38 protein-coding genes and 2 pseudogenes are annotated in these 41584 nt (G+C 57.3%); 21 read left to right on the top strand and 19 right to left on the bottom strand.

What is annotated here, in order from left to right:
* Positions 1-267 precede the first annotated feature (267 nt).
* From CU102_RS26625 to CU102_RS26595, 6 genes and pseudogenes are all read right to left on the bottom strand, one after another.
* Entirely contained in the window at positions 268-1134 is an 867-nt protein-coding gene (locus tag CU102_RS26625) for an SMP-30/gluconolactonase/LRE family protein (RefSeq protein ID WP_133624712.1), read from the bottom strand.
* Positions 1135-2108: 974 nt separating this feature from the next.
* Positions 2109-3944: a hypothetical protein gene (locus tag CU102_RS26610; protein WP_106714077.1), complete on the bottom strand. Its 1836-nt coding sequence runs from the start codon at positions 3942-3944 to the stop codon at positions 2109-2111.
* 62 nt (positions 3945-4006) lie between these two features.
* Positions 4007-4437: pseudogene (locus tag CU102_RS26605) on the bottom strand (tyrosine-type recombinase/integrase).
* 2 nt (positions 4438-4439) lie between these two features.
* Positions 4440-4613, bottom strand: a pseudogene (locus tag CU102_RS30675) (integrase); the annotation flags it as partial.
* Between the two features lie 231 nt (positions 4614-4844).
* Positions 4845-5114, bottom strand: a complete 270-nt coding sequence (locus CU102_RS26600; protein WP_106714076.1) for a hypothetical protein — start codon at positions 5112-5114, stop codon at positions 4845-4847.
* A gap of 340 nt (positions 5115-5454) precedes the next feature.
* Positions 5455-6348, bottom strand: a complete 894-nt coding sequence (locus CU102_RS26595) for a LysR family transcriptional regulator (protein ID WP_106714075.1) — start codon at positions 6346-6348, stop codon at positions 5455-5457.
* 163 nt (positions 6349-6511) lie between these two features.
* On the opposite strand from CU102_RS26595, the gene CU102_RS26590 reads away from it, so the two are divergent.
* The 3 genes from CU102_RS26590 (at position 6512) to CU102_RS26580 (ending at position 9411) form a co-directional block, all read left to right on the top strand.
* Positions 6512-7567, top strand: coding sequence for an alpha/beta hydrolase (locus CU102_RS26590; RefSeq protein WP_106714073.1), 1056 nt, complete (start codon positions 6512-6514; stop codon positions 7565-7567).
* A gap of 78 nt (positions 7568-7645) precedes the next feature.
* Positions 7646-8875, top strand: coding sequence for an MFS transporter (locus tag CU102_RS26585; RefSeq protein WP_106714072.1), 1230 nt, complete (start codon positions 7646-7648; stop codon positions 8873-8875).
* Positions 8876-8910: 35 nt separating this feature from the next.
* A complete protein-coding gene (locus CU102_RS26580) occupies positions 8911-9411 on the top strand; it encodes a cyclophilin-like fold protein (RefSeq protein WP_106714087.1) in 501 nt (166 codons plus the stop codon).
* 313 nt (positions 9412-9724) lie between these two features.
* Here the strand turns inward: CU102_RS26580 and CU102_RS26575 are convergent, their stop codons facing one another.
* Positions 9725-10618 (bottom strand): LysR family transcriptional regulator, encoded by an 894-nt coding sequence (locus CU102_RS26575; protein ID WP_106714074.1) that lies wholly within the window; start codon positions 10616-10618, stop codon positions 9725-9727.
* A 163-nt stretch (positions 10619-10781) separates the two neighbouring features.
* Between CU102_RS26575 and CU102_RS26570 the strand changes: the two genes are divergently transcribed.
* From CU102_RS26570 to CU102_RS26560, 3 genes are all read left to right on the top strand, one after another.
* Positions 10782-11837, top strand: coding sequence for an alpha/beta hydrolase (locus tag CU102_RS26570; RefSeq protein ID WP_106714073.1), 1056 nt, complete (start codon positions 10782-10784; stop codon positions 11835-11837).
* A 78-nt stretch (positions 11838-11915) separates the two neighbouring features.
* Positions 11916-13145 carry an MFS transporter gene (locus CU102_RS26565; RefSeq protein WP_106714072.1) on the top strand — a complete coding sequence of 410 codons (1230 nt, stop codon included), beginning with the start codon at positions 11916-11918 and terminating at the stop codon, positions 13143-13145.
* 35 nt (positions 13146-13180) lie between these two features.
* Entirely contained in the window at positions 13181-13681 is a 501-nt protein-coding gene (locus CU102_RS26560; RefSeq protein ID WP_106714086.1) for a cyclophilin-like fold protein, read from the top strand.
* A gap of 277 nt (positions 13682-13958) precedes the next feature.
* On the opposite strand, the gene CU102_RS26555 is transcribed toward CU102_RS26560, so the two are convergent.
* Positions 13959-14591 carry a tyrosine-type recombinase/integrase gene (locus tag CU102_RS26555; RefSeq protein WP_106714071.1) on the bottom strand — a complete coding sequence of 211 codons (633 nt, stop codon included), beginning with the start codon at positions 14589-14591 and terminating at the stop codon, positions 13959-13961.
* 231 nt (positions 14592-14822) lie between these two features.
* Complete coding sequence (locus CU102_RS26550) at positions 14823-16952, bottom strand: transglycosylase SLT domain-containing protein (protein WP_106714070.1); 2130 nt, start codon at positions 16950-16952, stop codon at positions 14823-14825.
* A 497-nt stretch (positions 16953-17449) separates the two neighbouring features.
* Between CU102_RS26550 and grrM the strand changes: the two genes are divergently transcribed.
* From grrM to CU102_RS26525, 4 genes are all read left to right on the top strand, one after another.
* Positions 17450-18571 carry a cyclophane-forming radical SAM/SPASM peptide maturase GrrM/OscB gene (gene grrM, locus CU102_RS26540; RefSeq protein ID WP_106714068.1) on the top strand — a complete coding sequence of 374 codons (1122 nt, stop codon included), beginning with the start codon at positions 17450-17452 and terminating at the stop codon, positions 18569-18571.
* Between the two features lie 87 nt (positions 18572-18658).
* On the top strand, positions 18659-20518 hold the full coding sequence (locus CU102_RS26535; RefSeq protein WP_133624724.1) for a hypothetical protein: 1860 nt from the start codon (positions 18659-18661) through the stop codon (positions 20516-20518).
* 96 nt (positions 20519-20614) lie between these two features.
* Positions 20615-22987 (top strand): hypothetical protein, encoded by a 2373-nt coding sequence (locus tag CU102_RS26530; protein WP_106714066.1) that lies wholly within the window; start codon positions 20615-20617, stop codon positions 22985-22987.
* 33 nt (positions 22988-23020) lie between these two features.
* Positions 23021-25261, top strand: coding sequence for a hypothetical protein (locus tag CU102_RS26525; RefSeq protein ID WP_106714065.1), 2241 nt, complete (start codon positions 23021-23023; stop codon positions 25259-25261).
* A 230-nt stretch (positions 25262-25491) separates the two neighbouring features.
* Here CU102_RS26525 and CU102_RS26520 read toward each other — a convergent pair whose 3' ends face one another.
* Both CU102_RS26520 and CU102_RS26515 read right to left on the bottom strand, forming a co-directional pair.
* Positions 25492-26880 (bottom strand): transposase, encoded by a 1389-nt coding sequence (locus CU102_RS26520; RefSeq protein WP_106714064.1) that lies wholly within the window; start codon positions 26878-26880, stop codon positions 25492-25494.
* A gap of 308 nt (positions 26881-27188) precedes the next feature.
* Positions 27189-27833: a poly-gamma-glutamate hydrolase family protein gene (locus tag CU102_RS26515; protein WP_245425585.1), complete on the bottom strand. Its 645-nt coding sequence runs from the start codon at positions 27831-27833 to the stop codon at positions 27189-27191.
* Positions 27834-28068: 235 nt separating this feature from the next.
* Between CU102_RS26515 and CU102_RS26510 the strand changes: the two genes are divergently transcribed.
* Positions 28069-28269 carry a DUF2905 domain-containing protein gene (locus CU102_RS26510; RefSeq protein ID WP_106714063.1) on the top strand — a complete coding sequence of 67 codons (201 nt, stop codon included), beginning with the start codon at positions 28069-28071 and terminating at the stop codon, positions 28267-28269.
* A 274-nt stretch (positions 28270-28543) separates the two neighbouring features.
* Here the strand turns inward: CU102_RS26510 and CU102_RS26505 are convergent, their stop codons facing one another.
* From CU102_RS26505 to CU102_RS26495, 3 genes are all read right to left on the bottom strand, one after another.
* Entirely contained in the window at positions 28544-28975 is a 432-nt protein-coding gene (locus tag CU102_RS26505) for a hypothetical protein (RefSeq protein ID WP_133624726.1), read from the bottom strand.
* Positions 28976-29136: 161 nt separating this feature from the next.
* Positions 29137-30180 (bottom strand): non-homologous end-joining DNA ligase, encoded by a 1044-nt coding sequence (gene ligD, locus CU102_RS26500; RefSeq protein WP_106714084.1) that lies wholly within the window; start codon positions 30178-30180, stop codon positions 29137-29139.
* A 484-nt stretch (positions 30181-30664) separates the two neighbouring features.
* The gene (locus CU102_RS26495; RefSeq protein ID WP_106714061.1) at positions 30665-30862 is read right to left on the bottom strand and encodes a hypothetical protein; all 198 of its coding nucleotides are present in this window, start codon (positions 30860-30862) and stop codon (positions 30665-30667) included.
* A gap of 349 nt (positions 30863-31211) precedes the next feature.
* On the opposite strand from CU102_RS26495, the gene CU102_RS26490 reads away from it, so the two are divergent.
* The 7 genes from CU102_RS26490 to CU102_RS26460 all read left to right on the top strand — a co-directional run bounded on the left by CU102_RS26490 (position 31212) and on the right by CU102_RS26460 (position 35159).
* Positions 31212-32150 carry an ArdC family protein gene (locus tag CU102_RS26490; RefSeq protein WP_106714083.1) on the top strand — a complete coding sequence of 313 codons (939 nt, stop codon included), beginning with the start codon at positions 31212-31214 and terminating at the stop codon, positions 32148-32150.
* 85 nt (positions 32151-32235) lie between these two features.
* A complete protein-coding gene (locus CU102_RS26485) occupies positions 32236-32595 on the top strand; it encodes a DUF2958 domain-containing protein (RefSeq protein ID WP_106714060.1) in 360 nt (119 codons plus the stop codon).
* On the top strand, positions 32592-32915 hold the full coding sequence (locus CU102_RS26480) for a thioredoxin domain-containing protein (RefSeq protein WP_106714059.1): 324 nt from the start codon (positions 32592-32594) through the stop codon (positions 32913-32915). Before CU102_RS26485 ends, CU102_RS26480 begins: the two co-directional genes overlap by 4 nt.
* A gap of 55 nt (positions 32916-32970) precedes the next feature.
* On the top strand, positions 32971-33255 hold the full coding sequence (locus tag CU102_RS26475) for a toxin-antitoxin system TumE family protein (RefSeq protein WP_106714058.1): 285 nt from the start codon (positions 32971-32973) through the stop codon (positions 33253-33255).
* Positions 33252-33626 carry an HVO_A0114 family putative DNA-binding protein gene (locus CU102_RS26470; protein WP_106714057.1) on the top strand — a complete coding sequence of 125 codons (375 nt, stop codon included), beginning with the start codon at positions 33252-33254 and terminating at the stop codon, positions 33624-33626. The genes CU102_RS26475 and CU102_RS26470 overlap by 4 nt, the downstream gene beginning before the upstream one ends.
* Positions 33627-33639: 13 nt before the next feature.
* Complete coding sequence (locus tag CU102_RS26465) at positions 33640-33852, top strand: antitoxin VbhA family protein (protein ID WP_106714056.1); 213 nt, start codon at positions 33640-33642, stop codon at positions 33850-33852.
* Positions 33853-34835: 983 nt separating this feature from the next.
* Positions 34836-35159, top strand: coding sequence for a DUF736 family protein (locus CU102_RS26460; RefSeq protein ID WP_106714082.1), 324 nt, complete (start codon positions 34836-34838; stop codon positions 35157-35159).
* A 185-nt stretch (positions 35160-35344) separates the two neighbouring features.
* Here the strand turns inward: CU102_RS26460 and CU102_RS26455 are convergent, their stop codons facing one another.
* From CU102_RS26455 to CU102_RS26435, 5 genes are all read right to left on the bottom strand, one after another.
* Positions 35345-35716 carry a P-loop NTPase family protein gene (locus tag CU102_RS26455; protein WP_106714055.1) on the bottom strand — a complete coding sequence of 124 codons (372 nt, stop codon included), beginning with the start codon at positions 35714-35716 and terminating at the stop codon, positions 35345-35347.
* Position 35717: 1 nt separating this feature from the next.
* Complete coding sequence (locus tag CU102_RS26450; RefSeq protein ID WP_106714054.1) at positions 35718-35930, bottom strand: hypothetical protein; 213 nt, start codon at positions 35928-35930, stop codon at positions 35718-35720.
* Between the two features lies 1 nt (position 35931).
* Positions 35932-36156: a GapR family DNA-binding domain-containing protein gene (locus CU102_RS26445; RefSeq protein WP_106714053.1), complete on the bottom strand. Its 225-nt coding sequence runs from the start codon at positions 36154-36156 to the stop codon at positions 35932-35934.
* A 70-nt stretch (positions 36157-36226) separates the two neighbouring features.
* Positions 36227-36586: a hypothetical protein gene (locus CU102_RS26440; protein ID WP_133624728.1), complete on the bottom strand. Its 360-nt coding sequence runs from the start codon at positions 36584-36586 to the stop codon at positions 36227-36229.
* Positions 36583-37275: a ParA family protein gene (locus CU102_RS26435; RefSeq protein ID WP_106714081.1), complete on the bottom strand. Its 693-nt coding sequence runs from the start codon at positions 37273-37275 to the stop codon at positions 36583-36585. Before CU102_RS26435 ends, CU102_RS26440 begins: the two co-directional genes overlap by 4 nt.
* Positions 37276-37680: 405 nt before the next feature.
* Between CU102_RS26435 and mobC the strand changes: the two genes are divergently transcribed.
* From mobC to CU102_RS26420, 3 genes are all read left to right on the top strand, one after another.
* Entirely contained in the window at positions 37681-38073 is a 393-nt protein-coding gene (gene mobC / locus CU102_RS26430) for a plasmid mobilization relaxosome protein MobC (protein WP_166648582.1), read from the top strand.
* The gene (locus tag CU102_RS26425) at positions 38066-41104 is read left to right on the top strand and encodes an LPD7 domain-containing protein (RefSeq protein ID WP_166648583.1); all 3039 of its coding nucleotides are present in this window, start codon (positions 38066-38068) and stop codon (positions 41102-41104) included. Before mobC ends, CU102_RS26425 begins: the two co-directional genes overlap by 8 nt.
* Positions 41105-41390: 286 nt before the next feature.
* A partial coding sequence (locus tag CU102_RS26420; protein WP_245425583.1) for a MarR family transcriptional regulator occupies positions 41391-41584 on the top strand: 194 nt, incomplete at its 3' end.

Raw genomic sequence — 41584 nt, 5'->3', positions numbered from 1 at the left:
GCGACGTTCACGTCCATATCTCTGTTTGGGTGTTTCGCACCAGTTCGGCGGGGCAAGTATAATCCTAAACCCGCTGGGTTCGCCACCTACCGCCTCGAATTATGGCTACCGGAGAGATAGTCTAGTAGATCTTACTGCCTTCAGGCCCAACTGCCTTTTCGACAATTGCGGTCTCCCAGCGATTGACCGAACCTGAATGTCTGCTGCTGCGCGCTGGGCGGCCGTACAGCTCCGGTATGAGCGTTCGTTTTTCGCCTAGTTTCTCGTTCAATCCAGGCGTGTCGCGACAAGCTTGCCGTCCATCATCATCGGAATGATGACGAGCTTCTCAGCCTCCATGAATTCCAGATCGGCACTGCCTTGATTGAGGTCGATCAACTGCTCGGCTTTTCCGTCCGGATGAATGCGAAAGAGTGCACCTGCGACCCAATCGGTAACGAGCCAGTTGCCCGCCCCGTCCGGCTCCAGACCATCAAGATTTCCAACTGGCTCGCCGGGCCCGATGTCTGAAATCGCCTTCGTCTTCAGATCGATGGTGATCAGATGACCGGATATCTTCGACGAAAAATCCGGCTGGATATCGCGGCCCCAACCGGCAACGAGGAGGCGACCATCCTCAACGCGCAATCCGTTTGGGTGCAGGAGCTCCTCGCTCTCGAGCCAGACCGAGAGAGCATCGTTATCCAGCACATAGATCCTATTCGCCAGCATGTCGGAGACGAAGACACGCCCCGCCTCGTCGACAGCGGTATCATTGAGGAACTGAGCCCCTTCTGCGGCCCACGTTCCCGTGATCTGCCCGCTCTCTACATCGACGGCCCTTAGCCGATCCACGTCGGTCACGAAAAGCGTGTCGCCTTTCATTACCAATCCCTTGGGCGCATCGAAGCCGGTCACCCACTCGGCCGTCTGCAACTTTCCGTCCGACGAGACCTTTGAAAGGTATCCGACGCCGTCTTTGCCCGTGGGCTCGCCAGCAATATTGGTGACGTAGAAGATGTTCCGCTTGGCATCGAAAAGCACGCTCTCAGGGGTCTTGAACCCTTCGAGCGACCAAACCTCCTCTGTTGTCGCAGGTGAGACCGCCATGCCTAGCAGTAGCATGGAAAAAAGCCCTGACCGGAGCCTGATCATGATAACCTCCCTATGTCGTTTGTCTGGCGTTTCCGTCCGAGGGGCAACCACGCAACGCGCAGGCCTTTATCTCAAGACCCGGAATTGGTTTTCGACTGCTCCGACAATCGTCCACTTGCCAGGTAATGTCGGCTAACTTAGCCTTGTCGACTTACAACTTTCGAGATGAACCCTTGTTCCACCGGCAATCGCCTCAAAGGCGTATTGCGGACGAAAACGACGAGTCGCTTGTCTTCACAGCGAGGTTGTGGACGCTTGGCAATCAGCAGTGGAAACCTTGCGAGGGGTTCGCCTGGAAAGGGACAGCTAGTTGAGCAAACAAATCGACACCAATCTCAGGGGTATCCTCATCGGAGGTTCATCCAACATCGGGAAATCAGCTGTGGCAGATGCCTTGGCCAAAAAGCTTGGCTGGCGGTGTGTTTCAGCCGAGAGCTCGCCACTCCTGTCTAGTTCCATTTGGTCGGCTTCGGATCGATTTCTAGAGGCTTTCTGAGTTCCTCCAATCGCATCCGTATTCGCTGGGCGCTTAGTTGTAAGCATGCGGCGAGCAGAATCGACATTCTCAAAGGAACATTTGTCCCTATCGGTTGTCGCAACTTTGAGTGCAAACGGTCCCTGATGTTCCCGATCTGTGCTTCGAAATCGCATAAGGCCTCATCGGGAACCGCGCTTCATAAAACGCCCTGTGCGGTTCGATTCCACTCAAGGCGAAGGGAAGTCAAAGTTAGCTTTCTCATGAGCCACCAACCATTGGTCCGAGCTGATCTCTGGCACCGTTAGCTGAGCCAAATACGCATTATGCACCTTCCAGCATTGCGGCCCTTGAACAATCACTGAGCTAGTGCCCTTGAATGACCGAGATGGGGCCGGCAGCGGAATGGCGGCTTTTGGCGTCCGAAGAACGATAGCGGACCTTCAGCCCGGTGGGACCAAGGTCTGAAGCTGAAAGCGAACTTTGCTCAACGCGGCGCCTAAGCCACGTTCAGCCCCGCCTTGCGTGCGCCTTCGATAAAATGCTCCGTGACCTCCCTGCGCCGACGAGTACAATAGCGCAAAAGGAATGCGCGCCACGCGACCGAATCTTCACCGGGAAACGAGGACAACTCCTCTTGGGCACGTTGGAGGTACTTGCGAAGACTTCCGCGCGCGTCCTCCTCTCGACCGGAGTAGGCTTGGCAAATCGCCCTTTCCAAAAACATGTCCGTCGGTGGATCCGTGACCTTGGCGAAGGAATCCAACGCGTCTTGATAGCGCTTGGCGTCCAAATAGGCCTGCCCAAGCGTCCACAACCCCCAGCCTCCCATCAAGGGATTGAGTCGGCGCGCGCGCTTGATCATTTCAATTGCGCGTTCTGGATCGCAGTTGACGATGGCAACCCAACCGGCGGTCATGACAATGTTGACATGATTCGGATTGAGATCCAGCGCAATGCCCATTTCGTGCTCAGCGTGGTCGAATTCGCTGTACCTCAGCAGCACGTAGGCCAGACTGGCGTGCGCGTAGCCATCTGAATCATCGAGTGCGACTGCCCGTTTCGCCGCTGCCAGGGCCTCGGCGAGCACAGCGTCGGGATCATCCGTCCAGCCTTCCTCGAGTTCGCCCGTTCGGACGAAAGCCAAACTGGCATGTGCCAAGGCGAAATTCGGATCGATTTCAGTTGCCTGTCTGAGAAGCCTGGCCGCGGTTTTGCTTGCCGCGGCCGTATAGGCGGTTCGATAGGGACGAGCCTGCAGCACGAGGTCGTAGGCGGTCGCCGAGTACGATGGGCGCGATCGGGCATGGAGAGCGCGCGCTCCTTTGATACCTTCAGCAACGCGCGCGACCACAGCCTCCGTCACTTCGTCCTGGATTGCGAATATGTCATCGAGACCCCGGTCATATCGCTCGGCCCAAATATGCGCGGCGGATGTTGCATCGATCAGCTGCGCGGTGACCCGGACGCGATTGCCGATTTTGCGGACGCTGCCCTCGACGACATGTTTCACCCCGAGCTCGCGACCCACGTCCTCGATCCTTGGCAACAGACCCTTGTAACGGAACGAAGAATTTCGTGCGATAACGGTAAACTCGTGAAACCGGCTGAGCTCAGTGATGATGTCTTCGGTAATGCCGTCGGAGAAATACTCCTGATCGGGATCGCCGGACATGTTGGTGAAGGGCAGCACGGCGATGGAAGGCTTGTCTGGTAGCGGCAGCGCGTCTGCCGCCCGTGACCCCACAAGAGCGGCGCTTGTCGAGCGAACGCGAAATGCACGTACCGGCTCCGCGATGTTGTGGAACCGCTGCTCACCGAGGTCATCGTAGGCGCAGACGAGCTTGCCTTTTACTTGATCATAGATGTTGCGCCCGATGCAGATGCTGCCGGGATCCGCGAGCTTCTCTAGCCGCGCGGCAATGTTCACTCCGTCGCCATGGATCGTGCCGTCTCCGGGAATCACATCGCCCAGATTGACGCCAATACGGAAGACCATGCGCATGTCATCCGGCAACTTGGCGTTTCGTTCGGCAAGCCCCGCCTGTACCTCCATCGCGCATAGAACCGCATTGACCGCACTGGCGAACTCCACCAGCAGGCTGTCGCCGGCGGAGCCAACGATGAGGCCATGAAACTGCAAAAGCTTGGGCTCGATCACCTCGGCGCGAAGGCTCTTGAGGCGGCCAAGCGTGCCTAACTCGTCGGCCGCCATCAGCCGAGAATACCCAGCCACGTCGGCGGCCATGATCGCCGCAAGCCTACGTTTTTCTTCCTGCAAGGGCAGACCTTCCAATACGGGAGCACTATAAGGGCGCTCGCCCTTCCCGTCCATTGAGCTTATCATCATAGGCAAAGGTGGGGAACTGATGCTGTGGACGGCTCGTCGACAACGGTTCAGCCTATATCGACATCCTGCTCAGGCAGGTGGGTGGCGAAGCTGTGGCGCAGCGTGTGCGGGCTGACGCGCTTGCGGATACCGGCGACTTCGGCTGCTTCCTGGACCGCGCGATGCAGTTGCCGCGACGAGATCGGCGCTGTGTAGCTGCGCCCCGGGAACAGCCAGCCATGCGGGAGCATCACCCCGCGCCGCTTGCCTTCGCGCCACCACAGACGTAGCAGTTCCAGCAGTTGCGGCGAGAGCATAGCGTTGCGGTCCTGCGTCCCTTGCCCTGTTCGACGAGGATCAGCATGCGTGTCGAGTCGATGTCGTCGACCTTGAGGTGCGCGACCTCGGACACGCGCAGGCCTGCGCCATAGGTGACACCGAGCGCGGCCTTGTACTTGATGCCTGGCGCCGCTTCGAGCAGCCGCGCCGCTTCCTCCACGCTCAGCACCTCGGCTGCTTGCGCGGATACCGGGTGATCACCAGCGCGCGCGCCAGATCCCGCCGCCTCAGTGTCACCGTGAACAGGAAGCGCAGTGCCGAGACCGCGCCGTTGATGGTCGCAGAGCCCACGCCGTTCTCATGCTGACAAAGCTGGAAGCTTCGGATGTTCTCAGACGTCGCGGTGTCGGGAGCGCGTCCAAGGAATGCGGCGAAGCGCCGGACATGGCGAACGTAGTCGTGCTACGTATGCGGTCCCAGGCCCCGCATCAGCATGTCGTGCTGCATGCGCTGGCGAAGCGGCGTGATCGGAGCATCGGTCGACAAGGTAGCCATGGCAAGTTCCTCGCGTTGAAGGGAACTCCATGGTCAGATCGCAACCTCTACCCGCTCAGAGGCCTATGAATATCACGCCATTTCAGAACCAGGCGACCCCCCGCGAAGCGGGTTCGTGCATGCGGCGCAAAGCTGCCGTCCGTGGCGTGCACTACGATGGTCTGTATGGGTCAGAACCGGACGCGTCGCATCCTTCTTAACTGTGGTAATGCGACCAAAATTGACGGTTGGCGTCCGTTCATAGTTGATAAGAGCGTGGATATCCTGATTGCGTTCACCTTTGGCCAGCAATGCCTTAACTATACGCTTCTCAAGGGCGGTCAGCCCTTTGTCTCCAGCCATCGTTCTCCCCCGAAAAACTGCGTGATGGATCAAGAACGGGAATTGTAGTGCCTAAAGTCGCACAAATGAAGTGAGGCAGGGAAAGTTATCGGGATCGAAAGACCTTGAGCGCGCACTGCGCAAGAGCATAACGATCGCCATGAAACTGTCTCACGTTTCTCGACACCTAAATGCCACCCGTTCCGCAGTACGAAAAGAGCCGGGAAAAAGCTCGGGTTGGAGCTACAGTTCCGGGGCCGATAGCGGACAAGCAGCTTCGGGACCGGTATCCTCAAAGGCGGTCCGTCAGGTCAGTGCAAGCATCGTCGTGAGTTGGCCCCCACGCGGGTACTCGCAATTTTCAGCCGCGGAAGCGAAGTGCCTCAAGCACGACTACGAAGGCGGGAGCGTGCTGCCTGCTGCTCGGATAGTACAGGTGATAGCCGGGGAACGGTTCGCACCAATCCTCCAGCACTCGCACCAGCCGTTTCTTTGTCAGGTCATCCTGCACCATATCATCGGGCAGATATGCCACGCCCAAACCATCCAGGGCAGCGCGCCTTGCAAGCTCAAGACTGCTCACCGCCAGTTGGCCCTCGACACGGACGTTGATTTCGCGTCCGCGCTTTTCGAACTCCCACGGGAAATATCCGCCGCGCGTTACACGGCGCAAGTTGATGCAGCGGTGGCCGGTTAGCTCTTCAGGATGCTGGGGCGCTGGCCGTTCTTTGAAATAACCCGGTGATGCAACAATGGCCTGGCGCATCGCGGGACCGATCCGAACGGCAATCATGTCCTTCTCGACGTACTCGCCGACTCGAACACCGGCATCGAAACGCTCGCTCACAATGTTTGCTAAGCCCTCGTCAGAGACCAACTCGACCGTGATGTCGGGATAGTTAAGCATGACCTTGGACAAGCGCGGCCACATCACCGTATCCGCCGCATGTTGCGTTGCCGTGATCCGAACGATGCCGGACGGCTTGTCCCTTAGCTCGGTCAGCGCGGACAGGCTGCCTTCGATACCCGCGAAATGCGGCTCGATGCTCCGAAGCAGACGCTCTCCGGCTTCTGTGGGCGCCACACTTCGGGTGGTGCGACTGAGCAGACGCAAGCCAAGCCGCTCTTCCAGCGTCCTGATTGTCTTGCTGAGGGCCGGTTGGGAGACGCCCAGCCGGACTGCCGCCCGTGTAAAACTGCCTTCCTGTGCGACAGCGATGAAGGCCATCAGATCGCTGACGTTCTCTCGCACCATTCATAACTCCTGATTATAAGCTTATGATCTATATAGCGCCTTATCGTATGAGTTTGCATCCCTTAAGTTTTGAGGTGTGAAGAGCGCTGGTCCCGACTGAGACTTACTCCAAGGCGGCCATCAGCCTCTCCAATGACTTGTTCGAATAAGGAAAGGAACGAACATGAAGGAATTGGCTTTGGGGCTCGCACTTATGCTCGGATCGGTATCCGGCTTAGCGATCGGCGCTTCCCCCGCGCTCGCCCAGGACCTGTCCAACGGCGCTGACAACTTTTACAGGAGCGACCGCGTGGTCGTCGAAAAGATCACCTTCGAGAATAAGTTCGGCATGAAGGTCGTCGGCAATCTGTTCACGCCCCAGGGCCTCGACAGGAGCGCCCAGACTCCGGCGATCGTCGTAGGCCACCCGATGGGCGCCACGAAGGAGCAGAGCGCCAACCTCTATGCGACCAAGCTGGCAGAGCAGGGCTTTGTTACGCTGTCGTTCGATCTCTCCTTCTGGGGCGAGAGCGAGGGCCAACCGCGCAATACCGTCGCTCCCGAAATCTATGCGGATGATTTCAGCGCAGCCGTCGACTTCCTGAGCACGCAGCCCTTCGTCAACAAGGACAATATCGGCGTGCTCGGCATTTGCGGGAGCGGCAGCTTCGCCCTCAGCGCAGCGCAGATCGATCCGCGCATGAAAGCGATCGCCACCGTCAGCATGTATGACATGGGTGCCGCCAATCGCGACGGCCTTCGGAAGGGCGTATCGGTCGAACAGCGAAAGGAAATGCTGAAGGTCGCCGCACAGCAGCGCCTCGCAGAGTACCAGGGCGCCGAAATCAAACTGACCGGCGGTACGGTTGATGAACTGAAGGCAGACTCCAATGCGATCGAGCGTGAGTTCTACGATTTTTATCGCACGCCGCGCGGGGAGTTCACGCCGAAAGGACAGACGCCGCTCCAGACCACGCATCCGACCCTGAGCAGCAACGCCGCTTTCATGAACTTCTATCCGTTCGCCCAGATCGAGACGATCTCGCCGCGTCCGTTGCTGTTCATCGCCGGCGAGCAGGCTCACTCGATCGAGTTCAGCGAAAACGCCTACGAGCGTGCTTCTGAACCGAAGGAGCTCGTGATCATCCCGGGTGCCGGTCACGTCGATCTCTATGACCGTGTCAACCTGATCCCGTTAGACAAGCTGACCGCCTTCTTCCGGGGGAACCTGAGCTCCTAACGAACATACAACCGGACGATACGCCTCGCGGGCCCTCCGCTTGCCTGGCGTGTTGTTCGACCAATACAGAGGCATGAAATGACCCACGCAACCGCGGTAGCGACTACCGAAAGCGCCCCAGACTCGGCGTCATGGAGCGCTGTCCTCGCCCTTAGCTTGTGCGTTGCGACGCTCATCGCTTCGGAATTCATGCCCGTCAGCTTGCTGACGCCAATCGCCTCCGACCTGTATCTGACCGAAGGTCAGGCGGGGCAGGCCATCGCGATCTCCGGTATATTCGCGGTCGCCACCAGCCTCTTCGTCGCGGCATTCACGTCGAAGCTTGACCGGCGACAATTGTTGTTGTGGCTCACAGCTTTGATGCTCATTTCGGGCGTCGTGACCGCGTTCGCGCCCAACGATGCGGTCCTGATGGCGGGGCGTGCCTTTGTCGGCGTCGTAATCGGCGGCTTCTGGTCGATGTCAGCGGCGACAGTCATGCGCCTCGTGCCGGCTGCAGACGTGCCCCGTGGCCTCGCGATCCTCAACGGCGGCAATGCACTGGCAGCAACGATTGCTGCGCCGCTCGGCAGTTTCCTTGGACAGTATATCGGTTGGCGCGGCGCCTTCTTCAGCGTGGTGCCGCTCGCTGCGATCACCTTTGTGTGGCTCCTCGCAACGTTGCCGTCCATGCCCAGCCGGACCCGTGCGAACCCGCTGGCGGCGTTTCAAGTCCTACGCCGACCAGGCGTGCCGATCGGCATGGCGGCCGTCGCACTTTTCTTCATGGGCCAATTCGCGCTCTTCACCTACCTGCGGCCATTCCTGGAAACCGTGACGCTCGTCAATGTTTCCGGCTTATCGCTCCTGTTGTTGGCAATGGGCGTCTCCGGTTTGCTCGGAACCCTCCTTATCGGCTCTGTCCTGCGTACGCGCCTCTACCAAGCGTTGATCGCCATGCCTGTGATGATGGCAGCGCTCGCGATTGGCCTGGTCGTATTCGGATCGTCGTTAGGTACCACTGCCGGGTTGCTGGCGCTTTGGGGCCTGATCGGCACCGCCGCGCCAGTCGGCTGGTGGAGCTGGTTGAGCGAAGCACTGCCGGACGATGCAGAAGCGGGAGGAGGCCTGATGGTGGCTGTCGTGCAACTCGCTATCACAGCCGGTGCAGCCTCCGGCGGTCTGCTGTTCGACAATGGCGGTTATCAGATCGCATTCGGATTCGGCGCGATCGTGCTTTTCACCTGCACTATCGCGGCTGTGGTGCTGGCGCGTCACGACAGATCACGCACGGCCACGCCAACGTCTTCAAGGAAGCATCTATCATGAGCAAAAGACAAAGCCAGTTTGGCGATGCAGCCACAATGTCAGTAAGCGAAACCTTGTCTGCGCCCGGTGCGCACGGTTTTTCTCCGCTCCGCCGCTCTATCCTTGGAGCGATACTGGTCACCGCCACCATGCCCTGGCTGGCGTTCGCCCAACAAAAAAACGATCCGGCAAGTCAGGAGCCAACCGACATGAAAATTCGAATGATGTTCAACGGTCATAGCCTGACGGCAACGCTTTACGACAACCCGTCGGCGCGCGATTTCGCATCCATGCTACCCCTAGAACTGACCATCGAAAATTATGCCGGCAACGAGAAGATCGCTTATCTCCCCCGTAAGCTGACGGAGGACGCGAGTGGTCCATTCGGCAACGAGGCGCCAGGCGACCTCTGCTACTTCTCGCCGTGGGGCAATCTGGCGATGTTCTACGCCGGCTACAGCTATTCCGGTGGGCTGATCCGGCTCGGCCGCTTCGACGATTTCGAGCCGTTGCTTGTGCGCGGGACGGTTCCCCTGACCATCGAACGGATCGTCTGAACGCATTGTCTGGGCGAGAAGGAATGTACCAAATAGCGAAGATTCGAAACTGAGCTTCCTCCAAATCGAGGCCGCGCGATGACCACGACGCAGGTTGATGAGCATTAAAACTTATAACAGAAGGTGGCGCACGATGAGCTACGGTGTCCGCTTATAGGGACGGACGGAGACCCCATAAATGACCGATTTGGGGGCGCAAAGCCGTCGGGCAGCCTTTGCCGATAGCGGACAAGCAGCTTCGATCCTCAAAGGCGGTCCGTCAGGTCAGTGCGAGCATCATCGTGAGTTGGCCCCACGCGGGTACTCGCGATTTTCAGCCGCGGAAGCGAAGTGCCTCAAGCACGACTGCGAAGGCGGGAGCGTGCTGCCTGCTGCTCGGATAGTACAGGTGATAGCCGGGGAACGGTTCGCACCAATCCTCCAGCACTCGCACCAGCCGTTTCTTTGTCAGGTCATCCTGCACCATATCATCGGGCAGATATGCCACGCCCAAACCATCCAGGGCAGCGCGCCTTGCAAGCTCAAGACTGCTCACCGCCAGTTGGCCCTCGACACGGACGTTGATTTCGCGTCCGCGCTTTTCGAACTCCCACGGGAAATATCCGCCGCGCGTTACACGGCGCAAGTTGATGCAGCGGTGGCCGGTTAGCTCTTCAGGATGCTGGGGCGCTGGCCGTTCTTTGAAATAACCCGGTGATGCAACAATGGCCTGGCGCATCGCGGGACCGATCCGAACGGCAATCATGTCCTTCTCGACGTACTCGCCGACTCGAACACCGGCATCGAAACGCTCGCTCACAATGTTTGCTAAGCCCTCGTCAGAGACCAACTCGACCGTGATGTCGGGATAGTTAAGCATGACCTTGGACAAGCGCGGCCACATCACCGTATCCGCCGCATGTTGCGTTGCCGTGATCCGAACGATGCCGGACGGCTTGTCCCTTAGCTCGGTCAGCGCGGACAGGCTGCCTTCGATACCCGCGAAATGCGGCTCGATGCTCCGAAGCAGACGCTCTCCGGCTTCTGTGGGCGCCACACTTCGGGTGGTGCGACTGAGCAGACGCAAGCCAAGCCGCTCTTCCAGCGTCCTGATTGTCTTGCTGAGGGCCGGTTGGGAGACGCCCAGCCGGACTGCCGCCCGTGTAAAACTGCCTTCCTGTGCGACAGCGATGAAGGCCATCAGATCGCTGACGTTCTCTCGCACCATTCATAACTCCTGATTATAAGCTTATGATCTATATAGCGCCTTATCGTATGAGTTTGCATCCCTTAAGTTTTGAGGTGTGAAGAGCGCTGGTCCCGACTGAGACTTACTCCAAGGCGGCCATCAGCCTCTCCAATGACTTGTTCGAATAAGGAAAGGAACGAACATGAAGGAATTGGCTTTGGGGCTCGCACTTATGCTCGGATCGGTATCCGGCTTAGCGATCGGCGCTTCCCCCGCGCTCGCCCAGGACCTGTCCAACGGCGCTGACAACTTTTACAGGAGCGACCGCGTGGTCGTCGAAAAGATCACCTTCGAGAATAAGTTCGGCATGAAGGTCGTCGGCAATCTGTTCACGCCCCAGGGCCTCGACAGGAGCGCCCAGACTCCGGCGATCGTCGTAGGCCACCCGATGGGCGCCACGAAGGAGCAGAGCGCCAACCTCTATGCGACCAAGCTGGCAGAGCAGGGCTTTGTTACGCTGTCGTTCGATCTCTCCTTCTGGGGCGAGAGCGAGGGCCAACCGCGCAATACCGTCGCTCCCGAAATCTATGCGGATGATTTCAGCGCAGCCGTCGACTTCCTGAGCACGCAGCCCTTCGTCAACAAGGACAATATCGGCGTGCTCGGCATTTGCGGGAGCGGCAGCTTCGCCCTCAGCGCAGCGCAGATCGATCCGCGCATGAAAGCGATCGCCACCGTCAGCATGTATGACATGGGTGCCGCCAATCGCGACGGCCTTCGGAAGGGCGTATCGGTCGAACAGCGAAAGGAAATGCTGAAGGTCGCCGCACAGCAGCGCCTCGCAGAGTACCAGGGCGCCGAAATCAAACTGACCGGCGGTACGGTTGATGAACTGAAGGCAGACTCCAATGCGATCGAGCGTGAGTTCTACGATTTTTATCGCACGCCGCGCGGGGAGTTCACGCCGAAAGGACAGACGCCGCTCCAGACCACGCATCCGACCCTGAGCAGCAACGCCGCTTTCATGAACTTCTATCCGTTCGCCCAGATCGAGACGATCTCGCCGCGTCCGTTGCTGTTCATCGCCGGCGAGCAGGCTCACTCGATCGAGTTCAGCGAAAACGCCTACGAGCGTGCTTCTGAACCGAAGGAGCTCGTGATCATCCCGGGTGCCGGTCACGTCGATCTCTATGACCGTGTCAACCTGATCCCGTTAGACAAGCTGACCGCCTTCTTCCGGGGGAACCTGAGCTCCTAACGAACATACAACCGGACGATACGCCTCGCGGGCCCTCCGCTTGCCTGGCGTGTTGTTCGACCAATACAGAGGCATGAAATGACCCACGCAACCGCGGTAGCGACTACCGAAAGCGCCCCAGACTCGGCGTCATGGAGCGCTGTCCTCGCCCTTAGCTTGTGCGTTGCGACGCTCATCGCTTCGGAATTCATGCCCGTCAGCTTGCTGACGCCAATCGCCTCCGACCTGTATCTGACCGAAGGTCAGGCGGGGCAGGCCATCGCGATCTCCGGTATATTCGCGGTCGCCACCAGCCTCTTCGTCGCGGCATTCACGTCGAAGCTTGACCGGCGACAATTGTTGTTGTGGCTCACAGCTTTGATGCTCATTTCGGGCGTCGTGACCGCGTTCGCGCCCAACGATGCGGTCCTGATGGCGGGGCGTGCCTTTGTCGGCGTCGTAATCGGCGGCTTCTGGTCGATGTCAGCGGCGACAGTCATGCGCCTCGTGCCGGCTGCAGACGTGCCCCGTGGCCTCGCGATCCTCAACGGCGGCAATGCACTGGCAGCAACGATTGCTGCGCCGCTCGGCAGTTTCCTTGGACAGTATATCGGTTGGCGCGGCGCCTTCTTCAGCGTGGTGCCGCTCGCTGCGATCACCTTTGTGTGGCTCCTCGCAACGTTGCCGTCCATGCCCAGCCGGACCCGTGCGAACCCGCTGGCGGCGTTTCAAGTCCTACGCCGACCAGGCGTGCCGATCGGCATGGCGGCCGTCGCACTTTTCTTCATGGGCCAATTCGCGCTCTTCACCTACCTGCGGCCATTCCTGGAAACCGTGACGCTCGTCAATGTTTCCGGCTTATCGCTCCTGTTGTTGGCAATGGGCGTCTCCGGTTTGCTCGGAACCCTCCTTATCGGCTCTGTCCTGCGTACGCGCCTCTACCAAGCGTTGATCGCCATGCCTGTGATGATGGCAGCGCTCGCGATTGGCCTGGTCGTATTCGGATCGTCGTTAGGTACCACTGCCGGGTTGCTGGCGCTTTGGGGCCTGATCGGCACCGCCGCGCCAGTCGGCTGGTGGAGCTGGTTGAGCGAAGCACTGCCGGACGATGCAGAAGCGGGAGGAGGCCTGATGGTGGCTGTCGTGCAACTCGCTATCACAGCCGGTGCAGCCTCCGGCGGTCTGCTGTTCGACAATGGCGGTTATCAGATCGCATTCGGATTCGGCGCGATCGTGCTTTTCACCTGCACTATCGCGGCTGTGGTGCTGGCGCGTCACGACAGATCACGCACGGCCACGCCAACGTCTTCAAGGAAGCATCTATCATGAGCAAAAGACAAAGCCAGTTTGGCGATGCAGCCACAATGTCAGTAAGCGAAACCTTGTCTGCGCCCGGTGCGCACGGTTTTTCTCCGCTCCGCCGCTCTATCCTTGGAGCGATACTGGTCACCGCCACCATGCCCTGGCTGGCGTTCGCCCAACAAAAAAACGATCCGGCAAGTCAGGAGCCAACCGACATGAAAATTCGAATGATGTTCAACGGTCATAGCCTGACGGCAACGCTTTACGACAACCCGTCGGCGCGCGATTTCGCATCCATGCTACCCCTAGAACTGACCATCGAAAATTATGCCGGCAACGAGAAGATCGCTTATCTCCCCCGTAAGCTGACGGAGGACGCGAGTGGTCCATTCGGCAACGAGGCGCCAGGCGACCTCTGCTACTTCTCGCCGTGGGGCAATCTCGCGATGTTCTACGCCGGCTACAGCTATTCTGGTGGGCTGATCCGGCTCGGCCGCTTCGACGATTTCGAGCCGTTTCTTGTGCGCGGGACGTTTCCCCTGACCATCGAACGGATCGTCTGAACGCGTTGTCTGGGCGAGAAGGGATGTACCAAATAGCGAAGATTCTAAACCGAGCTTCCTCCAAGTCGAGGCGCACGATGACCACGACGCAGGTTGATGAGCATTAAAACTTGTAACAGAAGGTGGCGCACGAAGAGCAGCGATGTCCGCTTATAGGGACGGACGGAGCCCCCATAAACGACCGATTTGGGGGCGCAAAGCCGCTCAGTCAACTTTCTCAAATGAGAGCTGTTTGCACCGCGATGAACGGCCCCGCTAGGTGCGGAGCCGCACTCTGTCAAATCTCTACATGCTCCGCTAGTTCCAGCGCATCCTCGATGTCCACGCCCAGATACCTAACCGTGTTCTCGATCTTGGTATGCCCAAGCAGAATCTGGATCGCTCGAAGATTGCCTGTCGCTTTGTAGATCATCGCGGCCTTTGTGCGTCGGAGGGAGTGTGTGCCGTAGTCTACGCGTCGCAGCCCAATTGCAGTGACCCATTCATCCACCAATCGAGCATACTGGCGGGTGCTCAAATGATCGGCATGGTCGACCCGACTGGGAAATGCGTAGTCGTCAATCGTTCCGCCTCTCCGCTCAAGCCACGCAAGTAAACTTGCTCTGACATCGGCCGTGATCTCGAACTGTACGGGACGGCCGGTTTTTTGCTGGACGACAATGGCACGGGTTCGGATTTCTTGACCCGTGACGAGGGTTCCGATCTTAATCTTAACCAGATCGCAGCCTCGTAGCTTACTGTCGATTGCGAGATCGAACAGTGCCCGGTCTCTCATGCGCCCCTCCCTATCGAGGAAGAAACGAATTGCCCAAATCTGGCGCTGCTTCAGGGGCTTCTTTACGCCGACCTTCCGGCCGGCGTTCCATGCCGGTCGACTAAGTGCAGCAGGATCATACTGTGCTATACCCATTTGAGTTCTCCTCCGGCCACCATTGGCCGTAGGAAGAACGCGCGAACGCCAGGAGTGACGGGGCCGATTCCGGTCAGGCAGCTTTCAGGTCGTCGAGCGATGGTCCCGGATCAGGTCTGCACTCCGAACGGTCCCGCGAAAACTTGGCCGAGATGCCAAACTATATGCGAGATTTGGCGTCGTCTTTTTTCGACTCTGGCACAGAGGTGAAATATATTATGCCCTTAGCGTTCACACAATTTTCGCCACTTCAAAATGCATGCCGTCCTCACGCGTCATAAAATGTCCGCCCCAATAAAAGCCATGCTTGTTGGCAATGGCGACAAGTTCACGGACACAACCTCTCTGGCCATAGAGGGCTGGTTCGGCATCGAGTGGATTGAAGGCCGCATTGATGTCGAACGCCGAGCCGAATGCATGGTTGCTGAGCTTGGTCGTGCTTTTACGCTGGAAGCGCGGGACAAAGGAACCGTCAAAAGACAATATTCGGTCAAGAAGCCCGGCAGTTTCCCATTCGAGCCAGAGCTCAACCAGCTGCTTCTGGGCCGCTTTGTGAAATCGCATCTTGAATGGGCCACCTTTTCCCAGAAAGCGCGCAAGCGGAATCTCGACACTCGCGATGTTTTGCTTTTCCCAATTGCCCAAGATCTTTATGTTTTCGGGATTGCCAGGAATCGGGGATGGGACGAAATCAAACCTGCCGAAGATCGCTTGCTTGTCCTCCAGTGCAAGCAATGGCCGAAAATTCGGGCGCTGGGGAAAATCCACCGAGGATATGTCAATCGCCACTGTGTTTGAGACTGCACCTAACGCCGCTGCAAAAGTAGGATATGAACGCGCGTCGCTCCAGTCATCATCTCCGGATACCCTCATTGCGTCGCCAAACCAACTGACAAATCGGTCAATGTGTGCCCCGGTCCCACGCGGGTAACAATGAAGCTTCCACCTGTTTGCATCACCATCGTCGCGCTTTAGAGAACCAGCGTTATAAGCGGCGGCAACCAGGGGCGGATCGAAATGCGTCGATCCGCGTTGCGAGGCAATGTATGCTGTGCCCGCTTCAATCGAAGTACGCGGATCCAGAAGGTCATCGCCACTCAACGTCGCCCGACCTGTGGCGGAACGGGCGGTCGTCACAAGTGTCTGCATCAGTCCGATGCTCTCGTCATTAATTTTCGGCTCCGCTCGACGCGAATTGGGGTTGCCGCCGCTTTCCGTGGCAATGGTTGCCACGATCAATTCAGCTGGTACGCCGTAGCGTTTCGCCGTCTCAGCGCATAGTGCACCGTAGTCTTCCCAGATTTTTCGAACAGTCGTGGGTTCGCCTGTCGTACCCTGTGCACTGGCCCCTTCAATTGAAATTCCTCCTGAAACAATTGACCAAGTGACGCCGGTTGGAAAATGACCATGCGGATGGGTTAGCTTCGGCATCTCCTCGCCCAGGATATTCGGTGGGGCCGGCTTCGCTGACTCAGTGGCTCTGGTTTCGACCACTACTGATGGTGACGCTTCATCGTTCGTCGCAGCGTCCGCTCGCTCGGCCGCGGCCGATGCTTGTGCAATAGCTGCATCAGCGTACTTCAAGGTTTCCTTCGCCTGATTTGCCTGACTTTCTGCATTTCGCTCTTGTACGTCAACTGCAATGAGGTCCTTGTTCCGAGAGCCTAGCGACGAACCAAGCCAATAGCTGATCACGGTGGCGAAGGCCGCCGTCAACGAACCAACGGATATGTTGATGATCTGGGTCACAAACTCAGACCGGGGAGGAAGTAGCGCCGTAAGCTGCTCATTTGTGACCCCTGACGGAATTGACGGAAAAACGGGCGTTTCGAGCTTGGCCTTCATGAAAATGAACAACCCTAGAACGCAGAAAAAGCCGACGGTCACTACTAGCGAGAGAGCGGCGGGCACGTATGCAATGGCCGATCCTTTGTCTATCAGAGCTCCCTGGAGGTTGCGCGCACCGGACGTATTCTGCAGATCTTGAATGCGTCGGTCCAATTCCGCTTTCTGCGCGTTCGCTGTCTGAGCAAGTTGAGCTTTGTATGCTTCAATATCGGAACTCAGTGCCGCTTTCCGGGCGTCGGCTTCAGCCGAAAGCCTGGCATTGAGGGCATTGTTTTGCGCGTCAAGAGCAACTTTCTTTTCATCCCGAGCAATCTGCGCCAGCTCGATCTGTAGTTTTACTGCCAGTGCGGGGTCAGTTTTGAGCCTCTGCTCCACTACTTGTGGATCGGACGAACCGGCCGCCGAGCTGACTACTTTTTCGATAGCCTCGGTTACTTTCTTCGACCGGTCTCCAACGATGCTATCCAAAATAGTTGGAAATAGCCTCAACGCCAGAGCAATCAGCGGTGACATTTTACACCTCCCCCAGGGTTTAGTTTGCCTGTTCTTCTATTCATTATTTGATACTTGCCATGTCCGTTATGAAAAGAGTCGCACTACCTCGCAGACGCGGTAATGCATCTTACTGCTCTTATAAAAGGCATGTGGGCCGAGTTATTGTATTCTCGCGCAACGTCTCTGTATATTAATACCTTTGGGGGGATTGAGATGCACATATTGCGAGAGTAAAATTCGGATATCAAAGTACGTTAATTTAAAATTTTAATGTTTATGCGGAAGTAGTAGAGGGTGAATGCTATGAGGATCGCAATCGGCATATCTGCTATTCTTGCGGCGACCACAATGGCTGACTGGAAAGCGGATACAAATTCAACGGTTTTTGAAACACGGGCACAATTGGAGGCTCGGCTCGACGGGTTGCGTCCCACGCTTGAAACTGAAGATACTGGACAAGAGTTGGCCCAGTGGGGCAATTGGGGGAATTGGGCCAACGGCTGGGGCAATTGGTGATGCCCGGCGCAGGACCAATCCGACTCGTTGTTGTCCAGCCCACCCCATTTTGCAATATAAATTGCTCGTACTGTTACCTCACTCGGCGCAATGACAGGGCGCGGATGTCCATGGAAGTTATCGATGCTGTGGGACAAAGCATCCTGGCGAGTCCGCTAGCTGCAACCGACGTCAGCGTTGTGTGGCATGCGGGTGAACCAACAATGGTGCCCATTGCATGGTATGAACGGGCGTTCAGCCAACTCGCTACTGTCCCCGGAGTTAGACTTCACCACTCATTTCAAACCAATGGAGTTGCAGTCAACTCGGATTGGATAGACCTCTGGCGTCGCTGGAACGTTCGGGTGGGTGTCAGCATAGATGGACCCCGAGAGATCAACGATCGTCATCGACGTACTCGAGGTGACCGCGGCAGCTTCGATGCGGCGATCAACGGGCTCCGTCGCCTTCGTGAATCGGGCTATCCTTTCCATGTAATCTCGGTGCTTACACGGAGCTCGCTTGAGCAACCAGATGAGTTGATGGATTTCTATTTGAGCGAAGGCATCACATATGTCTGCTTTAACGTCGAGGAAGAAGAGGGGGAGCATCGCACCTCCAGTCTCGCGGTGGAGAGCGACGCGTCTGCTGCCTATGCGGCTTATCTCAGACGATTTGTGAAACGAATGCAGACCGACCAGCAGGCACCGCGCTGTCGTGAAGTCGACGCAGTCACATCATTGATCACTGCCGGCGTCGAAGCCCGTCGTCACAATCCACAGGTCAATCCCCTGGAAATCGTTTCCGTCGCAGTCAACGGTGACATGTCAACTTATTCACCCGAGCTGATGGGCGTGCGATCGGATAGATTCAACAACTTCATTTTTGGCAACGTACTCACGCATCCAGTCGAAGCGATTCTGGAGCATCCTGCTTTTTTGGAGCTTCGTGACGAGATCGAACGCGGTATATCCGCTTGCGAGAAGACTTGCCCGTATTTTGGAGTATGTGGGGGCGGGGCTCCGTCCAACAAATTCTTCGAACATCGCACCTGTGCTTCGACTGAAACGCTCTACTGTCGCCTGACCCGCAAGGCTGTCATCAACGCAGTATTGCCGGAACTTGAGGCCGCATATGCCTGATATGAGCACCCGGAGCGCTTAAGCGTTCGCGCGTAAGTTGCATCCATCAAGGGTGTTTCGGCGCAATGGATGCGAAAGGAGTCGGATATGGATCTGTTTCCAGGACACTACCAATCGATTTATTTCCTTTTCGGCCTCTTTGTTGTCATGGTCTACGCTTGGCAGAAATTCAACGAGCCAACCTTTCCGCGCGGCGAAACAATGCCGAGTACCGTTGACCCACTGCGTCATATGTTCACCCAGGGAGCCTACAAGAATGCTCGCCTGACTTATGTTTGCGTATCCCTGCTTCTTTACAGCGCTTTAGTATGGCCGGGTCCGTCGATGATGAGATTGCTCGGTACGGGTGGTACCCCGGATCTTCCGGCCGAGGCCTGGGCTCTCCTGGTTGCCCTTTTCCTCGTTGGACTTGTTCCAAACTCCAGGATCAAGTGGGTGATTATGGTTGAGGAGTTTTTGCGGCGTTCCGTACATTCGTGGTACCTGGTGCCTGCGCGTGTTGAGGGCATGATCGGGAGTCTTGAAGACGCACGCTACGAACCCCCTGAGCGCGTCTTGCGCGCAGTGTCAGGACCCTTTCGCGAAAGGCTCGAAGCCTTGAGGAGCGATCTAAAGGCTCCACCTGCTTCTTTGGAGCATCGCTGGGCACGCGCCACGTTTATATTCAATATGCTGAAGCAAATCGGTGTTGCGGCGGAGCTGCCGTTAAAGGCCGCTGCCTTTCACCCGTTCAGTGATGACTTCAGGGGCATTCAGGAGAAGTACAGTTTGGTGCAGAAGGACGTAGCCGCACTGCACACCCAACCTCAAACTGATCAAGTCGAAGAGGATCTGAAGACCGTTATCAACGGTTTGCTCAAACGGATGTACGCCTACATCAGTTGGGGCCTTGGCAACCAGGAAAAAAACGAGCGCGAGATTGATGAAGTCTTGCGTGACATTGGCTTCAAGATACCTGTCCGAAGCCCGTACAGGCCGATCGACATCTTGGGCCCAGCTATCGCCCTTGTTGCGCTAATCACTATGGTCTTTTGGCTGGTATTGGAAAGCTTTCGTGGAGGCTCCATGGAAACATCTATTAAGATCGCTACTCAGGCGGCCGTATCAGCCTTTTGCATGTACGGCGCTGCAGTGTATATCGCGCTTAATAGTCGGTCGACGCTTATCAGAAACCGCGACTGGTCTGAGGGATCCCCAAGATGCTTTCTTACAATAGCTTTCAAAGCGGGGATTGCAACCTGGCTGACGATCGCCCTGTTTACGGCAGTCTTCACGCCCGAAAACACTTGGAATTCGTTGTCTGGCCTGGCTAGGTGGGTTGGATCCCTCGCAACTGACAGCGCTCTAACAATGGACCGCGAAACAGTATTGTATTTGCCAAAGCGTGTCGGAACGGCTTCGCCCTGGTTTTTTGTTGGAGCAGTGGCAAGTGTACTTATTTTTATAAGGTTCAGGGGTGATGTGCGGACTGGCGATACTCAAAAGCGCCTTATCGACGCCGCCGTAGTGGCAATCGGACTGGGGGCCACGGTCTATCTTGCTCAAATGATCCAGGGTGCGTGGGACAAAATCCCAGGCATCGGGACGGTCTCTCTCAAAGTCGGATTAGCTGGACTGGCATGTGGTGCCGTTCTTGGATATTTTGTCCCCCACGCCTTTAGAATGAGTGTCAGTCGTCCTTACGACCGCAATGCGTCTGCTGCCCTGGACGATTTAGTGGGCAAAGCGGAAAAGGCTCTTGGGGCGCAATCGGATGCTGAAGACTGGGTGTTTACTCCCCATAAGAAGCTCGGCGGCATCACGCCCGCTGAGGCTTTGCAGCACAAATCTTTAGCGACCGGTGTTTCAACACTCCTGGATTTTGCCGCTCCGCCGGAGACAGAAGCACAACCGCCGGCGATTATCACAAGACCCACCCCAATGATAATCGAAGGTGGGCGATCCTAATCGAGCGTTTATGGCTCGCACGAAGATCAGGTCCGTTGCTGGCCGGAGTGTCAGCTTAGGTGCAAAACTCGCGTTGAACAAAGGAGTGCTCGTGCCATGGCTAACAGCGCCGACAACAATCTGTTTCGCTTTACGCATTTACGTGCTGCGAAATCTCGATTTCGACGCCCTCAGGCCGGCGAGCCGCCGATAGCATCAGCGCCGACCATACACGCGCCCGCGCCGACGTCGGCACGGCAAAAGCCACCTGTGATCAGCGGCCTGCCGGCGTTCGATCCGATGCGCGAGACCAGGGATCTGGTGAGCGCCCAGCGCGAATTCGAGAAGCTCGATCCGGTTCGCGATCTCAACCTGTCGGTTTCCCGCGGCCTGTTCACATTGCAGGACAGTGCCATCAAGCGTCTGTCTCCGAGGACAAAGTCGACGCTTGAGAAGCTCGGCGTGCCACTGGCAGGCACCCACATCGGGGAGCTGGTCGCCGCGATCGATGGCGCGCTGACGCCGCCTCAGCCGGCGGATACCCCCGGACAACCGCCCGCGCCGAGTCCGCGTCCTGCCGAGCTGAACGCAGTCGGTGTCGCCGACCTGCTGGTTGTGAAGCAGCAAATCAAGCGTTATGAGGCCGGCGAAATCGCCCACATCGAAAACATTCTCGACGGCGAGTCCAAGCTCCGCACCCATCGCCAGCTCGACCGAACCGAAGAAGTAATCAGCACGCTTAAGGAACAGGAGCACGAAAAAGAGACGGAGCTGCAGACCACCGAGCGCTTCGAGCTCAATCGTGAAACCACGCGGACGCAGCAAGCCGATCAGAAGGTCGGATTCGGATTATCACTGTCTGGCAAGTACGGCCCGACGGTCGAGTTCGAAAGCAAGCTCGACGTGAGCAACCAGACCAGCGAGGAAAACGGTCTCAAGAACTCCGTTACCTATGCGAAGGACGTCGTCGAGCGGTCCAAGGAGCGCATCGTCGAGCGCGTGCGTGAAGAACGGCGACTAACGATCCTGCGGGAGATCGAGGAAGTCAACGAGCATCGCCTCACCAACGACAGCGGCGAGCACAGCGCTGGCATCTACCAGTTCGTCGACAAGATCTATGAGTCGCAGGTGTTCAACTACGGCCTGCGCCAGATGTTCGACTTCATGATTCCGGAGCCGGCGTCGTATATGTGGCACCTCGAGCAGATGCCGCAGCCGGATCCGGAGCTGCCGATTGCGCCGATCAGACTGGAGGTCGAGGCGTCGGATGCGAACCACATCCATGAGGGCAATTATCTGCGTCTTGGTGCTCGTTACGGCACCAAGGGGCTCAAGGCACCACCGCCGATTTTTCTCGTGAGGAGTGCGAGCGTCACACAAGGCATGGGCAACGATTCAGAGGAAGATCAGCCGCGCAGCCGCAATCAAATCGAGATCCAGATTCCAAAGGGCTACCGGCCCGTCTGGGCGTTGACGACGGTGATGGGAGTTACGGACGAAGATCCTCACTTCTCGTTCAGTGTCGGCAACGAACACGATTACTGGCGTCCGACGGCACAAGGCGAACGGATCGATGTCCAGGAAGGCAGCCTCCGCTTCTATCGGCCGAACGCCAACCGGGTAACGATCTTCCCGAGCGACGGTGGTCTTTATGCCGACGATGACAAGCTCTATATCCACATTTTCGCGCACGAGACCGCAAACTACAGCGTGCACACCAAGCTCACCTTCCAGCGCAAGGCCGAGGCGTTGCGCGATTGGGCGATGTCGACCTACGACACGATCGCCGATGCATACTCGAATGTCTTGCTTCGGTATCAGCAAGAAGTCGAGACGCTGAAACAGAAGAAGGAAGCGGAAAAGGGACTTGCCTTCGAATTTGGCAATCCCCCTTCCGTCAATGAACGCATTATCCGGACGGAGCTGAAAAAGCATTGTCTCGCATTTATCCGCAACGAGCACGCCGGCCTGTTGAATACCGCGCACACCAGCGGCGGCTCACTGTACCCGCCACTCTTCGACATCGAGGATGCCAAAGCCGACGGGGCGATGGTTCGCTTCTTCGAGCACGCCTTCGAGTGGGATCAGATCCAATATGTGTTCTACCCCTATTTCTGGGCACGGCCCGGGGGATGGGCCGACCGGTTCCGCGCACGCAACATGGATCCCGAACTCGAAGAGTTTCTGAAGGCAGGCTACGCGCGCGTTGTCGTGCCGGTGCGCGTTGGGTTCGAGGCGGCGGTCTCCTATTTCATGCAGAAGGGCCTCGTGTGGAACGATGAGGGCGAGCCGCCGATCGATCATCCCCTCTACAAACCGATCGTCGATGAAATCAAGGAACGCACCGGTGGCGATCTCGGTGAAGTGCCGGTCGGCGATCCGTGGGAAACGCATCTGCCGACGACCGCTGTCCTGGTGCGCAAGGGTCACTCGCTGCCTGAATGGGAACGCGTGTCGCCGAATGAGTGGAAGTGGAAGCCCAAGGTCTAGAGACAACGACTGCAGTTTGCAGAAAGCGCGACTATGGCAAAGGGCTCAAGCGCCACTGTTTTCTACAAGGAGGTGGATGACGCGATCGCGAGAAATCCTCCGGACGTCAGCGATCTCGTCGTCCTCAAAAGACTGTGCGAAGCCGTCGAGGCTGGCGACAAGTCTGCTGTCGTGCAACTTACGCGGGACCTGGTCAAGCTCTCCGGAGTCGAGGATCCTCTGCACGCGATCTCTTACGAGCTTTTTTACGCGCTCATGGCCCGCGTCCTCCTGAAAGGATGGTTCGAGGAATTCGATCTCCTGATCAGTTGGCCCCAAACCCGGTTTGGCAGCAGGAACAAGCGGGTCGCGGGCAACTGGCACGGTATCGTCACGATCGTGAAGGATCAGCCGCAAACGGTGGACCTCCTTACGGGAACCAATCGTGAGAAGGAATGGCAGCGGGCGTTGAACGGGCTCGGCGGTGCGATGCGACATTTCGCAAAAGTCGACTTGCCCCCGGCCGTGAAGCCGGGTGTGCGATCAGAAGGCCCCTCTTTTGACCAGAGAGTACTCCCTGAACAACTGCTGGAGGCGATCGAGCAGTTCTATCGCCTCTTGCAGGTGATTTTCCAGCAACTCCTCGAACTTGCATTGGCCAAACTGGAAAGAGACAGCGATGACGCTGCCGGCCTTCGCAAGTTGCAAGATCTGCAGCTGTCACTGTGGATGCTTCTCAGCCCAACGGAGATTCCGAAAGACGCGAAAGCCGGGAAAGTCCTTGATGAGCTGAAGCTGCAGAATGACCGCCGCACGATGATTCTGAACAAGGTGATCCGTGTCACCGAGTTCCGGTATGGACGGGGTCGAGCAAAACTCCACCGGTTTCTGGACGCGTTTCCACCCCACAACGCCCGGAACGTCATCTTCAATTCACTCGACCGCGACGATACGGACGAGCCGAACGTCAGGGGCGAAAGGATCGGCAGCATCCAGGTATCGAGAGACCGTCAACTTGCTTATTTCCTTGTCACGTATGGACATACATGGGAGCTGAATTCGCGTCCGACGCCAGTGCATTTGTTTCGACGCGCCCTGATCAAGGGTCGTCTTGGCGGGCGGCTCAGGCTCGTCGAGAACGACGAATTGATCGCATTCCTGTACAGCTCCTTCGCAGAAACACTCGCCGAGCTCACTCGCCAGGCCACGACGGCCGTGGACAAAAGCAAGGCAGGCGCTCATGCCTGGCGCGAGACCGTCGACATCGCCAGCGTGTATTTCGGGCAAGTGACGACCCACTCCAGGCTCAATCTGACGGAAGGCCCGCCCAACTATCTGACACATACGTTCCCGCGTAACCTCATCGGCAAATTGCTTCACGACTGTGGTGTTCACTCTGTGAGATCGGCTTATGTGTTGTTGTCACTTTTGAATCGGATCAACGCAGCACACTCCGAGCTTGCGGGTCCGGTTCGTGCGCGTTGGGTACGTCTGCCTCTTCACGTCGGCATGCTCATTCAAACGAGCAACTTCGGGGTGGTTGTGCAACACAATGAGTACAGCTCAGTGACCGACAACGATGAATTGAAGCGCACCATGACCGCGTGGGAGCAGACAACTCACGAGCCCGACCCCCTCGATCCCGGCGATGCCGAGCTCAAGTTCCACGAGGATCTTACGGCCAACGGCTTCAGCAGCGACCTGGACATGCCGATCAGCTCCGTTCCGATTCTTGCGATTGGCGAGCCTGTCACGACGCACACCATCTGGAATTCATACCAAAAGAAGGTTGTGCCGTCACAACTGTTCACGCGCCTGGTGGGGGCGAGCAACGCGCCACAGTATCAGTTCGACGTTCGCTACCTGCGACTCTCTGAGCTGGAGCGCGAGTGGTACAACAGGCATGTCCTCCGCTTCTGGAACACGGATTGTTTCGACATCTGGGCGAACTCGGCGAGCGTTCTGACCAGCACCAGTATCAGTGACAAAGAATACGAGAAGCACAAGCAGGCATATATGAAGGCGCTGAACGGCACGTTGGATAAAGTGCAAGACAGCTACGAGGACCAGATTCAACCCGAGAAGAAAAAGCTGAGCAAAGCCCTTCGTGATGACAAGACGCTTTTGCTACCTCGAGTGCGCATCGTCGAGGCGGCGCGCCTGGAAACCGTTCTGCCGGCGGTCGAGAAAGTCGTGGATCACCTGAGCGAGATATCGCAGCCGAATTTTAGGCTCCAGCCGGATTTTGTTCCCCCTTTCGCGCGAAAGGAGGAAGTGCTGTTAGAGGTTCCATAGGGCCGTTCGTGGCGTCAGTTATTCTTGATCTGAACCGCGTCAAACTCGCATAATTGAAATTGAATGGCACCTCTATGGCCTCCCCGAGCAAATCTCCGCCCAAAAGCGACATCCGCTATTGGCGGATATCGTTGAAAAACTCGGCCGATTAACTGTTGATCGGGCTTTTTCAGGACCTTTGCCGTGAGGATGATCGGTTATCTGTCCCGCACTTATGCGCCTGGCCGCTTTTATGCGGTGATGACGGCGTGTAGTGGCCTTGGTGGTCTGAGTTTCGCCAGTTGCCTTAGGTTCTGGGCGGTTGCGGCAAGCAGGAATTCGTCTCGCGCACCACATGGACCTCGCAGCCTCAAACGCGCCATCCGGAGAATACGTTTGAGGTGAGCGAAGAGCATCTCGACCTTCTTGCGGCGATGCCGGGAACGCTCGTAATCGGGTGTGGCGGCGATCGCTCTGGCGACATCGCGGGCATCTTCGTTGAGATCACGCGGCACCTTGCGAGCAGGCGCATTCGGGCAGCAGCGCTGTTTGAGGTCGCAGGCGTCGCAATCCCTCTTTTGTGCGCGGTAGAGCCGCGTTCCTTCACTCGTGATCCCCGATCTGGGCGTTGCATAGGTTCGGTGGAACTGCTTCAGCTCCTTGCCTGCCACGCAGATGTACCGATCATTCTCGCCATCCCAAGTGAAGTCCGAACGCGAGAAGGTCCCGTCCGTTCGGTTGGATTTGTCGAACACCGGAATGTGCGGTGCGATGTCCTTTTCCTTGACCAGCCAAGCCAGATTATCGGCAGAACCATAAGCGCTATCGGCGACCAGATAGCCTGGCTTCAAGCCGAAGCGGTTCTCGGTTCGATCGATCATCGTGCGTGATGCTCCGACCTCGGCCTGCCGGATGGCACGCGTTGCCTCCACATCAAGAATGACGCCGTGATCGGTATCGATCAGATAGTTGGTGGCGTAGGCAAAGAAAGCATGACCTTTATGGGCACCGGTCCACTGTGCTGCCGGATCAGACGGGGAAATGAACTTCGGCGTCACGGGCGAGGCCGCACCAAAAGCGGCGTCATCAAGGACCGCCAGATATTCCTGCACGGAACGCCCAGCATTATCCTTCGCCTCTTGGACACTCCATTCTGCGCCAGGTACCGACCGTTGTTTGTTGGCATCGGCAGCAATCAAGCTGGCATCGACGGCAAAGCCTTCAGTCCCAACCAGCCCCTGCGCCAGGCAGCGCTCCACCACCGTCTCGAACAGATGCCGAAGGATATTGCTCTGCCGGAAACGCCCGTGGCGGTTCTTCGAGAAGCTGGAATGGTCCGGTACCTTGCCGTCCAGTCCCAGCCGGCAGAACAAACGGTAGGCGAGATTGAGATGAACCTCCTCGCACAGCCGACGCTCCGACCGGATACCCATGCTGTAGCCGATGATCAGCATCCGCATCATCAATTCTGGATCAATCGAGGGCCGACCCGTGTTGCTGTAGTAGGGATTCAACTGCGTGCGGACGCTATCGAGGTCCAGGTGGTTGTCGATCCGGCGCAGAAGATGATCGGCCGGCACGTGCTCATCGAGGCTGAAATCGTAGAAGAGCTGCGCCGGAGCCGCCTGAAATCCCATCATCGCCTGATCCCCTGCCAAATCACTCACAGGATTGAATCATGCGCCCCAAGCGCCTGCAACAACGAGTTTTTCAACAGTATCGGCGCAATCAAGCCGTCCAGCCCTGTCGCTAGCGACGTCTGCTTTCGGCCCGCGTCCGAGTTGGTCTGGACGGCCGCAATGGCGGCGCAAAAGCGACATAGGAGAGGAGAAGCGGGTTGGTCTAAGTTTATGATCTGGTAAATTAATCAACGGGCGAGGGATCCCTATCGGAATTTTGTGGGCGCGGCGTGCCAAGTCGCGATCATTAATATCCATTGAGACCCTGTTTATCCCATCGCATTCTGGTCTGAAACGCTATCGCCATCGGCGATGTACTGACCGATCGCCGCACGCACGGCATCGGCAAAATTGTTAAGCCGTGGAGTATTATTGGCAAGCTGATGCCTCAATGTCCTCGGTACTTCAAGCTGGACTCCCGCCTTACTTGATCCGCGATTGCATATATTGTTTCGGTCAATGCCAGCCAGAGTTTCGCCGGAGTTTCTCACGACTGCGTTAAATCCATTTTGCATCAATGCCTTGGCAATTCGATCGCGAAGGCCAAAATCCAGCCCGCCGACCCAGACCGTCTGTTGATCCCCGTTATCTTTCCGCCCATGCACACCAATGGCGATCTCAGTATCCTCCACCAAGTGACAGGCTTTGGGCTCGTCAAATATTTCTGACTTTATGTGAAGATCACTATGCGGCCGCCCGGGTCTAAGTCCTTCGAAGCAATACAGTGAAAACTCGGCGGCTGCGATGGCCGCCGCAATCTGTGAGGTAGCAGACTCAATCCAGCCGCCATGGGGTGCGACAATAGCGATACGGGATGTTCGGTCGGTTACACATATTCGATAGTCGACACCTTCGATCTCAGTGGCAGCTAGATCATTAAAGCATGCGTATTCGTCCTTCTTCTTTCCCATCATCCCTAAGATCTCCGCATTTCTCGGGTCATGTCCCGGACTAAAGCGACCGTTGAAGCTGCTCTAAAAGCATCATCGTTCTTTCATCCAAGCGCTGCCTTGAATAGTATGGCTATTCGCCCACGGTTCCGCAAAGCCAAACAAAGATGTCAACGAGCATGAATCAGCAGCATTGTTTGGAAATTCAATCATCATTTGGTCGACCGACGAAAATTACGACCCATAGCATGTGTACCCCATGTCCCGAATCCTGATCATTACCGGTCTTGTTATCGTTGCGGTCGGCATTTTCTGGCCGTGGCTCACGCGCGTTGGCTTTGGAAGACTGCCGGGCGACATTCTGATCGAGCGCGGGAATTTCACCATTTACATCCCAATCGCCACTGGCCTGCTTTTCGGCATTGCGCTCTCAGTGGTTCTCTGGCTGATCAATCGTTAGAACCGCTAGGCTTATAAACGGCTCATGCATCCAAGTGTAACTCGGCTGATAATCGAGAGCCATCCCGTCACACTTGCCCCATGCCTTCCGTGCCCTTACTCGACAGGATCAAAGGATATCGCTTTGATCCTTTCGACCAAAGCACGGAAGGCATTTCGCATGTGTGAATTTGGTATTTTGCGCAGATGCCTTTTTCACAAGTAGATGATACGGAACCCCGGCGTCTATCTCTGCGAACTAAGTTTGGTTTTGGGAGGCCCGCGCGCCTGTTGGCCTAGTAAATAACCCGTGTCCCATCAAGCATCGGCGGAGGAACGTCCTTTAAGCGCTTACCCATCCACTCTTTAGGAAGCTCATAGACCAATAGATTGGTGGATTCGTAGGCTGTTTCTTGTGAACCGCTGGCCACAATGCAGGCTTGATCTTCTTCGCTTGGGCGTCCGCGTATAAAGAAGTCGTAGATCAGGACCCAGCTGTTGTCGGGATAGAGCAAGAAGTGGCGAATCGATTCACCCTGTCTGCCACGATTGCCATTGTTCACGATGGCTTGATTTCCACCCATCACGCTCACAATATACTTCCAGATCACATCCGACTGACCGCAAGCCATTTTCAGTTTAGCCGTGAGTGCAGGAGCCGAATGCGGTTCTGCGTTGGCAGAAACAAGCGTTAAAACAACAACAATGGCCAGCTGAGCTGAAGCCACAAGCATGGCTCCACGCAGACCTCGACGAGTTAGCATGGTCCCCCCAACGCGCCCGTAATCGGAGCGTCTCCTGAGACCATCTTATCCCGTTGGTGAATCGTTTCCTATTTAGCTATTGGGAGTAGGAAGAACGAGCGCGCAGGAATCGGCGCAAAAACAGATCAAATCTTATATACAGCGGCGTTGTCCTGAACCTCGCGCAGACCCTTATAAGAAGGGTGGCGGAGCTTTCCGTCCTGCGTCCAAGCCCGAAATTCAATTTCCGCGATCAAGGTCGGCAGAACGAAGTTGGCCCCCTTTCGCTTGATCGGTACCGCCGGGTTCGACGTCTTGAGCTTTTCGAGCTGCTTGCGAAGCGCCGTCGCCGTGCGCTCATTGAAGCCGGTTCCCACGCCCCCGACGTAGACCAGATCGTGTCCTTTGTAGGCCGCCAGAAGCAGGCGGCCGATGCCGCCAAACGCTACTCGTGAAGGTTCCCAGCCGACGATGAAAAAGCTTTCACTTTGGACGCACTTGATCTTGAGCCAGTCACCGGTTCGACCGGAGTGATAGGGTCGCCGTTTATGCTTTGCGATGATGCCTTCGAGCCCATGTGCACATGCGGCTCTCAGCAATTCTGCTCCATCAGCCTCGATTTCTTCGGATAGGCGGATGACGCCGCTTTGATCCTTCAACAGCTCCTGCAGCACGTGCCTGCGCTCGGCAAATTCAAGGCGGGAAATGTCGTGGCCATCGAAATAGAGCAGGTCGAAAGCGTAGAAGTTGGCCTCCGACGCTTTGCGCTTGCCTCCTCGCCCGCCGAGGGCCTGCTGAAGCAGCCCGAAATCCGAACGCCCTTCTTCGTCCAGCACCACGGCCTCGCCATCGAGGATCAGTGTCGTCCCGAGGTCTTTCGCAGCCTGTGCAATTAATGGAAACCGGTGCGTCCAGTCATGGCCGCCCCGTGTGATCACGCGCACGCCATCTCCGCCAGCATGGACGGCGAGCCGGTAACCGTCCCATTTCACCTCAAAGACCCAATCTGGACCAGACGGCGGTTTTGGTTTCAGCAGAGCAAGACATGGCTCTATGCGATCCGGCATAGGATCGAATGCGAGCTGTGGCTGGCGTGGATCCCGCTGTTTGCGCGGTTGGCTTTTCAGTGGAGCATCGAGATCGGAGAGCAGTCCGATTGTCCGTAGCTTCTGTGAGGGACGCTTTGCCATCATAAGAGCTTAATATATGCCGTAGGCAACGCCAACGGCGTAAGCGACGCAGAACGGGCCATGACCAATAGGGGCCGATTGACGGGCGAGCGTTCGGATCAAGCGTCGCCGGAGGAAATTCGAAAGCCGTGCGCGCTTCATGCTTCGCCGGCCACGTTGGATCGCCGATTGAAATCTGCCACCAATTGCTACGCTCAGCCAACAAATTTGACATGCCAACTGCGTTTTCAAATCAACGTTTGTCCCTAACTTCCGTTATTGTACAAAACGCAGTTCGTGGTGAAGAAATCGGGCGAGCCGCATAGCGGCCGCGCTCTATGCCTCCGGCACCAAGCTAGCCTGCTGTCTTGGCTCATTCGAGTGACGATCGCTCTCGCTTGAAGGAGGGGGCGCTGTTCTTGTAGCCGCCCCAATAAGCCGAACCATCAGACGTTTAGAAATTGGATGGTGCAAGACGCGCGGAGGGTTGGCACATTCAGCGCTCCTATCGCTGTTTCACCCCATTGCGCAGCAGGGTCAACGCTATTGCGAGAAAAAAGCAGATCACGCCGGTGAGAAAGGGATTGGTATAATCCGGCCAGCCGAAGGCGTCGGAAATGCGGCCCCCTATAATAGCCGAAACACCGCCTATGAGGCCGTACAGCCAAATTGGTAGCTGCGGCTTGAACAGAAGGTCCTTCATTGTGCGCTCCCTGTGAACCGACCTGGCCTGATCGATCTACATTATGAAATCTCGAAAGTCGATTGCCTTCCGTGTTTCTTAAATACCCACTCCCATAGAAGCGGCGCGGCTGCGCCGCCCTTTGCTTGCGAAGGGGGAGGGGAGACAACGGCCGCCGTTTTCTCCCCAACAAGCAGATAATCGGCATCCCCCATCTTCCGCGCTTCGCTCCGCTCCGCTTGTGCAGACCGGGGACACCCCTGCCGATTTTCTGCTTGCCCCCCACTTTTCCGATCGGATCGCCGATTGCTCGGGAGCAGGAGCAGGGCTCCTGCCCGCCGGGCAAGAGCAGATGAAAAGGAACAAGCCGATGACCAAGCCAGACACCACACCGCGCGCCGATATTTATGTGCGTATCACCGCCAGGATTATTGAACAGCTGGAGGCGGGAACAAGACCATGGATGCAGCCATGGGGTGCCTGCGGCTCGCCGGTTCGTCCCTTGCGCCACAATGGCGTCGCCTACCGCGGCATCAACACCGTTCTCCTATGGATGGAAGCGGCAGAGAAGGGGTATCAGTCACCGTTCTGGATGACCTACAAACAGGCGCATGAACTCGGCGGACAGGTCCGCAAGGGTGAAAGATCCACGCTTGTCATCTACGCCAACGCTATCGAACGCAAAGAAGAAGACGAGCAGGGCGAAGAGGTCGAGCGCCGCATTCCCTATCTGAAGGGCTATAGTGTGTTCAACACCGATCAGATCGAAGGTTTGCCGGCTGATTATTCAGCCAAGGCGAAGGCGCCGGACGGATTACAAGCGAAAGCCCGCATACCGCGTGTCGATGCGTTTTATGGCAATCTTGGCGCCGACATCTGTGAAGGTGGCAATCAGGCCTATTACCGCATCGATGCTGATTTCATCGCCATGCCCGTCTTTGAGGCCTTTGTTTCCGCAGAAGCCCATGCCGCAACCCTTGGACATGAATGCATCCACTGGACGCGTCATGAAACGCGCCTCAACCGTGACCTCGGCCGCAAGGCATGGGGTGACGAAGGTTACGCGCGCGAGGAACTGGTTGCGGAACTCGGCAGCGTTTTCCTCGCCGCTGATCTCGGTCTTGCCATCGAACCCCGCGACGATCACGCCGCTTATATTTCAGGCTGGTTGAAGGTCCTGAAGAACGACAGGCGCGCAATCTTTCAGGCAGCATCGCATGCCGAGCGCGCCGTTGCTTTCTTGCACAGCTTGCAACCAGTCGCATCCACACAAACCGAGGTGGACGAAGAAAACCGCGCGGCCGCCTGATCGGTCGCCAATTGCTCGGGAGAGCCAGGCTCCTGCCCCTTGCGGGGACAGGAAGACCGCTTCGCGGACAAAAGGAGAAAACTGAATGTCTGACCTCATCACCAATGAACAACTTGCACAGATGGTAAAAAACTACCGGATAAATGCCGCCCGTTCCGAAGAGGGGAGTGCCCCAGTCGATTTCAAGCCGGTTGTCAAACTCTTCATGCCGACAGGCCGCGCCACTTGGTTGCTAACTGAATATGATCCCGACTTTGGGATTTTCTTCGGCCTGTGTGATCTTGGGTTCGGGTTTCCGGAATTAGGGAATGTCGCTCTTGAGGAATTGCAATCGGTCGTTGGTCCCTTTGGCCTCAAGGCCGACCGGGATACCAGCTTTCAGGCGGCAATGACGTTAGCCAAATATGCCGAGGAAGCCCGGCGAAACGGAGGGATTACGGCATGAGCCGTTTCTATATCAACCTACTCAATGCAGGTCGCATCGATGACGAGGCAGTCATCGGCTATGACAAGCCGCTGCGGACCTTCTTTCTTCAAGGTTTCTACGAGGAGGAGTCCGACTTTGACGAGCCGGAGATCTGGCTTGGAACCTGCCTTGAGGAATTCCCGACGCTCGAATCCATCGTCGAGGAAGCCCGCTCACGTGGCTACGAGATCAATGGCCTGCACCCCGCCGTGCGCCCCGCCGATGTCATTGCCATGCTGGCGGAGGTAGGTCACAAGCCTGAGCCGACCATATGGGAGCGCATCGGTCCGATATTCTGATCACGGCCCGTTGTCACAATTGACAACGGGCTAAAATGATGTCATAAAGGACAACATGAAAGCCGAAAAAGTCCTGTATCGAAAACGTAACCTGGGCAGCGGCGCGATTGTCGAAATGGTCGTTTGGAAATTACCGCAACCGGTTCCCGGTAGCAGCCATTTCTACAAATACCGCCTGTTTTTCGGCAGAAACGGCGAACGTATAGTTGGTTTCGACAATGAACGCGGCAAAGGCGATCATTGCCATCTGGACGGCATAGAACAGCCCTATACCTTCGTCAGCATCGAGCAGCTTAGAATTGACTTCCTTGCCGAAGTCACACGGAGGTTGAAGCCATGAACCGCGCAGTGATCCAGATACGACACGAAGCCGATGAGCTGGCCGCAATCACAGAAATGGCCGATGAATTTGTAGAGGGATGGAAAAGCGGTGAACCGCAGGACCCTGTTGCGGTTCTCACTTTCAGTTCCCCGGCGCAACTGTTCACCGTGATCAGCCCCAAACGGTGGGAGTTGATCGAGCATTTACAGAAAATCGGCCCCTCAAGCGTGCGCGGCCTCGCCCGTTCGCTCGATCGCGGCATCAAGCGCGTCCACGAGGACGTAACGACCCTGATCGAATGGGGTCTTATCGAGAAAACCGAAGACGGAAAAATATGGGTCCCTTACGATGAGATCGAGGCCGATTTTACCCTCACTGCCGCCGCATAGCAGGAGGAATTCCATGGCAGTCGCAGTCAAACGGAAGGCCCCGGCCATCACCCTGGAGGAAATGGAACTCCGCCGCAAGATGGTGCGCAGTGCCTTTCGGTCGAACGCCATCGAGGGCCTTCGACCGAACCCGGCCTGCCAGCCGGTCTTTGAGGCTTTCATTGCCGGTGAGATCGAACTTGCCGAAATGCTGCCGCGCGTTAAGGCCATTCTCGGCACCAAGTAGACATTTAGTTCATCCCTTGCTGACGGGCATTACCCTCAAAAACAAGATGGGGCCGAGACACACGAGGCGCTAGAGGCAGCAGAGCATCCGGTGATCGCGATCCGGTTGCTCGACCTGCAAAGCGGTCCCTTTCCCCACGCTAGTCGCTTGAGTGGCGAGTGCCTTACGGCACACCAGTTTTTTCTCCGGCTCGGTGATGTCAACGGCGCCCCATGACAGCGCGTTCCAACCTCGCCGGCTGCGTTCGATCCTTGCCGGATCTCGCTTCGGCCCTTCCGGGCAGAAAAAACACCTTTCCGGAGAGTCAGCAGTCCATCCACTCCACTTCCTGACTGCAGTGCTACGCCGGTGCAAGAGCGCCGCCGCATGTCAAGAGCCCGGTTTCGGGGCAGATCCTGCTGCGTCGCGGTTCCCTGCCGCGGAATGACCGCCGCCATCAGGGTCGTGTCGTCCAGTCTCTTTCGTGTTGCACTAGAACCTGGCGAACGCTGGCCATAGCCAATGTTGGCATTGGGCGTGTGCAAGTGGGCATGCCCTTCGTGGGGTCTGCTTTCCGTGATGGCGCTGTATATCCGGCCCTGCAGCCTTGGGATGCCTTGAGCGCGATGGTGCTGTGAAGTCCGTAGCCCCGCGTAGTCACTGGTTGGTGCCGCCGATGAAAGCCGATATCGAAAACCACGTGGCATCATCCTGGCCGACCGGATTGTGATGCCTTCGTTGATCTGGATGAACTGAGGTTGGTCGAAATCACGGCGTTATTGCTCTTGTTCGGGCGTTGTCTTGACAATGGAGCACTAAGACCGTCTGCCCGGCAAGCAACGGCGGGTCCGAATGATTTTCCCCTGTCCTGCGGCCATTCCTCGCGGTCCAAAATCATCCGTCCTTCGCCGTCCTTCACATGCGTTGCGGTCCTGCGGATGCATGCCGGCCTCTGGCCGGTCCTTGACCGTGTCCATCGACAACGCGAACAAGGAGCAAACGCGATGACCGACACCCTCGTAAACTTCATCCAGATCAACGAAGACAACACGATCTCCGGCAATATTGCCACCGTGGCCTTCGACATTGACATCACCGGCGAGAAGCTGAACAGCGACAACCCGAAGGCTCCGGTCTTCAAGCTCTTCGCCAGGACACCCCGCGGCCGCAAGATCGAGATCGGCGGTGTCTGGGAAAAGACCAGCGCGAAGGGCACGACCTACTACACCCTGTCCGTCAACACCGGCTACGACAAGCTGAACGCCAATCTCGGGCGTTACCCCGGCCAGGACGACACGAAGCTGATGGCGGTCATCCCCTGGGACTGATAGCCGACGCAGGAGGAGCCCTTGACTGAACTGACCCCAAGAATTTGGACATCCATTTTCGGGGGTCAGTTCATAGCTGGACGGGGCCTTTTCCGCATTATGGGACGGGCAAGATAAAAATGGCCAACAGGCAGCAACTGTGCCCGAACTTGTCTCAAGATTCAGCTGATAAACTTTATGAGCGATCAACCAGAACCATCCAAATCGGCAGGATCGGTGATTGGCCCGCCTGCGACGTCTACACCCATCAACCAGTCCCACACGGCCGCGTCATTCACCAGGTCTTCACCCCAAGCCTCGACCTCTGTTGGTGCCGGTACAAACAATACCGGACCAAAGCCCGAGCATTGGCTCTTCGTCATGATGTGCTGCACGTTCAATGCATGCACGATGCCGATACCGCTGTGCGGAGAACTTAAAAACGGCGTCATATCAGTCGGCGTCCTGATCACGACAGGGTCGCCCAGAAACGGATTATCCGCCAGCAGCTGGAGCGCAAGCACGTACTTACCGCTGCCTGTTCCGCCATAGATGACGATTTTCGTCATCACCGACATGTCAATGCTTCTCCCCCTTCGCGGGAGGTGCTTCCGGCGGCAGGAAAAGGGGAGGGTCCGACAGGTGGTACATGGCCATGCTGACCATCGCCAACAAATTGGCCATGGTCGTCGCAGCAGTCAGAAGCGCATATTCGTCGCCATGGCGGGCCGCAAGTTCACGCAGCCCGTCAAGATACAACTGCCGCGCACTCGGTTTGTTTTCGGGGGCCATCTTATCCGAGCTCCGCAAGATAGGTCGCGACTGTCGCTTCCTCTTCTTCGTGTTTCTCGTGGCCTTTGCGCCGTATCGCGATGACCTTGCGCAACGCCTTGACGTCATACCCGTCGCTCTTCGCGTCCTTGTACACCTCGGACTTTTCGGCGTTGTGTTCCTTGATCGTCTCGTCGAGCCGCTCGATCTTGTCGACGAGCCTCTGTAGTTTGCTGTTGCTGGACATTGCTGGTATCTCCAAACATACGATGATGTGTCGCCAACCCTTGCGCGTGCGCGCACGCGCACGCGAGGGACTACAGTTTCAGGTAGGCGCGAAGGGCCGCTTCAACGATCGCGGATGCTGTGGTGCGATCTTGCACGGCGCGGATTTTCGTTTCAGCTATGACCGATGGCTGTAGCTGAATCTGCAAGCGCTCCAGCAAATGGGATCGGTGAGTTCGCGCCCTGTTTCTCACGCTCTTCTCTGCGTGGTTTTCGGTTATTATGTCTTCCACAGGTGGTGGCTCCTGCGGCGGGGGCCGTGTGTTCGCCACCTTCGCCGGCTCCATTTTTTTCTCGGCGCTCGGAATGGCTTCCCCTATGAGGGAACTCATCTGAGTTGAACTGAGGCGAACTTGAGGAATTTGAATTTTGGTCGATGGGTTGTCTTTCATGCTGACCGCGCCGGATCGCTATTTTCTTCCGCGATAGCTTTGACGATATCTTCGATCAGATCCCTGATGTTCTTGCGGGCCTTTTCAACCTGATCTTGCTTTGCCGGATCGTCAGAAATCTGGGCGAGTGTCCCGGCGTCTTTTGAAAACTGCTGGTAGAGTTTTCGCGACCGGACGAAGTTTCCCAGACAGGGGATCCTGCTACCGCGGATCAGAGTGATGGCGTCCTGGAAAGCCACAGTTTTCAAGTCAATACCTTCGACGCCGTTCAACACCAGACGTAACGGCGCACGTCGCAGGTTTTTCGACCACTCGAACAATTGCACGGCTTCAACCATCTCCATGACAGTCGCCTTGCTCGGTACGAGCGTGAGCGAGCTTGCCACTATCGCGGCTGTCAGAAGATCATTCATTGAACCCTGGACATCGACGAGTACAATCTCGGCGTTGCCAGGGTTCCCCAACCTCGCTGTCAATTGCTCTATTGTAGCCGCTGGCTCGACCTTCAGGTTCGACGGAAGGGTTCCGGCTTTCTGACACCGCTCAGCCCATTTGAAACATGACTTCTGCGCGTCGGCGTCGAGAATGAGAACATTGCTTCCATGCATCGCCAATTCAGAGCCGATGAGAAGGCAAAGTGTCGATTTGCCGACACCGCCTTTGGAGTTCGCGAAGGTGATTACAGTCATGACAAGCTCCATATAATGATTATGAAAACTTATATAAGTTATATAACCTGTCAAACTAATTCACTCATATAAGTGACGAACGCAGAGCCACAGAGCAGTTCCCACCGTGCTGTCACTTGCGCAACTGATAGCCTCATACCACTCATATCAGCATCAAAAGTGACAGAACTGCCATAACTGGGCGCGCTGACACCACCACAATCAGCGGTAGCAGTTGTGGCACTGAAAGTGGTTCTATCAAGGAGCATCAGCAAACAAATCGGGAAATAATAGCATATATAGATGGCAGGATAGGAAATATCGTGATACGAAATTTCCGTGTGCCCTTGCCGGGCGGGCCTTGAGACACGTTCCGGCAGTCACCCTTCGGGCGCCCGGAACGTGATAGAAGAAAAGGAGCCGTCGTTGTCGAAAGCCCGGATCAAGGATCAGGTTCTTCACACACGCCTTAGCCGTGAAGAGAGCGCGTTGTTTCGCGCGTTCTGTGCGGAAAACGGCCTCACCACCAGTGAGGCTTTGCGCCGTTTTGTCCGGCAGGCTGCGGGTTTCGGCCCGACCTATGACGGCGAAATCCGCGATGCGATCCTTGAATATGCGCGGCAGCTGCGCGCGATCGGCGTCAATATCAACCAGATCGCCCGCATTTTGAACTCCGGCCGCACTCCTGATTTCCCCACTCTGCAGGCGGGCATTGGTCGCTTGAGAAAGGAACTTCTCGCACAATCGGAAGACTATGTGTCGCTGTGTGCGAAGGCACGCAAGCAGGCGAAAGAGCGGATCGGTGGTCGCCATGGATGATCTGTTTGCCGATCTGTTTGAAGGGCTGGAGGGTCTGTCATTGCGCCGCCGTTCGTTGCGCCAGGCAGCAGTCGACGCGAGCCTGATCCAGCAGGGCGTGTTTGACGCTCCGACCAAGACCCGGCCAAAGCTTCGGACCAATACCGGTTCACCAAGCGGCAAACCGCGCACAGGCGGCAAGCCAAAGACCGGTGCCCGCCTGATCGACACGTCGCTTCTCGACGAATGGAAGAAGCGCAAACTATCTCAGGCCGGCGGCGGTGGTGGCGCTGCACCCGCATCCAGGAGCAAGCCAAGCGGTGCAAAGCCCCTTGGTTCGCCGTCTCCTGCGGCCGCTGCCGCTGCCATGGCGGCACGCGTGAAAGTCGCCTCCGGATCACAGGCGGCCGTCGTCAAGATCGCGAGTTACGCCGCTGGCGGAGCCCGCGTGAATGCACTCGTCCAGTATCAAGGTCGCAAAGGTGAACTGGCGCTCGAACGTGAGGACGGCAGCACGATTAAGGGATCCATATCGCTTGCAGCGCTTGCGCGGGAATGGACGGGCGAAGAGCCGGAGCGCAAGCCAACCAAGGATGTCTTGCGCCTCGCGCTCGACGTCGAGGGCGGCCAGTATCGGGGCAGGGGTGGGCAGGTCCAGATTGAAACCGCGCTACGCCAGGCGCTTCCCGGTCATCGCTTTGCCTGGGCATCCGAAGACAGGCCGGATGGGACAACCCGGGTTGAGATCGTCATGAGCGCGGCAGCCCGCCGTCAGGGCGATGACGGCAAGGCGATCCGGGTATTCGATAACCGCAAATCCCTGGCGCAGCTCGAGAACCGGTTTGACCGGGCATTCGGCACCGAGACGGACATGGATGTGCGCGGCTTCGCCCATGGTGTCGAGGGGACGGCCAGGTATCTGACTCAGCTTACTCATGGCGGCACGAGGATGGTCCAATCCATTTGTTTGACCAGGGATGGTCGTTTATCCGAAGCAACAACTCTGATCGGTCATGACGCTAATCTCAAGGAAGCACGCGACTGGAAGCGGGATCTGCGCTCAAAGGAACAGCGCGACGTCGCCCATATCATCCTGAGCGCCAAGCCGGGCACCGACAAGCAAGCGTTTGTCGAAGCGGCACGGGCGATGCTGCCAACGGAATTTGCCGGCCATGAATATGCCTTTGCCTTGCACGAGGACCGGGAACACATCCATGTTCACGCCGTCGTCCGGATGAAGGCGCAAACCGGCGAGCGGATTGATCCGAAAATTCAGGATCTGCAGCGCTGGCGCGAAACGCTTGCGCACGAAGCGCGAGAACGGCACATCCCGATGGAAGCGCTCAGCCGTTTCGAACGCTCCAATCCGCCCGGTTACAAGCTCAAGGACATTCGCCGTGTGGAACGCGGCGTTGCGTCCGAGAGCGTGCGCCGGCGCGTTGATGCCGTCCGTTCCGGAACCCCGCATATCCCTGTCCGCGAGGAAGGCAGAAAGCGGGCGAGGGCCGTTCTGCAGGGATGGCGGGACGTCGAGTCCATTGCAGCATCGCGGTCGTTTGAGCCTACTCTCGCAGCTGGTGCAACGCGGCTTTATCGGGCTGATCGCCCGGGTGCTGCGAGCACTGCGGGCGCAGCGCTGACCAGTGCGCCGCAGTTTACTCGCGATCGCGAGGCCGCGACCCGTATGGCGGAGCGGTCCAGCGGCAGCGTCGCCTATATCGATGTCTCACCGGCCGAGCTCGCAGCATTGAAACCGGCGCGGACCGATGTGTTCCACCAGTTTGTCGTCAGTCCGGAGCTTGCTTCAACCCGCAGGCCCCTCGATCAGCCGTCCACGGCAACCATCCTGAAGTTCAGGAACCGCGCTGAACAGGCCGTCGCGGGAGCGGCGCAGCGCGAAGCATCCCGTCAACCCGAAACGACAGGAGTGACAACCGACATGCCAAATCTTGATACGATGCAATCCGCGTTCGATGACATCAACGAACAAATGAAGGTGGTCGAGGAGACCCTGCCGGTCGAGCTGCTGCCACAAGTCGAAACGGTGCGAAAGAAGATGGGTGAGACGCAGCGCAATATGCTGAACGCTCAACAGAACATCGAGCGCAAGCGTGGCGCTGTGGAAGGCGGCCGCTATGTTGAACCCGTGCCCAAGGATGATCTTGCCGGTTTCGCTTCCGAGAGGCGCGGCGATACCATCCGCTATTCGCACCTTTCCAGTGACGGCGAGATTGGCAGGATCGCCTTCGTCGATAACGGCAAGAAGGTTGAGATCCACGACTGGAAAGATCGGCAGGCCGTGCTTGCAGCCATGCGGTTGTCGACGGAAAAATGGGGCGATCTGACGGTCACCGGCACCAGCAGTTACAAAGCCCTTGTCGTTGAACTTGCAGCCGAACATGGCTTTCAGATCGCCAATCCGGAACTGCAGGACCAGATCAGGCGGGAAACGGAGCGCCTGGACAGGCGACAAGCCGAACGCCCAGGCTTTACCGCCGGCAACGTTGAAAAGTCCGCAATACCCATGCAGACGCCGGCAAGCCCGGCTGCACAGGTTCCACCATTGGTTCCGGAGGCGCAGTCGCCGAGCGCACCAGAACGGGCCAAGCCCCAGTCGCCGTCGTTCACTGATACCGGCGCCATGGTCGGGATCAACGACAGTAAAGACCGTGAGACCGTGCGCGCTGCGATGCAGGAGGAAGGTTTAAACCGCTCCAGCGCAGAAACCACTATTGCCCTGGAAACCGTACGGACAAAATCCGAGAACGAGGCCAGCCGCGAGACAAGACAGGCAGCGGAATCGTCCAGGACAAATGAGAAACCAATCGACGGCGGTGGTAGCGATCACGCTTATCGCACGCAGGCCGAGGCGGGTGCGGCACGACGTGCTCAAAATGCGGTAGAGATGGATCCAAAACGGCCAATGCCGACTGATATCAACCAGTCACCCCAGGTTGAGCGTCTTGCGCAGGAGCAGGCCGAGCTCCTGAAGCAGAAGCAGGAGACCGAAAAAGCGCAGACGCAAAAAAACGTCAAGCGGCAAAAACAGTGAAGCCGTAAGTATCAGAACCGGCTACGGCCGGTTCTCGTCCGGCGTGGCGTCGCTGCCTTCCATGAAATGCCCAGATGCGGGTGCTTACCTCGAAGCGGCGAAATGTCAGACAACCGACTATCGATACGAGGCTCCGCAATCCGTGCAGCAATTTATGAGTCTTTGTGCGGTTGCTTCTCCATTGATGGCCGGATCGTCCTTGGGCAATAACGCCTCTTGCAAGTCTCCAACATATGCATAAACTATGCATATGTTGGACGCAAATAAACTTGGCGCTCTGGGAGCGATGATTGCATACCGGAGCGAAGCCGCACTGGCTGGCTTGTCAGCCAGTGCGGCGGCTCTGCTTTCCGTGCTGCATTTCAAGCCAGGATTGACTACGACGGAGGTCGCAGAGGTTGTCGGGGTGAGCCAGCCGGCTGCGGTGCGCCTGATCGATGGACTGGAGCGGCAGGGCCTCCTTGCCAGAGGAAATCCCGT

It is taken from the genome of Phyllobacterium brassicacearum (genome assembly GCF_003010955.1).
GTDB lineage: Bacteria > Pseudomonadota > Alphaproteobacteria > Rhizobiales > Rhizobiaceae > Phyllobacterium > Phyllobacterium brassicacearum.
This window is presented reverse-complemented; position numbering and strand designations above follow the sequence as displayed.

Coding starts and splice junctions, on each gene's coding strand:
- CU102_RS26625 (WP_133624712.1), bottom strand. CDS start 1,134: ATGATCAGGCTCCGGTCAGGGCTTTTTTCCATGCTACTGCTAGGCATG.
- CU102_RS26610 (WP_106714077.1), bottom strand. CDS start 3,944: ATGGACGGGAAGGGCGAGCGCCCTTATAGTGCTCCCGTATTGGAAGGT.
- CU102_RS26600 (WP_106714076.1), bottom strand. CDS start 5,114: ATGGCTGGAGACAAAGGGCTGACCGCCCTTGAGAAGCGTATAGTTAAG.
- CU102_RS26595 (WP_106714075.1), bottom strand. CDS start 6,348: ATGGTGCGAGAGAACGTCAGCGATCTGATGGCCTTCATCGCTGTCGCA.
- CU102_RS26590 (WP_106714073.1), top strand. CDS start 6,512: ATGAAGGAATTGGCTTTGGGGCTCGCACTTATGCTCGGATCGGTATCC.
- CU102_RS26585 (WP_106714072.1), top strand. CDS start 7,646: ATGACCCACGCAACCGCGGTAGCGACTACCGAAAGCGCCCCAGACTCG.
- CU102_RS26580 (WP_106714087.1), top strand. CDS start 8,911: ATGTCAGTAAGCGAAACCTTGTCTGCGCCCGGTGCGCACGGTTTTTCT.
- CU102_RS26575 (WP_106714074.1), bottom strand. CDS start 10,618: ATGGTGCGAGAGAACGTCAGCGATCTGATGGCCTTCATCGCTGTCGCA.
- CU102_RS26570 (WP_106714073.1), top strand. CDS start 10,782: ATGAAGGAATTGGCTTTGGGGCTCGCACTTATGCTCGGATCGGTATCC.
- CU102_RS26565 (WP_106714072.1), top strand. CDS start 11,916: ATGACCCACGCAACCGCGGTAGCGACTACCGAAAGCGCCCCAGACTCG.
- CU102_RS26560 (WP_106714086.1), top strand. CDS start 13,181: ATGTCAGTAAGCGAAACCTTGTCTGCGCCCGGTGCGCACGGTTTTTCT.
- CU102_RS26555 (WP_106714071.1), bottom strand. CDS start 14,591: ATGGGTATAGCACAGTATGATCCTGCTGCACTTAGTCGACCGGCATGG.
- CU102_RS26550 (WP_106714070.1), bottom strand. CDS start 16,952: ATGTCACCGCTGATTGCTCTGGCGTTGAGGCTATTTCCAACTATTTTG.
- grrM (WP_106714068.1), top strand. CDS start 17,450: ATGCCCGGCGCAGGACCAATCCGACTCGTTGTTGTCCAGCCCACCCCA.
- CU102_RS26535 (WP_133624724.1), top strand. CDS start 18,659: ATGGATCTGTTTCCAGGACACTACCAATCGATTTATTTCCTTTTCGGC.
- CU102_RS26530 (WP_106714066.1), top strand. CDS start 20,615: ATGGCTAACAGCGCCGACAACAATCTGTTTCGCTTTACGCATTTACGT.
- CU102_RS26525 (WP_106714065.1), top strand. CDS start 23,021: ATGGCAAAGGGCTCAAGCGCCACTGTTTTCTACAAGGAGGTGGATGAC.
- CU102_RS26520 (WP_106714064.1), bottom strand. CDS start 26,880: ATGATGGGATTTCAGGCGGCTCCGGCGCAGCTCTTCTACGATTTCAGC.
- CU102_RS26515 (WP_245425585.1), bottom strand. CDS start 27,833: ATGATGGGAAAGAAGAAGGACGAATACGCATGCTTTAATGATCTAGCT.
- CU102_RS26510 (WP_106714063.1), top strand. CDS start 28,069: ATGTCCCGAATCCTGATCATTACCGGTCTTGTTATCGTTGCGGTCGGC.
- ligD (WP_106714084.1), bottom strand. CDS start 30,180: ATGGCAAAGCGTCCCTCACAGAAGCTACGGACAATCGGACTGCTCTCC.
- CU102_RS26495 (WP_106714061.1), bottom strand. CDS start 30,862: ATGAAGGACCTTCTGTTCAAGCCGCAGCTACCAATTTGGCTGTACGGC.
- CU102_RS26490 (WP_106714083.1), top strand. CDS start 31,212: ATGACCAAGCCAGACACCACACCGCGCGCCGATATTTATGTGCGTATC.
- CU102_RS26485 (WP_106714060.1), top strand. CDS start 32,236: ATGTCTGACCTCATCACCAATGAACAACTTGCACAGATGGTAAAAAAC.
- CU102_RS26480 (WP_106714059.1), top strand. CDS start 32,592: ATGAGCCGTTTCTATATCAACCTACTCAATGCAGGTCGCATCGATGAC.
- CU102_RS26475 (WP_106714058.1), top strand. CDS start 32,971: ATGAAAGCCGAAAAAGTCCTGTATCGAAAACGTAACCTGGGCAGCGGC.
- CU102_RS26470 (WP_106714057.1), top strand. CDS start 33,252: ATGAACCGCGCAGTGATCCAGATACGACACGAAGCCGATGAGCTGGCC.
- CU102_RS26465 (WP_106714056.1), top strand. CDS start 33,640: ATGGCAGTCGCAGTCAAACGGAAGGCCCCGGCCATCACCCTGGAGGAA.
- CU102_RS26460 (WP_106714082.1), top strand. CDS start 34,836: ATGACCGACACCCTCGTAAACTTCATCCAGATCAACGAAGACAACACG.
- CU102_RS26455 (WP_106714055.1), bottom strand. CDS start 35,716: ATGTCGGTGATGACGAAAATCGTCATCTATGGCGGAACAGGCAGCGGT.
- CU102_RS26450 (WP_106714054.1), bottom strand. CDS start 35,930: ATGGCCCCCGAAAACAAACCGAGTGCGCGGCAGTTGTATCTTGACGGG.
- CU102_RS26445 (WP_106714053.1), bottom strand. CDS start 36,156: ATGTCCAGCAACAGCAAACTACAGAGGCTCGTCGACAAGATCGAGCGG.
- CU102_RS26440 (WP_133624728.1), bottom strand. CDS start 36,586: ATGAAAGACAACCCATCGACCAAAATTCAAATTCCTCAAGTTCGCCTC.
- CU102_RS26435 (WP_106714081.1), bottom strand. CDS start 37,275: ATGACTGTAATCACCTTCGCGAACTCCAAAGGCGGTGTCGGCAAATCG.
- CU102_RS26425 (WP_166648583.1), top strand. CDS start 38,066: ATGGATGATCTGTTTGCCGATCTGTTTGAAGGGCTGGAGGGTCTGTCA.